This window comes from Amycolatopsis sp. QT-25, from assembly GCF_029369745.1.
Classification (GTDB): Bacteria; Actinomycetota; Actinomycetes; order Mycobacteriales; family Pseudonocardiaceae; genus Amycolatopsis.
Genome location: NZ_CP120210.1, coordinates 1,310,259 through 1,367,929 on the forward strand (window position 1 = coordinate 1,310,259; position 57,671 = coordinate 1,367,929).

The window sequence follows — 57,671 nt, forward strand, 5'->3', positions numbered from 1 at the left end:
GAAGCAGTGACGACGACCGAACCGGCGGCAGGATCGGAGAAGCTGGACGCGGGCACCTACGAGGTGCTCCGCGCCCGGCTCGCCGCACAGGCCGCCGAGCTGGCGAAACGCGCGGACGAGCTCAACGCCGCGCGGCTCGGGGTCTTCGGCAGTGCGCAGCTCGCGCTGATCGGCACGGAGCGGATCCGCACGGTGAACAACTGCGTGCCGCGGGACGTCGTGTCGGTCGGCGGGCGGATGTTGTTCGGCTACAACGTCTTCATCGGCCTCAAGCCCGAGACGACGGTCGACGACGTCTTCTCGCTGCACGGCTTCAGCCAGGACGAAGAAGCGTTCCGCTTCGACGACGTGCCGGCCGAAGAACTGCCGGAGCTGTTGCGCGACGAGCGGTTCGTCCGTGACTTCGCCGAGCTGTACCGGTACTACCGGCAGGCGAAGCTGCTGCAGCTGCGGCGGGTCGAGGGCAAACTGCTCGCGGTGTTCCAGATCGGCCCGCGGACCGAGGACATCCGGGTGCTGCGCTGGGCGGTCGCCGCCGGCGGCGCAGTGTCCTATGTGGACAGCCGGGGTGAACGCGATCATGTCTTCCCGCCGTCGCACGACTTCGAATGGATCGAGACCAGCCGCGAACAGCACGTCCTCGGTCGGCATCCGCACATCTCGATCGAGGACGAGGTGTTCGTCGAGACCGTCGGCGGCAACCTGACGGTGAAGGTGGAAAACAACACCGAAACCGGAGAGGGCGTCTACGCCGAGGCGGTCGACGAGCCGCTGCAGAGCCTCGCCGACGCCGAGGTGTCGTATGCCAGGATCGGCCCGCTGATCCTGTTGCGGGTGCTCCCGTACAAGGAGACCGTGCACCGGTATCTGGTGTTCAACACCCGCACGCGTGACGTCGTGCGCCTCGACGGGATCGGGCAGGCGTGCCAGCGGTTGCCCGAGGACCACGGGATCATCTTCCCCGGCGGCTACTACCTCGACACGGGTGTCAGCAAGACGTTCGACACCACGGTCGACGAGCTCGAATTCGAGCGGATGATCCGTTCGCCCAACGGCGAAGACGTGCTCTACGTCTTCCACGCACGGGCCGACGGACGTTCGCTTCTCCTGCCGTACAACGTGATCCGCAAAGAGGTCTCGAACCCGATCCCGTGCCACGGGTACTCGCTGTTCGACGACGGCACGATGGTGTTGTTCCGCGCGCTGTCCGACGAGCCGAGCCGCGTGCACCCGATGCAGGTGTGGCGGACGCCGTTCCACTCCGACACCTACGCCGCCTCACAGCCGGCCGGAACGGGACCGCTGGAGCGGGTCGGCAACGCCGATCTGGTCCGCGGGATCTCCGACTGTCTTTCGATCGGCCGGATGGTCGGCGAGATGGCGCCGTCCGCGGCGGTGTTCGAAGCACTGATCGCTGCCTGCGCGCGGGTCTTCGACCACTACCACTGGCTCGGCGAGGCCGAACTCGGTGATCTGCGGTCGCCGTTGGCGGACGTCCGGATCACCGCGGAACAGGTGCTCGACGAGTTCGAGACGGTCACCGCGCTCACTTCGCAAGCGGCCGACGCCGTCGAGGAAGCCGCCGCGGAAACCGCTTCGCTCGTGCGGAAGGTGCGGGGCGAGGCGCTGAACGCGGCCGACGCGTGGGTGCGCAGGCTCGCCGAGATGCACCGCGCGCGAGGCCGTCTCGTCACCGTGCGGGAACTGCGCTATGTCGACACCGCACGGATCGACGAGTTGATCACCGACCTCGACGGAAACTTCGACGAGGCCGCACAGCGTGCCGTCCGGTTCCTGCAGGGCGAGGACGCGTTCACGAGCTACCACGCCGAGGTCGACAGGCTGATCGAGGCCGCGGGCGCGATCTCCACCGTTGCCGAGGCGGTCCCGGTCGCCGAACGACTGGACGAGCAGTCCGGCGGCCTCGAAGTCCTCACCGACGTGGTCGGCGGCCTGGAGATCACGGACGCCGTGGTGCGGACGAAGATCCTCGAACGCGTCGGCGAGGTCATCGGCGCGGTGAACCGGGCACGGGCCACCCTCGAAGCCCGGCGCAAGGAGCTGCTGGAGACCGAGGGCCGGGCCGAGTTCGCCGCCGAGTTCGCGCTGCTCGCGCAAGCGATCACCGGCGGGCTCGCGGTCGCGGACACCCCGGACCGCTGTGACGAGCAGCTCGGCAGGCTGCTGCTGCAACTGGAGAACCTCGAATCGCGGTTCGGCGAGTTCGACGACTTCCTCGTGTCGCTCGGCGAGAAGCGCACCGACGTCTACGAGGCGTTCTCCTCACGCAAGCAGGCGCTGCTCGACGAGCGGGCGCGTCGCGCGGACCGGCTGGTCGACTCGGCAGGCCGGATCCTCACGAGCGTGACCCGGCGGGTCGGCACCCTCGGTTCGGTCGACGAGATCAACACCTACTTCGCCTCCGACCCGATGGTCGCGAAGCTGCGCAGTGTGGTCGCCGAACTGCGCGACCTCGGCGACCAGGTCCGCGCCGAAGAACTCGAAGGCCGGGTCAAGGCCGCCCGTCAGGAGGCAGGCCGCGCGCTGCGCGACAGGCTCGACCTCTACGGCGAGGGCGGGGAGACGATCCGCCTCGGCCGCCACACCTTCGCGGTCAACACGCAGGACATCGACCTCACCCTGGTGCCGCACGACGGCGGGATGAAGTTCGCCATCACCGGGACCGACTACCGCTCGCCCGTGCGCGACGAGTCGTTCGAAGCGACGCGGCCGTACTGGGACCAGCTGCTGGTCTCGGAGTCGCCCGAGGTCTATCGCGCCGAGTACCTGGCGACGTCGATCTTGGCCGAACAGCCGGATTTGGTCGAGGCTGATCTCCTGGAGGTCGTCCGGCGCGTCGCCGGTGACCGCTACGACGAGGGCTACGCGCGTGGCGTGCACGATCACGACGCCGCCGCGATCCTGTCGGCCTTGCTGCGGCTGCGCTCCGCCGCCGGACTCCTGCGGTACCCACCCGCCGCTCGTGCCGCCGCCCAGTTGTTCTGGGCTTTCGGTGTCCAAGAGGCGGCGAAATCCTCCTGGACGACGCGTGCCGCGTCACTCGCGCGGGTGCGGGAGGCGTTCGGGCACACCACGGCGATCGACGCGCTGGCGCGGGAGTTCACCGAGGCGATGACCGCGTTCGCCACGTCGTCCGGCCTGACACTGGACCTCGAACTCGCCGGTGAGTACCTGTTCGAGGAACTGGCCGACACGTCGCCGGGTTTCGTCACCAGCGGTGGGGCGCGGACGCTGCTCGACAAGTTCCGGCTCGACCGCCGAAGCTTCGCCGAAGACCTGCGCGCCCTCGAAGATCTCGCCGACCGTCATCAGCTCGCCGAAGCCTGGCTTCGGTCCTTTGTGGATTCGGCAGGCCTTCCTGAGGACGAGCTGGCCGAGGCCGTCGCGATCGAGCTGGCCGACCTGCCGAGATATGACTCCTCGGCGGAGCTTTCGGCCACCGTGGACGGTCTGCTCGGCGCGCATCCGCGGATCGTCGACCGGTCCCTGACCCTGCGGCTCGACGAGACGCTGGCCAGGACGCTGCGGTTCCGCCGTGACCGGGTGCCGGGTTTCCGGGCCTACCAGCGGCTGCGCACCGAACTGGTGGCGGCCGAGCGGGACAGGCTGCGGCTGACCGAGTACAAACCGAAGGTGATGAGTGCCTTCGTACGCAACAGGTTGCTCGACGAGGTCTACTTGCCGCTGATCGGTGACAACCTCGCCAAGCAACTCGGCGCGACCGGCGACGCGCGGCGGACCGACCAGTCCGGGCTGCTGCTGCTCATCTCGCCGCCCGGTTACGGCAAGACGACGCTGATGGAGTACGTCGCGAGCCGCCTCGGGCTGGTGTTCGTCAAGGTGAACGGCCCCGCGCTCGGGCACGAGGTCACGTCGGTCGATCCGGCGGACGCGCCCAACGCGACCGCGCGGCAAGAGGTCGAGAAGATCTCGTTCGCGCTGGAGCAGGGCAACAACGTGCTGTTGTACCTGGACGACATCCAGCACACCTCACCGGAACTGCTGCAGAAGTTCATCTCGCTGTGCGACGCGCAACGGCGGATGGAAGGCGTGTGGGAAGGCCGGACGCGGACGTATGACCTGCGGGGCAAGCGGTTCGCGGTCTGCATGGCAGGCAACCCGTACACCGAACAGGGTAAACGGTTCCGGATCCCGGACATGCTCGCCAACCGCGCGGACGTGTGGAACCTCGGCGATGTACTTTCGGGCAAGGAAGACCTGTTCGCGCTGAGCTACATCGAGAACTCGCTCACCGCGAACACCGTCTTGGCACCGCTGGTCTCCCGAGAACGGTCCGATGTGGACGTTCTCGTGCGACTCGCCCGCGGCGACGGCTCCGTGCGGGCGGATCAGCTGAAGCACGCGTACTCGGCGACCGAACTGGAGCAGATCCTCGCCGTACTGCGGAAACTGATCAAGGTGCAGCGGATCATCCTGAAGAACAACCAGGCCTACATCGCCTCGGCCGCGCAGGCGGACGCGTCCCGGGTCGAACCCCCTTTCCAGCTACAGGGTTCGTACCGGAACATGAACAAACTCGCCGGCCGCATCGTGCCCGCGATGAACGACGCCGAACTCGAAGCGCTGATCGACGACCACTACGCCGGCGAAGCCCAGACACTGACCTCCGGCGCCGAGGCCAACCTGCTCAAACTGGCCGAACTCCGCGGCCGCCTGAGCGACGCGGAAGCGCAACGGTGGACGGACGTGAAGGCGGCATACCTGCGGGCACAGGCCCTCGGCGGTGACGACGAGGACCCGATGAGCCGCGCTGTCGGCGCGATGGGCCTCCTGGCGGACCGGGTCGGCGCGGTGGAGGCGGCCATCGAGCGCGCTTCGGAACGGTTGGTGGTCCGGGATGTGATGTGAGGCGTTCTCGGCGGTTGTGGGTTTGGCCGCTGTTGCCGGGGTTCGGTGAGAGCGACCGGTTGGTTTTGGGTGCTTGGCTGGGGTTGCGTTGCCGGAAAGCGGCGACTGGTGCACCAGCTCTAATGCACGCCTGCGCGGCCGGACCGAAGGTTTCGTCGCCGAAAATCGGCAACGTCTCGCAGCAGCTTCCTGAGCCGAAATTGTCGGTGGCCGGTCGTATGGTCGTCGGGTGGACACCCACAGATCCGCGCCAGTGGCGCTACTCGAGCAACTCACCGATCCGAGCGCTTTGGAGTCGGTCAACGCTTCCGTATCCCTGTTGGAAGACAAGGAATCCGTCGCTGTCGCGCAAGCGGCTTCGGCGGGAATCGCCCGGCTGGAGGCAATCCGGTTCCGGGCGCTGGCCCAGCTGAGTCGGCATCGCGAGGGCGCGCGCAGCGTCACACAGGAAGCCGCCTTCGCCTTGTCCCTTGTGGACAAGCATGCCGGGGCGATGGTCGCGGCCGCCGAGGCCTTGACCACCCGGCTGCCGTGCACCTTGAACCTGATGGACCAAGGAAAAGTGAGCGGTTTCGGCGCGATGAAGGTCGCCGCGGCGACGACTTGGCTGTCAGACGAAGACGCCCAGGCCGCCGATGCCTTGCTCGAGGACCGGTTGGCGGGGAAGAACTCCGACCAGATCCGGAAGGCGGCGAATCATGCGGCGATGACGATCGACCGTGAAGGCGCCGACAAACGCGCCGAGCACCATCGCGAAAGCCGTCGTCTCAGCGTGCGGCAGGGTGAGGCGGGGGTGGCGTCGATCGAGGTCGAGGACGGGCCCGCCGAGAAGGTCAACGCCGCCTACCTTCGGATAGACAGAGAAGCCAAGAAACTCAGGACCGGCGACGAAACCCGCACCCTGGATCAGTTGCGTGCGGACGTCGCGCTCGATCTTCTCCTTGGCGGCCAGGGCGGTACGGGCGAACGCGCGGAAGTGTTCCTGTACATGGACTTGTCCACCTACCTCGGGCTCAACGACGACCCGGTGGAAATGGCCGGGCACGGTCACCTTCCGGCGACACTGGCACGGCACATCGCGACCGGTCCGGACACCGTGCTGCGGCGGATCATCACCGACCCGCTGTCCGGACAGGTGCTGGACCTCGGCCGGGACCGTTACCGGCCGACAGCCGGCATCGGCGAGTTCGTCCGGGTGCGGGACCGTGAGTGCCGAAGACCCGGCTGCGGCCGTCCCGCCCAGACTTGCGATCTCGACCATTCGGTGCCGTGGCAGTTCGGCGGCGCCACCACTGCCGACGACCTCATCGACCTTTGCCGGCGGGACCACCGGCTCAAGGACGAACCCGGCTGGATCTACCGCCTCGCGTCCGATGGCACCCTGACCGTCACCACCCCAACCGGGCAGAGCTACGACAGCTCCCCAGCGCCACTCCACTCGCCCCGCACGCGAACCGCTCCGGCCGAGAAACCGCCACCGTTTTGAACCTGATCGCCGAAGGGACTGTTCCAAGATCGGTGTTTTCGGCCCGACACGCCGGGCTGAGGTCCGGCGGGATGGGCACTGTGAGTGATGACATCGGAGCTTGTGAGTCCACGTAAGCGTGAGTCCAAGCCGGCGCGGGAGTTGTCGCCGGAGCAGGCCGCCGCGGCGGTGATGGTGGCTGAGGCGAAGGCTCGCGGGCTGGCGCTGACCGGCCCGGACGGGTTGCTGAAGCTGTTCACCAAGAACGTGCTGGAAACGGCACTGAACGAGGAAATGACCGAGCATCTGGGGCATGAGAAGAACCAGGCCGACCCGGATCGTGAGTCGACGAACGTGCGCAACGGCTCCCGGCCGAAAACGGTGGTCTCGGATGCGGCGGGCGAGGTCGGGATCAACGTTCCGCGGGACCGGGAGAGCACGTTCGAATCGCAGATCGTGAAGAAGCGGCAGCGTCGGCTGACCGAGGTGGACGAGATTGTGCTGTCGCTATATGCGAAGGGAATGACGACGGGGGATATCTCGGCGCATTTCGCCGAAATCTACGGGTCCTCGGTCAGCAAGGAAACGATCTCGCGGATCACCGACAAGGTCGTCGCCGAAATGAACGACTGGGCCAGCCGCCCGCTCGATCCGGTGTACGTCGCTGTGTTCATCGACGCGATCCACGTCAAGGTCCGCGACGGGCAGGTCGCCAACCGGCCCGTCTACGCCGCCATCGGCGTCACCGTGGACGGCCGCAAGGACGTCCTGGGCCTGTGGATGGGCGTCGGCGGCGAGGGCGCGAAGTTCTGGATGAGTGTGTTGATCGACCTGAAGAACCGCGGCATCCGGGATGTGTTCTTCCTCGTCTGCGACGGCCTCAAAGGCCTGCCCGACGTCGTGACGAACGTCTGGCCGCAGGCCATTGTGCAAACCTGTATCGTCCACCTGATCCGCAACACCTTCCGGCTCGTTTCCCGCCGGGACTGGGACGCGGTGAAACGCGACATCAAACCCATCTACACCGCACCCAGCCCGCACGCTGCGGCGGCCGCTCTGGACGAATTCGAAGAGAAATGGGGCGCGAAGCATGCAGCGGTGATTCGTTTATGGCGCAACGCTTGGGATGAGTTCACGCCGTTCCTCGACTACGACGTCGAGATCCGGACGATGATCTGCTCCACGAACGCGATCGAGTCGCTGAACGCCCGTTATCGGCGGGCGATCCGTGCACGTGGACATTTCCCGACCGAGCAGGCCGCGATGAAGTGCCTGTACCTTGTGACCCGCAGCCTGGACCCGACCGGGACAGGCCGCGCTCGATGGACGATGCGTTGGAAGCCAGTGATCAACGCTTTCGCCATCACATTCGGTGACCGCTGGCCGGGAGCCGAGACCTACTGATCGACAACGCCGGAAACACCGATCACGGGACAGGCCCTCGCCGGAAAGTGGCGACGTCGCGTCGACCGGGTGTGACCGGCACCGTCGATGAAGGTACGCGCTTCCGACAGTCTTACTTCACCGAAAAGTGGCGATGGTCATCGCCGTGATGCGGGGTGCCGCATGGCCGCGTATCCGCTGAGGGTCCTCGTTTGCCGAGAGATGGCGGTAGCCGCTATGCCGAGTCGGCGGCGTCGCCGTTGTCGATGGGGCGCGTGTCGCCGGGTGTCTTACTTGCCGGAGAGGGCGTCGGTTATTGCGCACTTTCAGGCTTCGCCGAAAAGTGGCGACGGCCATCGTCGTGATGTGGTGCGACGGCTGATAGTCGCGTACCCGCCACCAGCCCATCGCTTGCCGAGAGTTGGCGGCAGTCGCTACGCCGATTTGGCAGCGTCACTGTCGTCAGTGGGGGCGCGCTTCCGCAATGTCCTGCTCGCCGGAAAGCGGTAATGGTGATCGCGCAAATCCAGACTTGTCGAAGACGGCGACGTCATCGCCGTGATGCGGCCGTGCCGCAACGGTTGATGGCCGTGTACCCGCCGACTGCCTCACTTGCCGGAATTTAGCGACGTCCATCGGCGTGTCCGGGGCTGGGATAACGGTTCATGGCCGCGTGCCGCCACGCCGATTTCGGCAGTGTCGTCGTCAGGGGGCGCGTCACCGACTGTCTCAAGTGCCGAAAAGCGGCAACGGCCACCGGCAGACCCAGCAGTACCGGAACGGTCGGTAGCCGCGTACTCCCGCCGCCGGTCATCTTTCGCCAGAAAACGGCGACAGCCACCACACCCGATCCAGCGGCATCGCCAAGGCCCAAGGCCGAGCACTCCGAAGCCGGCCGCCGCCGAAAGACGACGACACTGATCGCACCGACTCGGCCGCCACCGAAAACGGCACCGAAAAACGGCACCGACTCGGCCGCCACCGAAGAACGCCACCGAAAAACAGCACCGACTCGGCCGCCACCGGAAAACGGCAACGAAAAACGGCCAACCCCGACACCCACAGCACCGCCCACCCGGCAAGGCACCCGAACTAAGACCCCAAAGCCGCCAACTGCGCCCCCGTAAGCCGTTCCACCGCCGCAATCGCCCGATACTCCCCGCCGACGTGGACCACCCGCACCGGGCCGGCGATGTGCGGTTGCTGTTCGGCCACCCGCAAAGCGGTCACGACCCGGTCCTCGCTCCAGCCCAAGGCAGCCGAAAGTGCCGTGGCGGAAAGGGCGTGTCCGGCGTGGAGGAGGGCGGCGAGGGCGGTCAGGGCGTCGGCGGCGTAGAGGGCGACGCGATCGTCCAGCATGAGGTCGTTGATGCGCGCGTAGAAGCGGGAGAGGTCGTCCATACGGGCACCGGCGGGTGTCGCGATGCCGAGGACGTCGGCGCCGCGGCGGGCGATCTTGACCCATACCTGGTTCGCGCGGACGCTTTCGGCCCACACTCGCTGGGGCATCTCCTCGTCGATGACGTACTGCTCGCGTCGTCCGTCCCGTTCGCGCCGGAGCATCGCTTGGGTTTCGAGGTAGGCGACGGCGTTCGAGACCGAGGCCGGGCTGACCTGGAGCCGCCGGGCGAGTTCGGCGGCGGTGAGGACGCCGTCGTCGCTGACGGACAGGCAGGCGAGCACTCGTGCCGTCATACGGGGCAGGCCGGTCGCCACCATGATGTCGGCGAACTCGGTTTCGAAGGCGCGCACGGCTTCCGCGTTCCGGCCGTAGCCGGGCGGGATGGCCGCGGCGTCGCGGGTGGGTGACTTCCGGCGGCGCCGTGCGCGTTCGCCGGTCACCCGGTTCGCTTCTTCGGCGCGGTAGCCGGAATGACCGCTGTTGCGCGCGACCTCGCGGCTGATCGTCGACGTCGGGCGCCCGAGCCGGCGGGCGATCTCGGCGTACCCGAGGCCGTCCTTGAGCCAGGTCGCGATCAGCCGCCGATCCTCCTGCGTCAGCCTGCCGCCCGGCATGGGTGCCTCCTGTGCTTTCACCCGCAGCTCATTGCAACGAGACGTTGCATTCACCGGCAAGACCGTTGCAACGATTTCCAGAAATCTACCAGCAAAGACGCCGAAATGGCCAGTCCAGAGCTTTGAGCGATCTGTAAATGCAACGTAGCCTTCGAGCAGCGGTAAAACTGGGAGGAACACCAATGACCACGTCGGTACCCCATCTCACGGAATTGCCCCTCGAACGCCCGAAGGGCTGCCCGTTCGACCCGCCCCCCGAGCTCGGCCCGCTGCGCGACGAGCATCCGCTCGTCCGGCTGACCTTCCCCGATGGGCACGAAGGCTGGCTCGCGACCGGCCACGCGATCGTCCGCGCCGTCGTCGCGGATCCGCGGTTCAGCGCCCGGCAGGAGCTGATGCACACGCCGCTGCCGGGCGCGGCCGCGATGGCGGAAATGCCGCCCGCGGCGCCGGGGATGTTCATCAAGATGGACGGTGCGGAGCACGCGCGGTACCGCAAGCTGCTCACCGGCAAGTTCACCGTCCGCCGGATGCGGCAGCTCACCGAACGGGTCGAGCAGGTGACCGCCGAGCATCTGGACGCGATGGAGCGGCAGGGAACGGCGGTCGATCTGGTGCCCGCCTTCGCGCAGCCCATTCCGGCGCTGATGATCTGCGAGCTGCTCGGGGTCCCCTACGACGACCACGAGTTCTTCCGCCGCAACGTCGCGCCGTTGAACCGGCCGGACGCGCCGCTGGAGGAACAGGAAGCCGCCATGAACGCGCTGGGTGGCTATCTGTACGAACTCGTCGTGGCGAAACGGGCGGAGCCGACCGACGACATCCTCGGTGAACTGGTGACCACGGACCTCACCGACGAAGAACTCACCGGCATCGCGTTCCTCTTGCTGGGGGCCGGTCTGGACACCACGGCCAACATGCTGGCGCTGGGCACTTTCGCGTTGCTGTGGCATCCGGACCAGCTCGCCCTCCTGCGCGAGGACCCGGAAAGCATCGACGGCGCGATCGAGGAACTCCTGCGCTACCTGACGATCGCGCACACGGGCGTCCGCACCGCGCTCGAAGACGTCGAGATCGGCGGCCAAATCGTCAAGGCGGGGGAGGTGGTCGCGCTCTCGGCGGCGGCGGCCAACCGCGACCCGCTGAAGTTCCCGGAACCCGACCGGCTGGATGTCCGCCGCAACGCCGCCGGGCACGCCGCTTTCGGGCACGGGGTGCACCAGTGCCTCGGCCAGCAGCTCGCGCGTGTGCAGATGAAGGTCGCCTTCACCGGGCTGCTCGGCAGGTTCCCGGCGCTGCGGCTGGCCGTTCCGGCCGACGAGATCCCGCTGCGGACGGACTCCGACATCTACGGTGTGTACGCGCTCCCGGTGACCTGGGGCTGATCGCGATGAAGATCGAAGTGGACCGGGAACGTTGTGTGGGCGCCGGAATGTGCGTCCTGACCGCGCCCGAGGTGTTCGGGCAGGACGAAGAAGACGGCAGGGTCCGGTTGCTGGACCCGGAGCCGGCCGGGATCGGCGACGCCGCGCAGTCGTGCCCGGCGGCGGCGATCACGGCGGCCGGCTAGGCCGCGGTCATCCAGGCGAGGCCAGGGGGTACCGGGGCGGGCACCCCCTGGCCCGTGGATCAGCCGACCTCCGCGAGGACCTTGCCCGCGTCGGCGCTCTGCACGGCGGTGCCGGCGTAGAGCTGCTGGACCCTGGCCTTCTCCTGCGCGTTGGGGTTCACGCTCTTGCAGCTGACCCCACCGGTCGAGCCGGACATCAGCGACGAGCACGGGCCGGGCTTCACGTCGGGGAGGCCGAGGCTGTGCCCGAGTTCGTGGGAAGCGATCCGCGGCGTGTAGTAACCCTGCTGGACGGCCTGCCTGCCCATCCACACGGTGACCGTGCCGCCGGGGCGGACGGGGCCGAGGGTGGCGCGCGGCCAGCCGTTGTCGGCGACGACCCGGATGTTGACCCGCTGCCCCGGCGTCGCCTTCACGATGCGGACGTTGGTGACGTTGGTGTTCCAGACGTTGACGCCGGCCGCCACCGCGTCCTTGAACTCCGCGGCCTGGCTGTCGTCGTAGGTCAGGGTGGTCGCCATGATCTCGGCGGCACCGGCGGAGGGTGCCGAGAGCACCGAGATGGAGAGCGCGGCGCCGGTGAGCACCGCGGCGAAGGTACGTCGAAGCACGTTGAACTCCTCGCGTTTAAGGCGTGCTGGAATTTCGGAGCAGTGTCGACCTTGACCCTTTCGAGGCGCTCGGGGTACCCGCCGATAGTCGCCTGTCGTTAACCATGATCTTGACGCGACCGGAAGACTGTGCGGTTATGACCACGGCGCGTTTCACCGGACACGAAGAACCGATCCTCGCCGTCGCGGTGCGGGGAAACAGGCTGGTCACCGGGGGTGCGGACGGGACGGTGCGGGTCTGGGACCTGGAGACCGGCGCGCTCCGGTTCACCTTCGGCGGGCACGATCGGCCGGTGCTCGCGGTGGGCATCTCGGGTCAGCACGTGGTCGGTTGCGATGGGGCGGCGGTGCGGCGCTGGCGGATCGCCGGTCGCGAGGCACAGCCCCCGGAGGTCCAGACCACCAAGCGGACCGTCGCCGTCGCGCTGGCGAACGAATTCGCCGTTTCCGGCACGGGCAGCACCGTCGAGGTCCGGCGGCTGGACGGCGTGACGGTGCGAGGGCTCCGCACGGGTGGCCCGGAGATCGAATCGGTCGCGGTGACCCCGGACGGCCGGGTCGTCGTCGCCGGGGACGACACCGGCGGCGTGCGGCTGTGGGACAAGGAAGTCGTTTCCCACTACCGGTTCGGCGGTGTGGGCGCGGTCCACGTGGTCGCGATCTCGGCCGACGGCGGGCACGTGCTCTCCGGCGAGGGCGAGACGGTCCGGTTGTGGGGGCGCAAGGGCGAGCCGGCCCTCGTCTTCCCAGGGCACGGCGGAGCGGTGCGGGCACTGGCCTTCAGTCCGGACGGCAAACTGGTCCTCTCCGGCGGTTCCGACGGCGAGGTCCGCGTCCGCGAGATCGACGACCCGGCGGGCTACACCCTTCTCAAGGGACACCGGGGGAACGTCCGCGCGATCACCTGCACCGCGGGCGGTGAGAAGATCGTCACGGTCGGGGACGACCGCACCATCCGGGTGTGGGATCGCTTCGGCAACCAGATCGACGGCACCGGTTTCGTCGAGCCCAAACCGGGCCGGGCGCGGCCGAGGATCACGCCCGACGTCGAAAGCCCGGTCGACCTGATCGGTTTCCACGACGACGTGCGCACCCTCGCCGCGGTCATCGCCGACCGGGAGACCAGTCCGCCGTTGTGCGTCGCGCTGCTGGGCCCGTGGGGTTCCGGCAAATCGAGTTTCGTACGGCAGGTGAGCGACCGGGTGGCCGAACTGGCCCGCCGGTCCCGCGGCGACGCCGCCAACAGCGTGTTCGCCGGTGAGATCCGGCAGATCCGGTTCAACGCCTGGCAGTACCACGACGACCATCTGTGGGTCGGGCTGGTGGACCACCTGTTCCGGAACCTGGGCGCGCCCGAAACACACGCGGACGCCGGCGAGGTCCGTGCCGAACGCGAAGAACTGCGGACCCGGCTCGCCGGCCTCCGTGCCGTCAAGGCGGATTCCCCGCTCACCTGGCGCTGGCGGCTCCTGGTGTCCGGAGTGGACCGAGCGGAACGCCGGCGGCGGAGGCTCACCGTCGCGGGTTACGCGGTCGCCGGGGTGCTCGGCATCACCGCGGCGATCACCGGCTGGGCCTTGTGGCACAACACCATCCTCGCCGTGGCGGGTGCCGTCGTCGCGCTCGGCGCCGTGCTGACCCCGGCGCTCACCACCGCCAAGGCGGCTCTCGCGCCGGTGAAGTCCACTTTGGACAAACTGCGATTCGACGTCGACAAACGCGCGGAACGGTTCGAAACCGAGGTCCGGGAAACCGAGGAACGGCTCCGGCGGCTGGACGCGGCCACCCGGCTCGGTGAACTGATCGAGGAGGCGAGAACCGGCAGATACGGGGACCAAGGGGTTTTCGCGCGCGTCCGGGAAGATCTCGTGAAACTGAGCACCGATCTGGCGGAAGCGCGCCGGGAATGGCAACTGGCCGGAGGCGCCGGCCGGCCGCCGCTGGAACGGATCGTGCTCTACATCGACGACCTCGACCGCTGCCCGCCGGCCAAGGTGATCGAAGTGCTCGCCGCGGTGCACCTGCTGCTGGCCCTGCCCGCGTTCGTCGTGGTGGTGGCCGTCGATCCGCGGTGGTTGCGGCGCTGCCTCGACCAGCACCACGAAGAGCTGTTCGGCACCGGGGAAGCACGGCAGGCGGAATACCTCGACAAGATCTTCCAGATCGTGTTCGCCCTGCGCCCGATGGGTGCCGCGGCGGACGAACTGATCGACACCCTCATGCCCATCGAAGCACCGGAACCGGCGGCGTCGGAATACGAAGAATGGCCGGAGGACGGGGACCGGGCCGAACGCGGTGAGACGGCGGAGGTCGTCGTCGAGGAAACGGCCCCGCCGACGTTCTACAACATGCGGCCGGATCGGCTGCGGCTCACCGAGGTCGAACGCGCTTTCGTCCACTCGCTGCGGAAAAGGCTGAACACGCCGCGCGAGATCCGGAAACTGGTCAACCTCTACCGGCTGGTCCGCATCGGCATCCCCGACGCGGAACTGACCCGGTTCGTCGGCGGTCCCTATCGCGCGGTGCTCGTCCTGCTGACCCTGCTGGTCGCCGATCCGGACGCCGCACGCTCGACTTTCGCCGCCCTTTCCGCCGGGGAATCGTTGTCCGGCGCCTTTCCACCTGAATGGCGGCTAGACGCCGAATCCTTCGATGATCTAGAGGTCTATCGGAATTGGGTGGGCACCCTCGCCCGCTTCAGTTTCGAAACCTACGATCTCGTGACCGAGGAGACGGAACCGGGAACCGCGTTGTAGCTACACTTGCCCGCTACAACGGCTAGGGGGGCGGCGCATGCGGAGATCAGGCTGGCTTTCGCTCGTCTTCGGCGCGCTCGTCGGGACGCTGGTGATCGTTCTGCTCGCGACCACGGTCACCGCGCCGTCGAACGCGGCAAGGACCGACTGCGTCCGGTTGGTCACCAGTTCCTCCACGGAGAAGGGCGACCTGATCGCCGAACTGGCCGAGCGGTACAACGGCACCGGCCGGACGTTCGACGGCAACCGGTGCGCGAAGGTGGAGGCGTTCAAGAAGACGTCGGGGGCCACCCTCGATCTCCTCGCCGAGGGCTGGAACGACATCGACGAGCGGCAACCCGAACCCCAGGTCTGGCTGCCGAGTTCCTCGCTGTGGCTCGATCTGCTGCGCCAGCGCGGCAAAGGAGACCTGATCGCGAGCGGCCCGAAGACCTCGCTCGCGACGAGCCCGATGGTGATCGCGATGCCGGAGCCGATGGCCAGGGCCATGGGCTGGCCGTCGAAGGGCATCGGCTGGCGGGACGTCCTCGAAGTGAACCGCAAGGGCGGCTGGGCCTCCACCGCTCCCGAGAACGCGAAGTGGGGCAACTTCACGCTGGGCAAGGACAATCCGCGCCGGTCGACCTCGGGGCTCGCCGCGACCATCGCGACCTACTTCGCGGCGACGGGTGGCGACTACGGCAAGATCGACACGGCGGAGACCGTCCAGTTCGTCCGCGGGATCGAGGCCTCGGTCGCCTACTACAGCGACGACTCGGTGGCCTTCCTGAAGACGCTGTACGAAGAGGACCAGAAGAAGCCCACGCCTTACATCAGCGCGATGGCGATGCAGGAACAGATGGTCTACCTGTACAACCACGGCGCGCCGACCGGGGATCCGAAACGGCTGCGGAAGGATCCCGCCCCGCTGAACCGGCCGCTCGTCGCCGTGCACCCGAGCGAGGGGACGATGCTGATCGATCATCCCTTCCTGACCACCGCCAAGGCGTCGCCGGAACAGCGCGCGGCGGCCAAGGACTTCTACGACTTCCTGCGGCAGCCTCCGCAGCAGGAACGGTTCCGGGACCTCGGCTTCCGTGACCCGGCGGGCCGCGGGAACGACAAGCTGGCCAAGGGCGTGCACACCGAAGGGGTCCCTGAACCCCGGCCCATCGAGATCCCCATCGGTGACCAGATCCAAAAGATGCTGGACGGCTGGGAGTACACGCAGCGGCGCGGCCGGATCCTGCTGGTGCTGGACCTTTCCGGCTCCATGAACGAACCGTTCGACAAGAACCGCAAGGACAAGCCGTACTCCGAAAGCCGGATCGCCCTGCTGAAACCCGCGATCCGCGAACAACTCGGGTACCTGCATCCCGAGGACGAGGTCGGGCTGTGGACCTTCTCGGACCGGTATGAGGAAAAGATGCCGATCGGCAAGGTGAAGGACGTCCGGGGCCCGATGCTCGACCTCGTCGACAACCTGACCCCGAAAGGGAATACGGCGTTGTACCAGACCGTGATCGCGGCCAACGAAAAGATGCGCCGCGAGTTCGACCCGAACCTCATCAACGCCGTCGTCTTCCTGACCGACGGAGAGAACACCGAGCTCGGGACCAGGGAACAGGTCCTGCAGAACGTCGACGCCGAGCGGCTGGACAACTCCGTCCGGATCTTCACCATGGCCTACGGCGCGGAGGCGGACAGCCGGGTGCTCGACGAGATCGCGCAGAAGTCCAAGGCCCGCGGCTACCAGGCCGTCGACCCGTACGGCATCGACAAGATGTTCGTCAACGTGTTCAGCAACTTCTGACATGGCCGAGCACGACAATCGCCCGTTCCACGTCGTCGCGGTGGTGCTCGGCCTGATCGCCGGGCTGATCGGCCGTGCGGTGACCTCTCCGCATCCGGCGGCCTGGCTCTTCGGCGCGGTGGCCGTGCTGGCCGTGCTGATCCCGGCCGAAACCGCGTTCTTCGTGATGAACGGCAGGCGACCGAGGCCGCTGCGGGAGGTCCGCGCGCCGGAACCCGTCTCCGCCTACGACCACTTCAGCCTGCTCGGGCGGGCGCTGACGGCCATCGAAGCGGTGCGGCCGGGAGAGACGGAGCTCGTGGCGGTCTTCCGGCGGGCGGTGACGCAACTGGAGAGCCGGAAGGGCCGGAACACTCCCGGAGTCGTCGAACTGCGGGTGACGGTGAAGCAGACCACCGAAAAGCTGGAACGACACGCGCGGGACGAGAACCCTGATCCGGTGATGCTCGTCGAGCGGTTACGGCTGTACCGGGAAACGCTCGAAGAGGCCATCACGGCGGTCGAACCGGGGTGAGTGTTCGGTGCCGAACAGACTACGGCCGTGCGTCATGCTGATCTGGCAGCATGCCGTTGATCGGGCGCCGCGTTGTCGAGGGCGTGGAACATGTGGTCGTGCCGGTGGAGCACCGGTTCAGCCTGGAGGAAGCCGTGCTGGCGGTGATGGCCGCCAAGAGCACCGTGCGGCCCGCTCCGGGAATCAAGGTCGCTCCGCTGAAGGTTTCGGAGGTACGGTCAGCGCTGCTCTATGCGGCGAAGCACGCCGATAGGCGACACCAGATCGTGGACAGCTATTTCGTCGAGGCCGAAGACGGACCGTTGCACCGGCTGGCCGAGTGGATCAGATCGGAACTGGTCCGCCTGGGCATCTTCACCACGCACGACGGTTCCGCCGCCGGATCGGGTGGCCGATTCGGTTACTCTCCGCGATAGGTGTTCACGACTGCCTGGGAGGGTGTTTCGTGGGTTTGGGCCCGGAGGCCGCCGAAGAGAGAGAACGTCCGTTCCTGGAGCGGCTGGACGAACCCGTCCGTGCCCGGTTGCTGGAGATGGGCACCCCGCAGACCTACGAGAGCAGACAGGCGCTGATGCGGTCGGGGGAGCCCGGCGATTTCGTCATGTTGCTGCGGCACGGATATGTGAAGGTGACCAGCGCCGACCGGATGGGCGCGACGGTCATCCTCGACGTCGGGGTGCCCGGCGATCTGCACGGCGAAATCGCGGTGATCGCGGGCGGCATCCGGATGGCCGACGTGGTCGCCATCGAAGAAGTGCACGTCCGGCGCATCGCGGCGAGCGAGTTCAACCGGTTCCTGCTGGATCATCCGGCGGCGATGCGGGAGGTGCTCGTCAGCGTCGCCCGGCGGTTCGTGCTCGCCCAGCGGCAGCGGACGCAGTCCTGGAAACCGCAGGCGGTGGCGCGGGTCGCGACGCGGCTGGACTACCTCGTCGACGTCTGTGGCATCCGGACACCCGCCGGCTGGCGCATCGGGATCCCGTTGAGCCAGGACGAACTCGCGCAGTTCATCCCGATGGGCCGGACCATGGTCGCGCAGGCGCTGGACAAGCTCCGGAAGGCGGGAGTGGTGGCCAGTTCGCGCCGCGCGATCACCGTCCTCGACCGCGAGGCGTTGCGGGTGATCACGGAAAAAGGTGTGACTTAGCTCACTGGCGCTGATCGGCGCGACGTCACGTTTTGTTCGGTTCCGAACAGAACTTCCCGTGAGGAGTGGGAAGACTGCTTTCTGCCGCCAGTTTTCACCGATCAGGGGAGGGGTCGCAGAGATGCAGGTGCTGACCTCAGGCCATTACAACGCGCACACCCACGCCGTGCTGTCCGTCGACATCGTCGGTTCGTCCAAGGCCAGTGACGACCTGTTGGACCCGATGAAGAACGAGATGGAAACGCTGGTTTCCCGCTCGTTCACCGCGGTCGGCCTCGCTCCGGGGGAAGCGCGTCATTTCCGGGAGACCGGGGACGGGCTGATGGTCGCCTATCCGGACCACGCCGTCGGCCAGCTCTGCGAGGTCGTGTTCCATTTGGACCATCTGCTGCGGACCCGCAACCGCTACGCCAGGGTCCCGATGCGGGCGCGGGTGGCGGTCCACATGGGACCGATGGCGGACAACCACCGTTACCACCGCACGTACATCACGCTGACCCGGCTGCTGTGCGCCGCCACCTTCAACGACGCCGTGGGCTACTGGTGCCGGTCGGACCCCACGGGCGACAAGTTCGGCGCCGGGATGATCGTCTCGCAATCCGTGTGGCGCAACGTGGTCGAGCCGTTCGGCGTCGCGCTGGTCCCGCCGGCCCGCTGCGCCCGGATCAGTGTCACGACCCCGGATTTCGCCGACAGCGCGTGGATCCACCTGCCGGGCTTGGACGCGGAAGCGGTCCTCGCCGAACTGAACCCCGCTGTCGCGGTGCCGCTCGTCTTCGACCGGGTGAGCCGGTTGTCCACGACGGCCTGACCCAGACCGGGCGGTCCGGTTTCCAGGGAGGGAAAACCGTATCGCTCGCCGGTTCCCGGCCCGGTACCCCTACGCCGGGTCGGGAACCGGACCCCCGGCGCGGGGGGTGGGGGCGCGGGTCATCCCCGCCGCGCCCCCTCGCTGCCCGGTCCGTGAAGGCCTCCTTGAGAGACCCTGGGTCCATCGAGGAGGCCTTCACGGACTTGCGATCCGGGTCACTGACGGCAGCGCTTTCCGCTGTTGACGCACTTCACCAGCCGGTTCATCAACCGCTGCGACATGACGTTCGCGAAGTCGTCGTGGTCGGAGCGCGGGTTGTGCTTCTCCTGCGCGAAAGCGTCGACCGCGTAGTGGCCCGCCGCTTGGATGTCCGCCGGGATGTCGTACACCAGCGTGATCTTCAGCTGTGGCACGTTCTTGAAGCCACGCGGGCATCTCCCCTCGCGGTCGGAGAACACGATGTGCGTGCGGTGGTCGACGCTGTCGGTGTTCTTCCCGTCCCAGCAGTTCGGGAAGGCGTGGATACGGGCGACCTTGCTCCCTTGCGGACAGATCGGGTACAGCTCGGTGAGCCGGTCCTCGAAGCCGGTGCAGGTCCAGCTGGGCCGTGCGTTGGCCGGGCCGTTGGTGCTCTGCTTGGCGTCGCCGTAGAGCACACGCAGGAATTTCGGCATCGCGACCACCCGGCGGGCACCGCCGCTGGTGAAGGTCAGGTCGACCTTCTCGGCGCGCTGGATCTCGCCTTCGTTGTCGCCGATCTCGTTGTTGTCGTCGGCGCCGGGCAGGTCCGCGGCCTTGCCGTCGGACTTCTTCTTTTCGGCGTCGCCGGCGGCGTTGACGTTGCTGTTCTCGCCGCCGTTGTCGAGCCCGCCCTCACCGTTCTGCTTCACCGCGCAACCGGCGAGCTGGTCTTCGTTCTTCGCGACCGGTTTGCCCGCCTGACGCAGGGTGTCGGTGATCTTCCGAATCGACGGCTTGCGTTCGTTCTTCAGTTCGCCGAGCACCCGGTCCGCTTGTTTTCCCTGCGCCAGCTGGTTGTTCGCGTTGTCGGAGTCCTGGTCGAGCTGGTCGAGGTTTTCGTCGACCGCGGGCATGGCCTGGTCGGGGACCTCGCTGAGTTCGTCGAGTTCGCTGGCGACGTCGGGGCAGTCGACCTGGGCACCCGCCTCGTCCTCGACCGCGTTCGCCCGGTCGGCGGCGAGTTTCTCCTCGTTCGCCGCCTCGTTCTCTTCCTTCTCCTCGGTGTTGATCCGGACGACCGGCCAGAAATACGCGGACTTGTCGCCGTTCTTGCAGGTCGTGCCCGCACGCAACAGGCTCTTGTTGTTCGAATCCGCGTTGGTCGACAGGTTTCCGACGTAGTCGTGGAGGTGCTCGGCTCCATTGCGGACACCGGGCTGGGCGATGAAGTTGTCGCCGTTGAAGTGGCCGTTCTCGTTGCGGCCGCAGTCCACGGTGAACGTTCCCCGTGCGCCTCGGTTCGCGAGGCCGAGGTTGACGTTGGTGCCACGGGGGACCTTCGTGATGTCGATGAAGAACGACTTGTCCGCGCCGTCGGCCCTGGCCGCGCCGGGGGTTCCGGTGGTGGTGACCACGACGATCCCGCCGACGGCGAGGGCGAGCGCGAGGCCGCCGGTGGCGACCTTGGTGCGTCGTGCCATGCGGTGGCGACCGGCGGTTTTGAGGTTGCGGGGCATGAACTTGTTCACCTCGTTCGGTGTCGTTGCCCGGAGCCCGGGGAGGTGGCGCCGGCACCGCCGACGTCACTGACTCCGTGTTGGCTGAAACGGCCCCGAAGTGAGCACGGTTCAAAAAGCGATCTCGCCGTTATCTTTTCGTTACCTTCAGTGGAGGTGGCAAGCGATGTCCAGAACAAGGCCGATCGGCCCCCGCAAGGCGAGCGGAGTGAGGCACACCGTCGCCGGCGTTCCCCGGCTCTCGTTGACGTAAGCCGGGCCCGGTCAGCGGGTCAGCCGTCCACCTCGTCCTTCGGTTCCGCCTCGGCGGGACGGGAAGGCAGCAACCGCTTGAGCACCGGGAAGAACACGATTCCCAGGATGATCACGTAGACCACGATCGCGAACGGGGTGTCGACCAATCCGCTCAGGCTGCCGTCGCTCAGTTGCAGCGCGCGCCGCATCTGCTGTTCGGCGGCCGGGCCGAGGATGACGCCGATGATCGCCGGCAGCACCGGGAGGCCGTAACGGCGCATCGCGAAGCCGATCAGGCCGATCACGAACATCACGAGCAGATCGAAGATGTCCGCGTTGACCGCGTACGCGCCGACACTGGCGAAGAACAGGATGCCCGCGTAGAGGTACGGCCGCGGGATCCGCAGCAGCTTCGCCCACAGCGGCGCCAGCGGCAGGTTCAGCACCAGCAGCAGCGTCAGTCCGACGAACAGCGAGGCGATCAGGCCCCACACCAGCGAAGACTCCCGTTCGAACAGCAGCGGACCCGGCTGGATGCCGTACTGCTGGAACGCCGCGAGCATCACCGCCGCGACCGCGGTGGTCGGGAGGCCGAGCGTCAGCATCGAGACCAGCGTCCCGGCGGCGGAGGCCGAAGCCGTCGCTTCCGGGCCCGCGACGCCTTCGATGGCGCCCTTGCCGAACTCGTCCTTGTGCTTCGAGAGCCGCTTTTCCATGACGTAGGAAAGGAACGTCGGGATCTCCGCGCCACCGGCGGGCACCGCGCCGAAGGGGAACCCGATGAGCGGCCCGCGCAGCCACGGCTTCCACGTCCGCTTCAGATCCGCGCGCGAAAGCCACGGCCTGCCGACCGGGATCGGCTCGAACGCGGTGCGCCGCAGATGCGCGGCGACCCACAGCGACTCGCCGACGGCGAACAGCGCCACCGCGACGATGACGACGTCGACGCCGTCGGCCAGATGCAGCGAGCCGAAGGTCAGCCGCTGCTGGCCGGTCATCTCGTCCAGTCCGACCAGGCCGATGGTGAGCCCGATCAGCAGCGACGCCACCCCGCGGATCCGGGAGCTGCCGAGCACCGAGGTGACCGCGATGAACGCCAGCACCATGATCGCGAACAGATCCGGCGCGCCGATGTCGACGGCGTGTTTCGCGATCACCGGGGCCAGCACGACCAGCGCGATCGTGCCGAGGATGCCGCCGACGAAATGCCCGATCGCGGCCGCCGCAAGCGCTTGCGCGCCGCGCCCCTTGCGGGCCATCGGGTTGCCGTCGATGGCCGCGACCACCGCCGCGCTCTCCCCAGGGGTGTTCAGCAGGATCGACGTCGTCGAGCCGCCGAACATCCCGCCGTAGTAGATGCCGGCGAACATGATGAACGCGCCGGTGGGCTCCAGCCCGTAGGTCACCGGGAGCAGCAGCGCCACCGCCATGGCCGGGCCGATCCCCGGCAGCACGCCGATCGCGGTCCCCAGCAGGACCCCGATCGCCGCCATCGCGATGTGGGTCGGCGTCAGTGCGGTACCGAAGCCGTCGATGAGCTGCTGAAGCATCAGAACACCTCCATCAACGGGCCACCGGGGAGCGGGACACCGAGCAGGTTGTTGAAGATCAGGAAGGTCGCGACGGACAGGCCCGCCGCGATCAGCGGGTCACGCACCGGGTTGCGGCTGCCGAGCGCGTACGCCGCGCCCCAGAACAGGATCGCGCCCGAGATCGGGAACCCGACCAGGCCGATCAGCGCCGCGTTGGCGAGGAAGGCACCGCACAGCACCAGGACCGTGCGCAGGTCGGCGGGCGCGGCGAGGTCGATGTCCTCGCCGCCCTCGGCCTCGCCCTTGCCGCCGCGCAGCACGTCGCGCGCCAGCAGCACGGCGACGATCACCAACAGCGAGCCGACCAGGATCGGCACCGCCTTCGGCCCCACGGGACCGCGCTGGGCGAAGTCGGCGGGAATGCTCAGCGCGTCGGTGAGCACCAGGACGCCGAGTACCACGAGCCCGACGCTCACCCCGAGTTCGGAGCGCTCCTTCAGCCACGTGGTCGTCATGCCAGACCCAGCTCTTTCAGCACCGTTGCCACTCGAGTGTTCTCCTCTTCGAGAAACGAACCGAACTGCTCCCCCGGCGCGAACGCCCCGGTCCATCCGTTGCGCTGCAAGGCCTCTTGCCACTGCGGCGTCTTCTGCAGCCGGTCGAACAGGCCGACCAGCTTCGCGCGGTCCGCCTCGGTGATGCCGGGCGGAGCGACGATGCCGCGCCAGTTGGTGAACTTGACGTCCACACCGGACTCCGCGAGCGTCGGCGCGTCGATGCCGGGGATCCGCTTTTCGCTGGTGACCGCCAGCACCCGGAGCGTGCCCGCCTGGATCTGGTCGCGGTACTCGCCGACCCCCGAGACCCCGAACGCGACCTTGCCGCCGAGGACCGACGCGAGCAGCTCGCCGCCGCCGTCGAACTGGACGTAGTTGACCGCCTTGGGCGTCAGGCCGACGGCCTTCGCCATCAGCATCGGCGCCAGGTGGTCCGGCCCGCCGGGGGAGGAACCGCCGCCGACCTGGACCGCGCCGGGATCCTTCTTCCACGCCTCGACCAGCTGACCGATGTTCCGGTACGGCGAGTCCTTGCCGACCACGACGATGTCCGACTCTTCGATCAGCTTCGCCACCGGTGTGGTGTCGAGCAGCGAAGACGGCGACTTGTTCGTGAACACGCTGCCGACCACGCCGAGCCCCATGGACATGACGAGTTTGCCGTTGCCGCGTTCGGCCACCGTGCGGCCGAGGCCGACCGTGCCACCGGCGCCGGGGAGATTGAAGACCTCCGCGTTGCCGAGCAGGTCCGCGTCCTCCATCGCCTTGGTCGCCGTGCGCGCCGTGATGTCGTAACCGCCGCCGGGCGCGTTGGGCACGAGCACCCGCAACGAACGGATCTGCGAGCCCTCGTCGGCCTCGCTGCCCGGGGTGAGCAACGGTGGCACCAGCAAGACGGCGACGAGCGCCGCCGCGATGGCCAGCCAGTTACTGGGCTTCACTGTGATCCCTGCCTCTCTGCCGCGTGGTGGGACATGGTGCACTCGTGCGCACAGGGATGTCCCGCTTGCGGGCCCAATGGTTGTTGTGGTCGTTTTGGTCACGCGGAGGTGGCGATGGGTGCTCGGGGTTCCTTGGCCCGCCAGCTCCTCGTGTGGCAACTCGTGGTCGTGACCTGCCTACTGTGCGCGGTGGGCGTGCTGGCCGTCGTCCAGGCGGGGAACAGTTTCCGCACGACCGAGGGACGCCGGGCGCTTTCGGTCGCGGAGAGTGTCGCCGCCCAGGGGGTCGTGGGCGACCTTTCGAACAGCCCGTTCGAACTGAACGCGCCCGCGGAGACCGCGCGGAGCTTCTCCGGGGTGGATTTCGTGGTGATCGCCGGAGCGGACCGTTCCGTGCTCGCGTCACCGGATCCGGGTCAGGTGCGGACGCTGCTCGACATCGGGGAGAGCACCGTCCTCTCTGGACGGTCCTGGGTCGGCGAACTTGACGGGTCGATCGTGGCGCACGTCCCGGTGCTCGACGAAAAGGGCGGCAAGGTGGTCCGCATGGTCGCGGTGGGCTCGAAGTCGCCCGGCTTCTTCGCCGGGGTGCTCGACTCGCCGGACAACGCCCTGCGGGTGCTGGGTGTCGCGCTGGTGATCGGCGTGAGCGGTTCGCTGCTGCTGGCGCGGCGCGTGAAAAACCAGACGCTCGGCCTGGAGCCGCACGAGATCACCGCATTGGTGGAGAACCGGGAGGCGCTCCTGCACGGCATCAAGGAGGGCGTCGTCGGCCTGGACCCGCAGCACCGGATCACCCTGGTGAACGATCAGGCCCGCGAGCTGCTGGCGTTGCCGTCGGACGCCGTCGGCCGGTCGGTCGAGGACCTCGACCTCAACGAACGGATCCGCGACCTGCTCACCGGCCGGGCGACCGGCGCCGACCAGATCGTGCTGCGGCAAGGGAAGGTACTGACGCTGAACCGGATGCCGATCGACGTGCGGGGCGCCGTGGTCACCCTGCGGGACCGCACCGACCTGATGACCCTGCGGGACGAACTCGACGCCAGCAAACACGCGACCGACACGCTGCGGGCGCAGGCGCACGAGTTCAGCAACCGGCTGCACACCATCTCCGGGTTGCTGGAACTCGGGGAGTACGAAGAGGTTCGCGGCTATGTCAGCCGGATCAGCTCGGCGCAGGGGGAGTGGCGGGCCGAGGTCGGTTCCCGCATCGGCGACCCCGCGGTGGCCGCCCTGCTGATCGCGAAGGCGTCGCTGGCCGCGGAACGCGGGGTCGGCCTGCGCATGGCCCCCGACAGCGAACTCGACCGGGTCGAGGACGGTCTTTCCACGGATTTGGTGACAGTGCTGGGAAATCTCGTCGACAACGCGCTGGACGCGCTGAGTTCGGCCGAACAGGGCGGCGAGCGTGGCTGGATCGAGGTCGGCGTGTGGCAGGAGGAGGACGAAGTGCGGGTGGAGGTCCGCGACTCCGGGCCGGGAGTCGCCCCGGAGATCGCGGAAGAAGTGTTCGAGCACGGCTTCACCACGAAGGCCGCCGCGCACGGCCAGCGTGGTCTCGGGCTCGCGTTGATCCGGCAGGCGTGCGTGCGGCGGGGCGGTTCCGTCGAGGTGCGCAACTCCGGCGGCGCGGTGTTCACGGCGAGGCTGCCGCGATGATCCGGGTCCTCGTCGTCGACGACGATTTCATGGTCGCGAAAGTCCACAGTGGATACGTCACGCGCACGGAGGGTTTCGCCGTGGTCGGGGTCGCGCACACCGGCGCCGACGCGCTCCGCCTGACGCGGGAGCTGAAACCGGATCTGGTGCTGCTGGACGTCTATCTTCCCGATCTCGACGGGCTTTCGGTGCTGCGTGAGCTGCGCGCCACCGAGGACGTCGACGTCATCCTGATCACCGCCGCGACCGACGTGGAGACCGTGCGGCAGGCGATGCGGGGCGGTGTCCTGCACTATCTGATCAAGCCGTTCGAGTACGCGTCCCTGCGGGATCAGCTCACCCATTTCGCGTCGCTGCACCAGCGGCTGGACCGGCTGGCCGAGGCGGGCCAGGCCGACGTCGACCAGGTCTTCGGCTCGCGGCCGAGCGCGAAACCCGTACTGCCCAAGGGGCTCACCGTCCAGACCGCCCGGCTGGTGGAGACCGCGCTACGGGGCGCGGCCGGCGGGATGTCCGCGAGCGAATGCGCCGAGGCGACCGGCGTCGCGCGGGTGAGCGCGCGCCGGTACCTGGAGCATTTCGTGGCGACCGGAAAGGCCGAGGTGACCCTCAAATACGGCGGGACGGGGCGGCCCGAGCGGCGCTACCTCTGGTCCCGACCCCGCAATTAGTCACCTACTTGCGTAGCCGGCCGGGCGCGGAGCCCGGCGATCAGGCGCGCGAGGCCGTATTCAAAGGAGGCGGCCGGATCCTCTTCGTGGTCGCCGTCGGTGTTCTGCTGTTCGTCGATCGCGCAACCGAGGGTGTACCGGCTGATCGCGAGGATCGCGTGCGTCGCGTCTTCTTCGGTGAAACCCGCCTGCCGCAATGGTTTGATCAGGGGTGTCATCGCCGAACGGCCGGTCGGCCGGGAGCCGGCGTGCAGGCGGGCACCGTCCCGATAGGACAGCAGGGTGCGGCGGATGGTGCGGGCCCGCCGGGCCAGCCACTCGCCCCAGTCCTCCATCGCCGCGGGATCGTCGAGCGGGGCGAGCTGATCCTCCAGCATGGTCTCGGCCATCTGATCGAGCAACGCCTGCTTGCTCTTGAAGTGCGTGTACAGCGCGGGACCCTGCACGCCGAGCTTCTCCCCGAGCTTGCGCAGGCTCAATCCGTCCAGCCCGACCTCGTCGAGGAGTTCGAGCGCGGCTCGAACGTAGCCATCCCGTCTCACGACCATGCGCACACCTTCGCCGGTCCGTGTCGGACTTGACAACTCGGGCGAATCTTATCAGTGTTAAGATCTTAACGACGATAAGAAGTGGTGATCGGATGACCGGAAGTACCTGTGAAGACCGGATCACGCCGGGGTTGTGGGGGATGGCCGCGATCCTGACTCTCGGCGGCTTCCTGTCGATGTTCACCTCGACCGTCGTCAACGTCGCGCTCGGCACGATCGCGGCCGGGTTCCGGGCGTCGCTCGGTACCGCCCAGTGGATCGCCACCGGCTATCTGCTCGCGCTCGCCGCGATGGTGCCGGTGAGCGGCTGGGCGTGCCGCCGCTTCGGGACGACCCGGGTCTGGCTGGTGTGCGTCGGCCTGTTCGCGGGGCTTTCCGCGCTCTGCGCGACGGCGACGTCGATGGAGGCGCTGATCGCTTTCCGTGTTCTGCAAGGCGCGGCGGGAGGGTTGCTGGTTCCGGCGGGACAGATCCTGTTCGCGGTGACGGCGGGGCCGAAGCGGCTCGGCCGGATGATGGCCGTGCTGAGCATCCCGATCTACCTCGCACCGGTGCTCGGCACCCTGTCCGGCAGTGTGCTCGTCGAGCGGTTCGGCGCGCCGTGGCTGTTCCTGGTGAACGTGCCGCTCGCCGTGCTCTGCCTGCTGCTGGGCCGGAAGTGGCTGCCGAGGGAGAACCCGGTCGGCGCTCAGCCGTTGGACTGGCGCGGTTTGGCTCTCACCGTGGCCGGTCTGCCGTTGCTCGTGTACGGCTTCGCCGAAGCCGCCCCCGTCCCGGCGGTCGCGGGCGGTGTCCTGCTCGCCGTCTTCGCGGTCACCGCGCTGAGGTCACGAGCCCCGCTACTCGATCTGAGGCTGTTCCGCGGCAGCGCGTTCTCCTCGGCCGCCGCCGTCGTCTTCGGCATGGGGGTCGCGTCGTTCGGGGCGATGATCGTCCTGCCGCTGTACTACCTCGAAGTCCGGCACGAGAGCCTCCTCGCCACCGGACTGCTGACCGCGCCGCTGGCACTCGGCACGGTGCTGGCACTTCCGCTCGCGGGCAGGTTGACCGACCGGATCGGCGGCGCGCGGGTGATCTTCGCCGGGTTGATCGTCACGATCACCGGAACGGTGCCGCTGGCGTTGCTCACCGGATCGGACAGCTACTGGTGGCTGTCGGCCGTGCAGGTCGTCCGCGGCTGCGGTATCGGATTGACCACCACACCCGCGCTCACCGCGGGGCTGGTGTCGGTCCCCCGGGACCGTATTTCCCACGCGATGCCCCTTTTCGCCATGCTCCAACGGATCGGCGGATCCTTCGGCACCTCGATCCTCACCGTGCTCGTCTCCGCCGCTCCGGGGACCACGGCGGTCATCGCGCACGCCCACTGGTGGATCGCCGGGATCACCGCGATCGTGCTGATCCCGGCGTGGCTGCTCGTCCGGGCCGAATCGTCCACAGTGGACTAGGTGCTCCAGTGGGTTTGTTCCCGCCCGATGCGCCCCGAAGGTTCCGAGTGGCCTTCGAGACACTGAGTGGACAACGCCGTAGGCTCAGGTGAATGAGCACGGCATCCACCACGGAGCATCCGATGGTCGAAACCCGGCACCAGACCCAGTTGCTGACCCTGCTGCGGGACGAGGGTCCGATGTCCCGGGTCGAACTGGGGGAGCGGCTGGAACTGCCCCGTGCCAGGGTGGGTGCCGAGGTCGCGCGCCTCGCCGAGGTCGGCCTCGTCGAAACCGCCGGTCCGTCGGCGAGCCGGGGCGGCAGGCGGTCCACGCTGGTGCGGCTGGCGGGCGACCTGCGCGTGCTCTCCGTCGACGTCGGCGCGACGTCGGTCGGGGTCGCCCTCACCGACGCTTCGTGCGAGGTGCTGGTGCACACCGTCGAAGACTGCGATGTCCGGCAGGGGCCGCACGCCGTGCTCAACCGTGTCGCCGCGCTGGCGGAGAAGATCCGCGAAGAGGCGCCGGGCAAGCTGATCGCCGCCGGGATCGGCCTCCCCGGGCCGGTGAGCTTCGCCGAGGGCATGGCCGTCGCGCCGCCGATAATGCCCGGCTGGGACCGGTTCTCCGTACGCGACCATCTCGGCGGGCTGCTGGGCTGCCCGGTCACCGTGGACAACGACGTGAACTCGATGGCGCTCGGGGAACGGCACGCCGGGGTCGCCCGCTCCAGCGACGACCTGGTGTTCGTCAAGATCGGTACCGGTATCGGCTGCGGCATCGTGCTGGGCGGCAAGGTGTACCGCGGCGTCGCCGGCACCGCGGGCGACATCGGGCACATCCGGCTCGACGACTACGGGCCGACCTGTGTCTGCGGTGAGACAGGCTGCCTCGAGGCGTACTTCGGCGGCGCCGCGCTGGCCCGCGACGGGCTGACGCTCGCGCGCAGCGGCCGGTCGGCGTACCTCGCCGACGTCGTCGCGGACCGCGGCGTGCTCACCGCCCAGGACGTCGGCCGCGCGGCGGCTTCGGGCGACTTCGGCGCGGTCAACCTGATCCGCGACGGTGGACGGCGGCTCGGGCAGGTGGTCGCCTCGCTGGTGAGCTTCGTGAACCCGGGCATGGTCGTGATCGGTGGTGGCGTGGCGCAGCTCGGGCATCAGTTGCTCGCCGAGATCCGCAGCTCGGTGTACCGGCGGTCGCTGCCGCTCGCGACCGGGAACCTGCCGATCGTGCTGTCGGAGCTGGGGGACACCGCCGGGGTCATCGGGGCCGCCTGGTCCGCCACGGACCGGGCCTTCACGCTGAGTAGCTGAGCGCCCCTCGCCTACGACCCCCGCCCGTGCAATGAAGGGGCCTTTCAGCGCAAATTTTGCAATGAAAGGCCCCTTCATTGCACGCGGCAGGTGCGCGCGGGGGTGGGGACGGGGGTGAGTGCAGAGAGCGCTCCCGTGACCCCTCGGCGGCACGTTGAGCACTCACCTGATTTCGATGAGTAACGTCAAGATCGTGCAGACTTTTGTTTAAAAAGTACAAAAGTCTGCGTGGTTTGGGACGGCTATTCGGGTGACGGCCTCTATTTCTGTCTTGTTGTCACCTTGACGGGTGACAGGCGCCATCCTACTTTCGCTGGCTAAGTAACAAAGTTTGTTACCGCCAACTCGTAAGTGGGGGATGTGTGACCGCGACCGAAGCCGGGCAGCTCGACCCGGTCAGCCCGCGCACGGCGAACCTCGCCGCGCTCCTGCGGGCGTTGCGGGCGGGGCCACTCTCGCGCACCCAGCTCGCGGCGCGCTGCGGGCTCACCAGGGCGGCCGTCTCCGGGTTGACCACCGAGCTGTCCGAGCGTGGTCTCGTCCGGTCCGCCGGACTCCGAGGTGGTGGCAACGGCAGGCCCAGCCAGCTGGTCGAGCTGAACGGCGCCAGCGCCTGCGGGCTCGCGCTCAGTGTCGAAGCCGACCGCTTCGCCGCCGTCGTCACGAACCTCGACGGCCGCGTCGTCGCCGAACGCGCCGAGACCGCCGACGTCGCCGCGCTCGGGCTGCACCGGAGCATGGACGAGCTCGCCTTCCTCGCCCGGCGGACGCTGCTGGACGATCAGCCGGTCGGGGTCACCGTCTCGGTGCCAGGACTGGTCGACTCGGCCGCCGCCGTGCTGCGGTTCGCGCCGACCCTGCGCTGGCGCGACGCCGAGATCGCCGACCTTCTCGCCGCCCGGCTCGGCCTCCCGGTCGCCGCCATCGCGGTCGACAACGAGGCCAACCTCGGCGCGATCGGCGAGGCCGTCGACGGCGTCGGCCGCGGCGTGCGGGAACTCTTCTACCTCAGCGGCGGGCTGGGCGTCGGCGGCGGACTCGTGTCCGCCGGCGCGATCCTGCGCGGGGCACGGGGTTTCGCCGGCGAGGTCGGGCACATCACCGTCGACCCGGCAGGCGAGCAGTGCCCGTGCGGCCGGGTCGGCTGCCTGGAGACCAAGGCCGGGCTCAACGCCGTCCTGCGCGGTGCCGCCTCACCCGGTGACCCGCTGCACGATCCCGCGCTCGGCGTCGACGGCCGGGTCGGGCTGCTCAAGCACCGCGTGCGGCGCGGTGACCAGCGTGCCCTGGCGGCGGTCTCGGAACTCGGGACCGCGCTCGGCGTCGCGGTGTCCACCGTGGTCGATGTGCTCGACCCGGACGTCGTGGTGCTCGGCGGCTACTTCGCCGAACTGGGCGAATGGCTGGTCGAGCCGGTGCGCCGCGAACTGTCCGCGCGTCCGCTCGGGCACGAGCCCGCCTGCCGCGTCGAACCGTCGCCGCTGGGCACCACCGCCCCGCTGCGCGGCGCCGCGTATCTCGCCGTCGAACGGCTTTTCGCCGACCCGACGCTAGTTCCCGCCACGGCCGAGGAGGCTCCGGCATGACCCTGTTATCCGTCCGGGGGATCGTGAAGACCTTCCCGGGGGTGCGTGCGCTGGACGGGGTCGACTTCGACGTCGAACCCGGCGAGGTGCACTGTCTGCTCGGCCAGAACGGCGCGGGCAAGTCCACGTTGATCAAGACGCTCGCCGGGGCCCACCGCCCCGACGGCGGCGAGATCTCCTGGCAGGGCGAGCCGGTCACGCTGCCCTCGCCGGTCGCCGCGCTGAAGATCGGCATCGCGACCATGTACCAGGAACTCGACCTGGTGCCCGGGCTTTCCGTGGCGGACAACATCTTCCTCGGCCGTGAGCGCGCGTCGTTCGGCTTCACGCGGATCAGCGAGTCCCGGACCAAGGCCGCGCGGCTGATGGCCCGGCTCGGACATCCGGAGATCGCGCCGTCGACCGAGGTCGGCAAGCTCTCCGCCGCCGGTCAGCAACTGGTCTCGATGGCGCGTGCGCTCGCATACGACGCGAAGCTGCTGGTGATGGACGAGCCCACCGCGGCGCTGGCGGGGGAAGAGGTCGACAACCTGTTCCGCATCGTCGGGGAACTGACCGCCGAGGGCGTCGCGATCGTCTACATCTCCCACCGGCTCGAAGAACTGCGCCGGATCGGGCACCGCGTCACCGTGCTCAAGGACGGCAAGACCGTCGCCACCGGTCTCGACGCCAAGGAGACCCCGACCGCCGACCTCGTCGCGCTGATGGCGGGCCACAAGGTCGAAACCGTGTTCGGCCCGCGCCACCAGGAGCACGTGGACCCGGACCACGAGGTCCTCAAGGTGGAGAACCTGACCACCGTCGGCGAATTCGAGAACGTGAACTTCACCGTGCACGCCGGTGAAGTCGTCGGCATCGCGGGTCTCGTCGGCTCTGGCCGCAGTGAACTGCTGGAGACGATCTTCGGTGCCCGCAAGCAGGACGCGGGTTCGGTGTCGGTCGACGGCGAACCGGTCCGGCCGGGCAGCGTGTCCGCGGCGGTCAAGGCGGGGATCGGCCTGGCGCCGGAGGAACGCAAGAGCCAGGGGCTGCTGCTGGACCTGCCCGTGGTGCACAACGTGACCCTGGCGAGCCTGAGCAAATACGCGACGTTCGGATTCACCGAGCGGGGCAGGGAACTCGACGACGCCGGGGAAAGCCTGCGGCGGCTCGATCTCCGTCCCGCCGACCCGCACCGCGTCATCCGCACGCTGTCCGGCGGCAACCAGCAGAAGGCGGTGCTCGCGCGCTGGCTGGTCCGCGGCTGCCGGGTGCTGCTGCTGGACGAACCGACCCGCGGGGTCGACGTCGGCGCGCGGGCGGAGTTGTACCGGCTGATCGAGGAGCTGGCCGCGACCGGTGTCGCGATCGTGCTCGTCAGCAGCGAGATCCCCGAAGTACTCGGCCTGTCCGACCGGGTGCTGGTGCTGCGTGAAGGACGTGTCCTGGCTGAAAAGCCGTCTGCGGAGCTGACAGAGGCGGATGTGCTCGACGTGATTCTCGAGGGGAGTGCGGCGTGACCGACCAAGCCGAATCGGTGCGCACGGAAACCGCCGTGGAAACCGTGCCACCGAAGAAGAACGGATTCAAGTTCACCGCCGACCCCCGGCTGCTCGGGCTGACCGGTGTGCTGGTGATCCTGTGCGTCGTCGGCCAGGTGACCCGGCCGGACCAGTTCCTCACCGACGGGAACATCTCCACGATCCTGCGGCTCGCCGCGGCCATCGGGGTGGTCAGCGTCGGGATGACGTTCGTGATCATCGCCGGCGGCATCGACCTCTCGGTCGGGTCGATCGTGGCGCTCTCCAGTGTCTGGCTGACCACGCTGGCCACCCAGTCCTACGGCCCGTTCGTGATGATCCTTTGCGGACTCCTGGTCGGCCTCGGCTGTGGGCTGATCAACGGGATCCTGGTCTCCTACGGGAAGATCGTGCCGTTCATCGCGACACTGGCGATGTACGTCTCGGCCCGCGGGCTCGCGGAGCGCATCAGCGGCCGCCGCACGCAGGTGGTGGCGGAGGCGGGTTTCCTGGACTTCTTCCGCGGTGACCTGCTCGGCATCCCCGTGCTGATCTGGATGTTCGCGCTGGTGTTCGTAGTCGGCTGGGTGCTGCTGAACCGCACCACGTTCGGCCGCCGCACCTTCGCCGTCGGCGGCAACGCCGAGGCTTCGCGGCTGGCGGGCATCAACGTCAAGCGGCACACCGCCCTCGTCTACGGTGTCGCCGGCCTGTGCTGCGGAATCGCCGCGCTGATGGTCGTCGCCCGCACCACCGCGGGCGCCTCGACCAACGGCATGCTCTACGAACTCGACGCCATCGCGGCGGTCGTCATCGGCGGCACGCTGCTCACCGGTGGCCGCGGCTCGCTCATCGGCACCCTGATCGGCGTGCTGATCTTCACCGTGCTGTCCAACATCTTCACGCTCAACAACCTGGACACCGACATCCAGAACATCGCCAAGGGCGTGATCATCGTGCTGGCCGCGCTGCTGCAGTTCCGCTCCGTGAAGAAAACCAAGACGAGTACTTGATCACCGTGGATGGAGAGTCGTCATGACCGAACAATCCCTGCATCGCCGCCGGTTCCTGCTGGGAGGCGCGGCCGTCGGAGCGGGTGCGCTGCTGACCGCGTGCACCTCGAACGAGGCACCGGCGCAGAACAACGCGGCCAACGTGGCCAACGCCGGGGCGAACTCGCAGCCCGGAACGCCGGTGACCATCGGCTTCTCGGCACCGGCCGCGGACCACGGCTGGATGGCGGCCATCACCAAGAACGCCCGCGCGCAGGCGCAGAAATTCAGTGAGGTCACGCTCAACGCGACCGAGGGCACCAACGACGTCAACCAGCAGATCTCCCAGGTGGAGACGCTGATCAACGCCAAGGTGAACGTGCTGGTGATCCTGCCGTTCGACGGCAAGGCGCTGACCGCGGTCGGCCAGCAGGCGATGGACGCCGGTATCCAGGTGATCAACCTGGACCGCGTCTTCGACACCCCGCTCGCGTACCGCACCTGGATCGGTGGCGACAACTACCGCATGGGCGTCAACGCCGGGAACCACATCGCCCAGCAGATGAAGGCGAAGAACATCGCGTCCCCCGTCATTGGCGAGGTCGCGGGCATCGACTCGCTGCCGCTGACCCAGGAACGCAGCAAGGGTTTCAAGGACGCTTTGGCACGCCAGGGTTTCCAGGTGGGACCGCGGGTCTCGGCGCAGTTCACGCCGGAGTCGGGCGAGCAGCAGACCTCGAACCTGCTCCAGTCCGCGTCCAAATTGGACGCTCTCTGGAACCACGACGACGACCAGGGGGTCGGTGTCATCGCGGCGATCAACAACGCCAACCGCAAGGACTTCCTGATGGTCGGTGGCGCGGGATCGAAGAACGCGATGAACCTGATCAAGTCCGACGCCGAGCCGCTGAAGGCGACCGTGCTCTACAGCCCGTCGATGGCGTCTTCGGCGATCTCGCTGGCGCGGCTCCTCGGCCAGGGCAAGGGCGCCGGCGACTTCGCCGAGCACGAGATCCCCGCCGAGATCACCACGTACTCCGCGGTGGTCACCAAGGAGAACGTCGACAAGTACATGGACGTCGGCTTCGACTCGTGAACCCGCGTACCCGACACGCGCGTTCGAAAGACACAGCCTAGGAGGGGCATGAGCACGGCAAAGGAAACGATCGGGATCGGCATGGTGGGCCACGCGTTCATGGGTGCGGTGCATTCGCACGCGTGGCGCAGTGTGCACCGGTTCTTCGCGCCACCGCTGATCCCGAGACTCGCCGTGCTCGGCGGCCGCGACGAAGTGCGGACGAAGGCCGCGGCGGATCGGTTCGGCTGGGAAGACGTCGAGACGGACTGGCGCGCGCTGATCGCCCGTGACGACGTCGACCTGGTCGACATCTGCACGCCGGGCGACAGTCACGCCGAGATCGCGATCGCCGCGCTCGAGGCGGGCAAACACGTGCTGTGCGAGAAGCCGTTGGCCAACACCCTCGCCGAGGCCGAAGCGATGGCCGAGGCGGCGGCGAAGGCGCGGGCGAACGGCGTCCGGTCGATGGTGGCCTTCAACTACCGGCGGGTGCCCGCGCTCGCGCACGCCAGGAAACTGGTCGCGGGCGGGGCGCTCGGCGAGATCCGCCACGTGCGGTCGGTGTACCTGCAGGACTGGCTTTCCGACGCGCAGGCGCCGATGACCTGGCGGCTGCACAAGGACAAGGCGGGCTCGGGTGCGCTGGGCGACCTCGGCGCGCACATCGTCGACGCCGCCCAATTCGTCACCGGCGAGACGATCACCGGGGTGTCCGCGCTGACCACCACCTTCGTCAAGGAGCGGCCGGACGGCGACGGCGGCACGGGCCAGGTGACCGTCGACGACACCGCGTTGTTCCTCGGCCGGTTCACCGGCGGCGCGGTGGCGAGTTTCGAGGCGACCCGGTTCGCGCTGGGCCGCAAGAACGCGATGCGGCTGGAGATCAACGGGTCGAAGGCGAGCCTCGCGTTCGACTTCGAGTCGATGAACGAACTGTCCTTCTTCGACGGCTCCCAGCCCTCGACCGAGGCGGGGTTCCGCCGGATCCTCGTCACCGAACCCGAGCATCCGTACGTCGGGGTGTGGTGGCCGCCGGGGCATCTCCTCGGCTACGAGCACACCTTCACCAACGAGGTCGCCGACCTGCTCACCGCGATCGGCGACGGCACGGATCCCGAACCGTCCTTCGAGGACGGGTTGAGGGTGCAGCAGGTCTTGGCCGCGGTCGAGCGCAGCGCCTCCGAAGAGGCGCGATGGACCGCTGTGCCCGGCGTCACCACGAAGGGGAGTAACTGAGGGAGAGATTCAGCCGAAAGTCGCATGACGGCTATCACTGCGACTTGGTTCGATCCGGAAACGTCCGACCATCCGATGGTGAACACAGTTGGCGTTTTCGGGTTTGGGAAAGGTGGAGAAATGCCTGCTCACGAGCGTACGGGCATCTGGTTGATCGGGGCGAGGGGGTCTGTGGCCACCACTGCGGCGGTGGGGCTCCTCGCCCTCCGCGCGGGGGTGACGGGCGGTGACGGCTGCGTCACCGAACTGCCCGCGTTCGCCCGCGTTCCGTTGCCCGGCTGGGACGATCTGGTCCTCGGCGGGCACGACATCGCGCATACGCCGCTGGAGAAGCGGGCCGAGCAGCTGGCGCACGCCGGCGTGTTCGGGCACGCGGTGTTCTCCGCGGTCCGGTCCGGGCTGGCCGAGGTGGACGCCGAGATCCGCGACGGTTACCACCCGGCGACGCACACCGGTGCCCAGGCTGAAGCGGCCGCCCGGCTCACGGCGGACATCCGAGCTTTCGCCGACCGGCACGACCTCGCGCGGGTCGTCGTGGTCAACGTGTCCTCCACCGAGGCTCCCTGTCCCCACCTGCCCGAACACGACGACCTCGACGCGCTCGAAGCGGCCTTGGCGGATCCGACGCGGACTGTCCTCCCGTCGAGTTCCCTCTCGGCCTACGCGGCGCTGAAGGCGGGCAGCCCGTACGTGGAGTTCACCCCGTCCGCCGGGATCACCCTGCCCGCGCTGCGGGAGCTCGCCGAGCGGGAAGGCCTGCCGTACGCGGGCTGCGACGGCAAGACCGGTGAGACGCTGCTGCGCACCGTCCTCGCGCCGATGTTCAGCGCGCGGGCGCTGAAGGTCCGCTCCTGGGCGGGCACCAACCTGCTCGGCGGCGGGGACGGCGAGACCCTCGCCGACCCGGTGACCGCGAACAGCAAACTGGAGTCCAAGGCCCGCGGGCTCGCGGCGCTGCTCGGCGAGGACGTCACCGCGCCGCTGCACATCGACAACGTGCCCGACCTCGGCGAGATCAAGACCGCGTGGGACCACGTGTCGTTCGAGGGTTTCCTCGGCGCGCGCATGAGCCTGCAGTTCACCTGGACCGGCTACGACTCCGCGCTCGCGGCGCCGCTGATCCTCGACCTCGCCAGGCTGGTGACCGCGGCGCACGCCGGCGGGCAGAGCGGCGCGCTGACCGAACTGGGTTTCTTCTTCAAGGATCCGCTGGGCAGCGACGAACACCGGTTCGCCGAGCAGACCACCCGCCTGATCACCTGGGCGGCCGCGCTGTGAAAGCTTATGTGGAACTCGTGCGGGCGCCCGCCGCGCTGACGGTGCTCGGCGACACGGTCGCCGGATCCGCAGCGGCGGGGCTCAGGATGACCGGGCGACGGCTGCTGCTGCCGCTGTCTTCGGTCGCCTTCTACTGGGCCGGGATGGCCCTCAACGACTGGGCGGACCGGAAGCTCGACGCCGTGGAGCGGCCCGAGCGGCCGATTCCGTCCGGGCGGGTGAGTGCCGGCGCGGCGCTCACCACCGGGGCCGCGCTGACCGCTGCCGGACTCGGCTTGGCGGCGCTCGGCGGCGGCCGTCGGGCGATGCGGGTCGCGGTCCCGCTCGCGGGCGCGGTGTGGGCCTACGACACCGTGCTGAAGCCGACCCCGGCCGGACCGGTGGCGATGGCGGCCTGCCGCACACTCGACGTCCTGCTGGGGGCGGGTGACTCCCCGAAGAAGGCGGTTACCGCCGCGGCGGCTGTCGGCGTCCACACGCTCGGTGTCACGGCGTTGTCCACCGGGGAGGTGCACGGCGCGAAACCAGGCACGGCTCGGGCCGCACTGGCCACGAGCTGTGCGGCGACAACGTTGGCATTGACCGGACCGGCGCGGGGTGGCTGGCATCGCGCGGCGTCGATGGCGGCCGGTTCCGGCTACGCGGGACTGGTCGGAAGGGCGCAGGCGGACGCCGTCCGCGACCCGTCGGCGAAGTCCGTGCGCTCGGCGACGAAGTCCGGCATCCACGGCATGGTCCCGCTGCAGGCGGCGGTCACGGCCAAGGCCTCGGTAGTGGGGGCCGTGCTGGTCGCGGCCGCGCTGCCGATCGCCCGCAGGCTGTCGCGGAAGGTGAGCCCCACATGAGTTTTCACCTCGGATACGGCACCAACGGGTTTTCCAACCACCGGCTCGACGACGCCCTCGCGATCATCGCCGACCTCGGCTACACCGGGGTGGCGCTGACACTGGACCACGACCACCTCGACCCGTTCGCCGACGATCTGGCACGGCAGGTCGACCACGTGGCCTCGCGGCTTTCGGCGCTCGGCCTGAACCGGGTCGTCATCGAGACGGGCGCGCGTTACCTGCTCGACCCGTGGCGCAAGCACTCGCCGACGCTGCTGTCGGACGATCCCGCGCTCCGGATCGACTTCCTGGCCCGCGCCATGCGGATCGCCGGGGATCTCGGCGCGGACTGTGTCTCGTTCTGGTCCGGAGTGTCCACTCTGGACACAGAGATCGCCTGGTCCCGGTTGCGCGACGGTGTCGCGGCGGTCCTGGAGCACGCCGCGCGGCTGAACGTGCGGCTGGCGATGGAACCCGAACCCGGCCACCTCGTGCAGCATCTCGGCCAGGTCCTGGACCTGCGCAAGGAGCTCGGCGAGCCGGAATTGTTCGGCGTCACGCTCGACGTCGGGCACTGCGTCGCCGTCGAGCCGGTCAACGCGGCCGAGTGCGTCCGCCTGGCCGGTCCACTGCTGTGGAACGTGCAACTCGACGACATGCTGCCGAGGGTCCACGAGCATCTCGAGTTCGGTGACGGGCACCTGGATCTGCCGGGAACGCTCGCCGCGCTGGCGGAGATCGGCTACCCCGGCCTGGCCGCGGTCGAACTGCCCCGGCACAGCCACGCCGCGCCGGACACCGCACGCCGGGCTTTCGAAGCGCTCACCGAGGCGATGCCGCAGACGTGGTCGGCCAAGGCGGAACGCCGGATCCGGGAGAAGCCGTCGGTGATCGGCTCGCTCTTCCCGGCCGTCGGCCGTGAGGTCGGCCGCGCCGCGCTGCGGCCGGACACCGATCCGCAGGGCCTGGTCCACGGCACCGTCGACGACCGGGCACGGGTCCGGCTCGTGACGGTCTTGGCCGACGTCCTCGGCGACGCCGCGCTGGCCGCGGAACTGCGCGACCTCTACCGCTACGGCGACGACGCGGAACGGCGCGGGGTGCTGCGGGCGCTCAACTCGCTGGAGTCCCCGGGCGCCGAAGTCACCGATGCCGGGATCGAGCTGGTCGAAGACGCATTGCGCGCCAACGACATCAGGTTGGTCGCCGCCGCCATGGGTGCCTTCGCCCGGTTCCTGGACGACCACACCTGGCGCCACGGCGTCCTCAAATGCGTCTTCGTCGGTGTGCCCTTGGCCGCCGTCGCGGAGCTCGAATCCCGCGCGGACGCCGAGCTGAGACGCATGCTCGCCGATTTCGCCGACGAACGCAGGGCGGCCGGACGTGACGTACCCGCCGACGCCCTCGAACTCCTCAAGGAGAACTGAGCCAGTGCGTATCTTCGATCCCCACATCCACATGTCCTCCCGGACCACCGACGACTACGAAGCGATGTACGCGGCCGGTGTCCGCGCGCTGGTCGAGCCGGCGTTCTGGCTGGGGCAGCCACGCACCAGCGTCGGCTCGTACACCGACTACTTCGACGCGCTCATCGGCTGGGAACGGTTCCGCGCCGCCCAGTTCGGCATCCGGCACCACTGCACGATCGCGCTGAACCCCAAGGAGGCCAACGACCCCCGCTGCCGCGAGGTGCTCGACGTGCTCCCGAGGTACCTGGCCAAGGACGGCGTGGTCGCGGTCGGCGAGGTCGGTTACGACTCGATGACCAAGGAAGAGGACGAGGTCTTCTCGCAGCAGTTGGCGATGGCGCTGGAGCACGACCTCCCGGTGCTGGTGCACACCCCGCACCGCGACAAGCTGGAAGGCACCAAGCGCACCCTCGACGTCGTCCGTGAGGCCGGTGTCGCACCGGAGCGCGTAATCGTCGACCACCTCAACGAGGTCACCGTCGAGCTGGTCAAGGATTCCGGTGCCTGGATGGGTTTCTCCATCTACCCGGACACCAAGATGGACGAGCACCGGATGGTCGAGATCCTGCGCCGGTACGGGCTGGACCGGATGATCGTCAACTCGGCCGCCGACTGGGGCCGGTCCGATCCGCTGAAGACCGCCAAGACCGGACAGGCGATGCTCGACGGCGGATTCACCGAGGCCGACGTCGACAAGGTGCTGTGGCGGAACCCGGTCGACTTCTACGGACAGAGCGGACGGCTCACTCTCGACCCGTTGCCCGGTTTCACCGGCGAGGCGGCGACGTTCGAGGGCAACTCGGTCCTGCGGGGTGCCCGCAAATGATCTCGTACTGTACGAACGTCCACCCCGCCGAAGACGTCGAAGGCATCGTCGCGCAGTTGGAGCGGTACGCGCTCCCGGTGCGCGAGCGGCTGGGCGCCGATCGGCTCGGCGTCGGACTGTGGCTCTCCGCACCGGTCGCGCGCGGTCTCGCCGAAGACGCCGGGGCGCGCAAGCGGTTCCGCGCCGAACTCGACGCACGCGGGCTTTCGGTGTACACGCTGAACGCCTTCCCGTATGGCGGTTTCCACGACGACGTCGTCAAGCACGCGGTCTACCGTCCCGAGTGGACGAACCCCGACCGGGTCGCGTACACGGTCGACTGCGTGAACGTGCTGTCCGAGCTGCTGGCCGAGGACGCCACGTACGGCAGCATCTCCACGTTGCCGCTCGCGTGGCGCGAGCCGTGGTCCGAGCACGACGACCGCCGTGCGGCCGAGGCCTTCGCCGAGGTCGTCCGGGCGATCGGTGACCGGCCGATCAGGCTGGCCGTCGAACCCGAGCCCGGCTGCGTGCTCGACACCGTGACCGACGCGCTGGACTGGCTGTCCGGCCGCGTCGACCCGAAGTACGTCGGGCTGTGCCTGGACACCTGTCACCTCGCGGTGTCGTTCGCCGACCCGGCGGAGACACTGGCCGCGATCGCGAAGTCCGATGTGGACATCGTCAAGGTGCAGGCTTCCGCCGCGTTGCACGTCGAAGATCCCGCCGAGGCGAAGGAAGCGCTGGTGGCGTTCGCCGAACCGCGGTATCTGCACCAGGTCCGGGAGCTCGGTGCCGACGGTGTCGTGCGCAAGGCCGACGACCTGCCCGACGCGTGGACCGACCTGCCGGGTGACCGGCCGTGGCGCGTGCACTTCCACATGCCGCTGCACCATGCCCCGGCCGCACCGCTGTCCACCACCACGGACGTTCTGCGCACCGTCGCCGCCGGGCTGACCGGCGAACCGCATATCGAGGTCGAGACCTACACCTGGAGTGTGCTCCCGGACGCGGGCGACCTCGTCGGCGGGATCGCCGCGGAACTCGAGTGGGCACAGGCGAATCTCGTCGAGGAAGGGGTTTCCGCGTGAAGCCGCTGGTCGTCATCGACGTCGTCGGGCTGACCCCGAAGGCGTTGCGGGACATGCCGAACCTGTCCGCCGTCGCCCGCGACGGCTGGCAGGCCGAACTGGGCACGGTACTGCCCGCCGTCACCTGCAGCGCGCAGTCGACGTTCCTCACCGGGCTCATGCCCGCGCAGCACGGGATCGTCGGCAACGGCTGGTATTTCCGCGAACTGGGCGAGATCTTCCTGTGGCGCCAGCACAACCGGCTCGTCGGTGGGGAGAAATTGTGGGAGACCGCGCGAGCGGCGCGTCCCGGCTACACGTCGGCGAACGTCTGCTGGTGGTACGCGATGGGGATGAGCACCGACGTCACGGTGACCCCGCGGCCGATCTACCACGCCGACGGCCGCAAGTCGCCGGACGCCTACGTACGGCCGCCCGAGCTGCACGACCGGCTGACCGGTGCGCTGGGGGAGTTCCCGCTGTTCCAGTACTGGGGCCCGACGGCGTCGCTCAAGTCGAGCAAGTGGGTCATCGGCGCGTCCCGGCAGATCCTGCGGGAGAAGCGTCCTGATCTGCTGCTGACCTACGTGCCGCATCTGGACTACGACCTGCAGCGCTTCGGCCCCGACGCGCCTCAGGCCGCGGTGGCGGCGAGGGAACTGGACGACGCGCTCGCGCCGCTGCTCGACGACGCCCGCAACGCCGGAGCGACCGTGGTCGCGCTCAGCGAGTACGGGATCACGAACGTGAGCAGGCCGGTCGACATCAACCGGGCGCTGCGGCGCGAGGGTCTGCTGGAGGTCTACACCCAGGCGGGGATGGAGTACCTCGACCCGTGGGCGTCGCGCGCGTTCGCCGTCGCCGACCACCAGGTCGCGCACGTCTACGTCCGCGATCAGTCCGATGTGGAACGAGTGCGCTCGATCGCCGGTGAGTTGACCGGCGTCGACGAGGTCCTCGACCGTGCGGCGCAAGCTCGCTATGGGTTGGACCACGAACGCGCCGGCGAACTCGTCGCGGTCGCCGAACCGGATTCGTGGTTCACCTACTACTACTGGCTCGACGACGAGCGGAAGCCCGACTTCGCGCGCGGCGTCGAGATCCACCGCAAGCCGGGCTACGACCCCGCCGAGCTGTTCTTCGACCCGGAGGACAAGTTCGCCAAGGCGCGGGCCGGGCTCAACCTGGCGAAGAAGTTCGCCGGGCTCCGGTACGCGATGGACGTCGTCCCGACCGATCCGCGCTGGGTGCGCGGCTCGCACGGACGGCTGCCCGATGCCGGCGAGGACGGTCCGGTGCTGCTGTGCAGTGACCCGGCCTTCCAGCCGTCCGGCCGCGTCGGCGCGACCGACGTCCACCCGCTGCTGTTGTCCCTGCAAGGGCTGAAGTGACGGGAGGACCTCGGTCCAGCAGGTCGTGAGTGGCGTTTCGGGTTCCGGCCCGAAACGCCACTCACGACCACCGCGCCCCAGCACTCACCACCGCCCGCCCTCCCTCACCTCCCGGAAAGGAAGCTCCACCCGCATCCCCTTTCTTGATCGCCGCCGCTCAGCGAAAGGATCGCCCCTGCTATGTCTTCGCAACGACGATTCGATGTGCTCGTCACGGCTCTGACAGGCGTCGCGCTACCGGTGCCGGTGTTCTCCAAGGCCGCGGGCTTCCGGCACGATGCGAGCCTCGACGGGCTCGAGGCGATCAAGGAAGCGGCGGTCTTCACCGACGCGAACCTCAAGCGCTTCAACGGGATCGAGGTCGTCGGGCACGACGGCACCAGTGGCGGAAAACGCTTCAGGCACATCGAATCCGTGGACCGGAGCCAATTCGACCCGGTGAACCTGGTGGGTGTCCGCGGTATCGGCTCCCGGCCTCCGCCCGCACCGACCCCGCCGGCACCGGCCCGTTGTTCCTGGGGTCCAAGGACGGTTCCGGTGGCTTGTCCGACGTCGACGCGATCACCTTCGAGGAGTCCTGATGAGCCGTCCGATCACCCTGTTCACCGGCCAGTGGGCGGATCTGCCGTTCACCGAGGTGTGCGGGCTCGCCAGCGAATGGGGCTACGACGGCCTCGAGATCGCGTGTTCCGGTGACCATTTCGAGGTCGATCGCGCACTGTCCGAAGAGGACTACGTGCCCGGGCGCCTGAAGCTGCTGGCCGAGCACGGCCTCAAGGTGTGGGCCATCTCCAATCACCTCGTCGGCCAGGCCGTCTGTGACGACCCGATCGACGAACGCCACCAGGCCATCATCCCGTCCAGGGTGTGGGGCGACGGTGAACCGGAAGGCGTCCGGCAGCGGGCGGCGAAGGAAATGGCCGACACCGCCCGCGCGGCGGCGAAACTCGGCGTGGACACGGTGATCGGCTTCACCGGTTCGAAAACGTGGAAGTACGTCGCGATGTTCCCGCCGGTGTCGCAGGCGGTCATCGACGACGGCTACACCGACTTCGCCGACCGGTGGAACCCGATCCTCGACGTCTTCGACGAGGTGGGTGTGCGGTTCGCCCACGAGGTCCACCCATCGGAGATCGCTTACGACTACTGGACCACGAAACGTGCGCTCGAAGCTGTCGGCGACCGTCCGGCATTCGGGCTGAATTGGGATCCTTCGCATTTCATCTGGCAGGACCTCGACCCGGTCGGCTTCATCCTCGACTTCGCCGACCGGATCTACCACGTGGACTGCAAGGACACCAGGAAACGGTTCGACGGGCGGAACGGACGGCTCGGCTCGCATCTCCCCTGGGGAGATCCCCGACGCGGCTGGGACTTCGTTTCGACCGGGCACGGCGACGTGCCCTGGGAGGACTGTTTCCGCGCACTGAATTCGATCGGCTACGCCGGTCCGATCTCGGTGGAGTGGGAGGACGCCGGCATGGACCGGCTCCGGGGCGCGGCGGAAGCCGTGACCTTTCTGCGGGGGCTCCTGTTCGACAAGCCGTCGGCGGCCTTCGACGCGGCTTTCAGCAACCAGAAGTGAGGGCGGTTTCATGTGCGGTGAAGAAGCTGAGCAATTCCACTCTCGACGGGCGCTCCTGCGCGGCGCGGCGACGGCTGCGGTCGCGGTGGGTGCGGCGGTAGCCCTGCCGAGCGTGGCCAGTGCGGCCACTGCGCCCACGGCGTCCACAGCGTCCACAGTGGGAGCCGGCCACCACGGTCGGGGCCGGATCCCGGTGGAGAAGATCGGTATCCAGCTCTACTCCCTGCGCACCGCGCTGCAGGCCGATCTGCCGGGAACCCTGTCCGCGCTGGCGGACATCGGCTACCGCAAGGTCGAACTGGCGGGCACCTACGGCCGCACGGCCGAGGAGTTCCGCGGTCTGCTGGACAAGAACCAACTCAAGGCGACGTCCACGCACGTCGGCATCGACGGTGACCTCGACAAGACGATCGCGGACGCGAAGGTCCTCGGGAACACCCGCGCCAATGTGCCGTGGGCGAACTTCGACACCATCGACGGCTGGAAGCAGTTCGCCGTCCGGATGGACACGGCGGCACGGAAGTTCCGTCAGGCCGGTATTCCGCTCGGCTACCACAACCACGCGCACGAGTTCGCGCCCAGCGGCGGCGTGCGCCCGTACGACGTGCTCACCAGGAACACCAACCCGCGTTACGTGCACCTTGAGATCGACCTGTTCTGGGCGGTGGAAGGCGGGACGGACCCGGTTTCGCTGTACCGTCGGCACTGCCCGCGCGTGGTGCAGTACCACGTCAAGGACCGGACGGCGGCGGGCGAAATGGTCGACCCCGGCAAGGGTGTCATCGATTTCCCGCGCATTTTCCGCCACACCCGTCCCCACCTCGCCGAGTACATCGTCGAGCACGACAACCCCACGGATCCCCTGAGCACCGCCCAGACCGGATTCACCTATCTCCGCAACGTCCGCTTCTAGCCGGGGAATCCATCATGGACAAGAACAAACGCGGGCTGTCCCGCAGATCGATGCTCGCGGGCACCGCGGCCGGGGTCATCGCCCCGGTCGTGGTGAGCGCGAGTGCCGGTTCGGCACCGGCCGCCGCGGCCGGGATGACCCGCAACATCACCGTCTACGCCGACTACGTTCCCGGTTCGACCCGGGTCGGTTACGGGCTGGAGCCCGGGAAGCCGACGATCCCCGGGCCGCTCCTGGAGTGCTACGAGGGCGACACGCTGGTGATCGAATTGGTCAACAACACCGACAAGCGGCTCTCGATCCATCCGCACGGTGTCAACTACGACACCAAGTCCGACGGGTCGCCGTTCAACGATTCCTTCAACAAGCCGTACGAGACGAAGACCTACACCTGGAAGACCCGGACGGCCTATCAGGCGGCCAACGGTTTCTGGATGCCCGGCAGCGCGGGGTACTGGCACTACCACGACCACGCGTTCGACGGCGACCACGGCACCATCGGCCTGATGAAGGGCCTCTACGGCGGCCTGATCGTGCGCAAACGCGGGGATCTGCTGCCCAGCAAGCAGTTCACCGTGGTGTTCACCGAAATGTGGATCAACCACCAGGTCGCCCCGAACACGCCGATCTTCGAGGCGAACCTCGGGGAGCGCGTCGAGTTCATCTGCATCGGGCACGGCAACCTGATGCACACCTTCCACCTGCACGCGCACCGCTGGGCGGACACCCGCACCGGCATGCTCACCAGCGCGACCGACAACGCCCCGATCCTCGACAACAAGACCCTCGACCCCGGCAACTCCTTCGGGTTCCAGGTGATCGCCGGTGACGGTGTCGGACCGGGCGCGTGGATGTACCACTGCCACGTCCAGCAGCACTCGGACGACGGCATGTCCGGGGTGTTCCTGGTCCGCAACGCCGACGGCGGGATGCCCGCGGGCGCCCAGGAGGCGATCGACCGCTTCAAGGGCCATCACCACCCGGCGGCCACTCCGGACGCCACCGGCGCCTCGGCCCACGCACACCACCAGTCCTGAAAGGAGCGAGAACTTGAGACGAGTGTTTTCGCAACGCCGGCTCCGCGGACGGTCACTGGCCGCGCTGGCGGTCGGCGCCGTCGTCACCTCCGGGCTTCCACTGGCCATCGCACCGGTGACCGCCGAAGCCGCGACGAACGTCCCGATCAACGTCCTGGTCTTCCACGGCAGCGCCGCGGAGCAGAAGGACCCCGTCCTGCGTGCCACGGACGCCATCGCGAGCCTGGGGCAGGCGAACGGCATCTCCGTGTCGTCCTCTTCGGACCCCGCGGTGTTCACGCAGGCCAACCTCGCGAAGTACCGCGGTGTCGTCTTCCTGTCCGCGCAAGGCATCACGCTCAACCGTGACCAGGAAACCTCGCTGCAGAACTACATGAAGGCGGGTGGCGGCTTCCTCGGGCTGTCCGACGCCGCGCGGGCCCAGGACGGTTCGCAGTGGTTCTCCGGGTTGATCGGAGCTCGTCCGGTGGGGGCGCGTCCCACACCGGAGGCGGTCGCCTCGGTCACCGCGAGCGCGGAGAACCCGCCCAACGAGAGCAAGGAAAAGCTCGCCGACAACAACGAGAACACCAAGTGGCTGACCTTCTCCCCGACCGGCTGGGTCGCCTACAAGATGGCCGCCCCGGTCGCCGTCAGCAGCTACGACCTCGTCTCGGCGAACGACTTCCCCGGGCGGGATCCCAAGAGCTGGACCCTGCAGGGCTCCAACGACGGGACCACGTGGACCGATCTGGACACTCGCACCAACGAGACGTTCGCCGACCGGTTCGTGAGCCGCAAGTTCACCTTCGCCAACACCACGGCGTACGCGAACTACCGGCTGAACATCACCGCCAACGCCGGTGACCCGCTCATCCAGCTGGCCGATTTCAAGCTGTACAAGGACAACTCGACCACGCCGCCGCCGCCGGAGGCCCCGCCCACCGAGGCCACGGTCGACGTCCTCGACAAGGCGAACCCGGCCACCGCGGGGCTGCCGCGGAAGTGGGTCCGCACCGACCGGTGGCTCAACTGGGAGGTCAACCCGGTCGGCACCGTGCACACGGTCGCGCAGGTCGAGGAATCGACCTACCGGCCGGGTGTCGGCGCGAACGGCGCGTTCCACCCGATCTCGTGGTGCCGTGACTACGACGGCGGCCGCTCCTTCTACACCGGGATGGGCCGGACCGAGGCGAGCTACGGCGAAGCCCAGTTCCGCGGCCACCTCCTGGGTGCGCTGAAGTGGACCACCGGCATGGTGCGCGGTGACTGCAAGGCGGGGATCGCGGCCAACTACAAGGTCGAACGCCTGACCGGGATCAACCAGACCGGTCAGCTCGACCAGATGGGCGAGCCGCACGGGCTCACCATCGCGCCGAACGGCCGGGTCTTCTACATCGGCCGCGCGGCCTGCGCCGGCAACGCGGTGCCCGCGCCGAACGACTGGACCAACCCGGAGATCGGCGCCGGCTGCGGCACGATCCACCAGTGGGACCCGGTCACCAAGAAGCCGAAGCTGCTCACCACGCTGAAAGTGATGGGCAACCGCGGCAGCGGTGACGAACTGGTGAAGAACGAGGAAGGCCTCCTCGGCCTCGTGCTGGACCCGAAGTTCAGCGAGAACGGCTTCATGTACGCCTACTGGATGCCGCACGCGTCGGTCGACATCGACAAGCGGATCGGCAAGCGCACGGTCTCGCGGTTCACCTACGACCTGAAGAACCAGACGCTGGACCAGGCGACCCGCAAGGATCTGCTGTCGTGGGACGTCCAGGTGCACAGCTGCTGCCACGCCGGCGGCGGCATGGACTTCGACAAAGACGGGAACCTGTACATCGGTTCCGGCGACAGCAACTCGTCGCAGGGCTCCAACGGGTACTCCGGCAACAACTGGACCCAGGACTACAAGGGCGTCTCGTTCCAGGACGCGCGCCGCACCGCCGGTAACACCAACGACCTCAACGGGAAGATCCTGCGGATCCACCCCGAGGCCGACGGTACCTACACCAACCCGGCGGGCAACCTGTTCCCCGAGGCCAACGACCCCGGGAACAAGACCAGGCCCGAGATCTACGTGATGGGCGTGCGGAACATCTCGCGGCTGCAAGTCGACAAGAAGACCAATTGGCTGACCGCCGCGTGGGTCGGCCCGGACGCGACCTCGCCGAGCCCGGAACTCGGCCCGGCCAAGTACGAGACCGCCACGATCATCACCGAGGCGGGCAACCAGGGCTGGCCGTACTGCATGGGCAACAAGCAGCCCTACCGCGACCGCAGCAGTACCGACGCCGCGGTGCTCACCGGCTGGTACGACTGCGACAACCCGGTCAACACCTCGCCGCGCAACACCGGCCTGGTGAACCTGCCGCCGGTCAAGAAGAACATGATCTGGTACTCACCGGACGGCGGCGGACCGGTGTTCCCCAACCGGCCCAACAGCTCCATCCCGACCTACAACGCGGCCGAGGCCACCTACACCCAGCCGTACCTCAAGGGCGGCGGCCAGGCGGTCATGACCGGGCCGACGTACCACCGCGAACTGGTAAACACCACCAGCGGCGTCGCCTGGCCCGCGTATTGGAACGACAAGTGGTTCATCGGTGACCAGAGCAACGGGCAGAACCGGATCGCGGTCACCGTCGACCCGAACGGTGTGCCGAAGCAGGATCCGCCGTTGTTCGCCGAGACCGTGCGGCAGATCATCCCGACCGGTGGCGGTGACACCAAGCTGAACCAGTGGATGGACGCCGAGTTCGGGCCGGACGGCGCGCTGTACGTGCTCGACTACGGCGGCGGCTTCTTCACCCTGACCAACAACCAGAAGCTGCTGAAGATCAGCTACACCGGCGGCGAGGCCACCCCGTCCGCCGCGGCGGCGTCGACCATGGTGCAGAACAAGCCGCTCACCGCGGCCTTCACCGGATCGAAGTCCGGCGGCGTCTCCTACAAGTGGGAGTTCGGCGACGGCACCATTTCGACCCAGCCCGACCCGCGGCACACCTACCCGCGCACGGGGCTGTACACCGCCAAGCTGACCGTGACCTACGCCAACGGCGAGACGGTGACCGTGCGAAACTCGGTGAGCGTCGGGTGTCTCGTGGCGGATTCCGGCGCCACGGTGACCGTCGGCGACACCGACACCGGGGTGACCAACCGCAACGCCGGTGGTGGCTGCACGGTCGACGACCTGATCGACGACGAGAGCACGTGGACCTCCCACGCCGGTTTCGTCAACCACGTCACCCAGGCCGTGGACCGGCTCGGCGATCTCGGGGTGCTGAACGCGGCCGAGTCGGACAAGATCAACGCCGCGGCCGCCGCGTCGCCCATCGGCAACAAGGGCGTCACCGGCTACGACGCGATCTACGACGGCACGCCCGAATCGTTCCGCAACTGGTCACAGGCGCCGTCCGGGCAGTTCGCCATCCAGGCGGACGGGTCACTGCGGCCCTCCGGTGGGCTGGGCATGCTGTGGTACTCGGCAAGGCAGTTCGGCAACTTCTCGGTGAAGCTGCAGTTCAAGGACATCGCGCCGGCGGGCAGTGCCAACAGCGGCGTGTTCGTCCGGTTCCCGGATCCGCGCACGCCGGTGGAGCAGCGTCCGCCGGGCAGCTGCGGCACGGTCGGTTCGGCGAGGACGTCGCAGGCCTGGGTCGCGATCTACTGCGGGCACGAGGTCCAGCTCTACGACGGGGCCGCCGGTGAGCCGCAGAAGACCGGGTCGATCTACAACTTCGACCCGCGGCCGCTGGATCAGGCGGGCGTGAAGCCGAAGGGGACCTGGAACGAGTACGAGGTCAAGGTCGTCGGGCAGAAGTACACGATCATCCGCAACGGTGTCGTGATCAACGAGTTCGAGAACGCGCCGGGGATCAACTCGTCGCGGGCGGGCGACCCGTCGACCGACTTCCGGCAGTTCGTCAGCGGGTTCATCGGTCTGCAAAACCACGGTGACAACGACCTGATGGAGTTCCGCAACATCCGGGTGCGGCAGCTGTAGCGCGCAAGCCGGCCGGGCGCGTCCTCCCTCGCGCCCGGCCGGCCTCCCCCGTACGGAAGGTTTCCCTGCGATGTCCCCACGAACCCTCGTCGTGGCCTTGCTGGCCGCGGCGCTCGCGATAGCGGGCCTGGTGTTGCCGGGCTCGTCCACCCCCGCCGTCGCCGCCCCCGTCCAGACCCTGGAATGGACCGCGGGCGACAGCACCGACCACTACCTCAGCGCCCCGGCCACCGCGGTGGCGGGCGAGACCACGATCCTGTTCAAGAACACCGAAGCGCTCGGCTCGACGATGTCGCACACGCTGACCTTCGACACGTCGACCCCGGGCTACAACCACGACGTCATCCTCAACATCGTCGCCAACCCCTACGACGACAAGAACGGCGAACACCAGGCGACCGTGACGCTGTCCCCGGGGAAGTACCGGTACTACTGCACGATCCAGGGGCACAGCAAGATGTTCGGCGAGTTCGTCGTCACCGACGGCGGCGGCGCCGACACCACCCCGCCGACGGTGACCGCGAACGTCACCGGCACCAAGGACACCGCCGGGAACTACGTCGGTTCCGCGACGGTGAACCTGGCCGCTTCGGACAGTCAGTCCGGGGTGGACAAGGTCGAGTACCAGCTCGACGGCGGCGCCTGGACCGCGTACACGACACCCGTGGCGGTCTCCGCCGCCGGTGCGCACATGGTCCACTATCGCGCTTCGGACAAGGCGGGCAACGTCTCGCCGGAAGGAATGTCGTCGTTCACCGTCGTCACCGGGCAGCCGGGCGACACGACACCGCCGACGGTGACCTCCGAGGTGACGGGGACCAAGGACGGTGCGGGCAACTATCTCGACACCGCCACCGTGAAGCTCACCGCGACCGATGGCGACACTGGCGGCACCGGTGTCGCCAAGGTCGAGTACAAAGTGGACGAGGGCGCGTGGACCACGTACACCGCTCCTGTCGCGGTCTCCGCGCCTGGGACGCACATGGTCCACTACCGCGCTTCGGACAGGGCGGGCAACGTCTCGCCGGAGGGCATGGCGCACTTCACCATCGTCAGCGGTGACACCACCGCGCCGACGGTGACCACCGAGGTGACCGGCACCAAGGACACCGCCGGGAACTACGTCGGCAAGGCGACCGTGACCCTCACGGCCACCGACGCCGGCTCGGGTGTCGGCAAGGTCGAGTACCAGCTGAACGGCGGACCGTGGCTGACGTACTCGGCGCCGCTCGCGCTCACCGTCGTCGGCGCGCACACGGTGAAGTACCGCGCCACCGACAAGGCGGGCAACGTCTCGGCGGAAGGCACGGCGACGTTCACCATCGTCGAAGGCGACGACAGCACCGCGCCCGCCGTCTCGGTGGTGGTGAGCGGTGACCTGGACGGAAGCTGGTCCTATCTCGAGGACGCGACCATCAACCTGACCGCGACCGACACCGGGTCCGGCGTCGACAAGATCGAGTACAAAATGGACGGTGGGGCCTGGACGGTCTACACCGCGCCGGTGAAGGTGACCGCGCTGGGCACGCACACGCTGATTTACCGCGCGTCGGACAAGGCGGGCAACGTCTCGGCGGAACAGGGCGGCGCGTTCACCATCGTCGCCGCGCCGCCGGGCCCGGACGCCTGCCCGGACTCCGACGTCCGGGACACCGTGATCCTCGGCACGGCGGACAGCCAGGTCGAGAACCGCGACACCGGCGACGGCTGCACGATCAACGACGTGCTCGACGACGAGTCGGACTACTCGTCGAACGACCAGTTCGTGACCTACGTGCGGGCCGTGACCCAGGAACTGCTCGACGGCGAGGTCATCTCGTCCGACGAGCGGAACCTGATCGTCACGGCGGCTCTCGACTCCGGTATCGGCGGCTCGGCCGCCGAACCGCAGAAGCGGCCGGAGACGAAGAATCCCGGCATGAAGAAGTTCGTGAAGACGCCTATCCGGGACGTCTGAACGGCTCAAGACCGCCTCGGAGGTGGTGAAGGGGCCTTTCCTCGCATAGGAAGCGGGGAAGGCCCCTTCGCTTCGGTCTGGGTGACGCGACACGGAACTCGCGTGAGCAGAGGCTCCACACCCGAGTTACGTCTCCGATCACGCGAGTTACGTGCCTGAGCACGCGAGTTACGTCTCCGATCACGCGAGTCGCGTCCTCCAGGCCTGCATCGGTTACCTTTTTCGCGTCGCGTTCGTCATGTGCCTGACGGATTCGGCGCGAGGAAGGTATCGACATGACCGGCGAAGCCCTGGCCAGCGCGTTCGAGGAGCAGCGCGGGCGTCTGGTGGCCGTGGCACATCGGATGCTCGGTTCGCGCGCGGACGCCGAGGACGCCGTCCAGGAGGCATGGCTGCGGCTGGCCCGCCAGGACGCCGACACGATCGACAACCTGTCAGGCTGGCTGACCACCGTCGTCGGCCGGGTCTGCATCGACGTTCTGCGGTTCCGCAAGAACCGCCCCGAAGAGTTCTACGACGAGCCGCCCGAGCTGCTCGTACTCGAGGATTCACCGGAAGGGGACGCGCTGCTCGCCGAATCGATCGGCGTGGCGCTGGTCGTGGTGCTCGACACCCTCGGCCCGGCCGAGCGGCTGGCCTTCGTCCTGCACGATCTGTTCGGGGTCCCGTTCGCCGAGGTCGGCGAGATCCTCGGCAAATCCGCGGCCGCGGCCAAGATGCTCGCCAGCCGCGCCCGCCGGAAGGTGCGGGGACAGCCCCCGACCGACGAGCCGCGGCAACGTGCCGTCGTCGAGGCGTTCCTCGCGGCCGCACGCGAGGGAGACTTCGACGGGCTGATCGAGATGCTCGACCCCGGCGTGACGTGGCGTTCGCAGGGCAGGCACGGCGAGGTCGTGCGGCTCGGTGCGGCCGAGGTGGCCACGCGGGTCCAGCGCGGTGCGCGCGCCGCCGTCACCACCCGTCCCGCGCTGGTCGACGGCAAACCGGGGATCGTGTCGTGGAGCAGGACCGGCAAGCTGCTCGGTGTCATGTCGTGCACCGTCGTCGACGGCCGCATCGTCGGAATCGACTCCGTGAGTGACCCGCGTCGCCTCGCGGCCATGGGTGTTACCTCTCGGAAGTCCTCCTCGTCGAAGTAAGTGAACGCCGACGAGAAGGAGAAATACCATGCAGGCACGGCTCGAATTCCTCAAGACCGCTCTCGCGCCGAAGCTGGTGAAGCACCTCGTTTCGGCCGCGAAAGTCCTCGACGGCGGCGAACTTCCCTTGGCGACAAGGGAACTGGTGAACATCCGGGCCAGCCAGATCAACGGCTGCTCGGGCTGCCTCGACATGCACACCAAGGACGCGGCGCACGCGGGGGAGACCACGACCCGGCTGAACCTGGTCGCGTGCTGGCGCGAGGCGACGGTCTTCACCGAGGCCGAACGCGCCGCGCTGGAACTCACCGAGCAGGGCTGCCGTCTCGCCGACGGCAGCGGTGTCACCGACGAGGCGTGGGCGGCCGCCGCCCGGCACTACGACGACGAGCAGCTCGTGGCGTTGGTGACCCAGATCGCGCTCATCAACGCCTTCAACCGGCTGAACGTCCTCACCCGGCAGCCGGCGGGGGACTACACGCCGGGTCAGGTCGCGGGGCACTGATGGACACCGCACTGATGGACACCGCACTGTGGATCGTCGCCGGTCTGCCTGCCGTCATGTATCTCGTGTCCGGCGCCGGAAAACTGTTTCTGCGAAGGGAAAAGCTCGCCGGGATGGCGTCGGCCGCGGGCTGAGTGCTGGCTTTCGGCCCCGGCACGGTGAAGCTGATCGGAGTGGTCGCGCGGCGTGCCTGACGTGCCCGAGGTACATGAAGGCCCCCATCCTTGCGCCTGGGTACAGGATGGGGGCCTTCACGTACTTTATGAGATCAGGTGCGCTGCTTCGACCGCCCGAGGATGCGACGGCGGCCGTGGCCGTTGGTGCGTTCCTCGTGCAGTTCCTTCAGTGACAACATCATCGCGTCTTCCTGCTGCATCAGCGGGTCGTTGCGCAGGTCCTTCCAGACCGACACGCACAAGCCGACCATCACGAACACGAACGGCACCGCGATCAGGATGGTGAGATTCTGCAGACCGGTCAGCGCCTTGTTTCCGCCGACCAGCAGCATCACCGCCGCGACGGCGCCCATCAGCACGCCCCAGAAGATCACGACGGTCTTCTTCGGATGCACGGTTCCGCGCTGGGACAGGGTGCCCATCACCACCGACGCCGCGTCCGCACCGGAGACGAAGAAGATGGACACCAGGATCATCACCAGGATCGCGATCGGGAGGAACCACGGCAGGGTCTCGAGCAGTTCGAACGTCGCCGACTGGGCACTGCCCGCGCCCGCGATGTCCGTCCCGGCCCGTTGCCTGCTGATCGCCGCGCCACCGAAGATCGCGAACCAGACGAGGCTCACGACGCTCGGGATCGCGATGACCCCGAAGATGAACTGACGGATGGTGCGGCCGCGCGAGATCCGCGCGATGAACATGCCGACGAAGGGCGTCCACGAGATCCACCACGCCCAGTAGAAGACCGTCCAGCCGCCGAGCCAGGTCTGCATCTCCTCGCCACCGGTCATCCCGGTGCGGCCGGACATCTCGGCCAGCTCGCGGAAGTAGTCGCCGATCGCGCCCGGCACGATGTTGAGGATCAGCACGGTCGGCCCGACCACCAGCACGAACACCGCGAGCACCGCGGCGAGCACCATGTTGATGTTGGACAACCATTGGATCCCCTTGGCCACCCCGGAAACCGCCGAAGCGATGAAGGCGATGGTGAGGATCGCGATGATCGCGACCAGCAGGCCCTTGCCGGGGTCGTCGATCCAGCCGACGGCGCCCATCCCACCGCCGACCTGCAGCGCGCCGAGGCCGAGGGACGCGGCCGAACCGAACAGGGTGGCGAAGATCGCCATGATGTCGATCGCCTTGCCCAGCGGGCCTTCGGTGCGCCGCTTGCCGATCAGCGGCGCGAACACCGAACTGATCAGCTGGGTGCGGCCCTTGCGGAAGGTGCTGTAGGCGATCGCGAGACCGACGACCGCGTAGATCGCCCACGGGTGCACGGTCCAGTGGAACAACGTCGTCGCCATCGCGGTGTGGACGGCTTCGTCGGAATTCGGGGCCGCGGTACCCGGCGGCGGGCTCGCGAGGTGGGAGACCGGTTCGTACACCCCGAAGAACATCAGGCCGATGCCCATCCCGGCGCTGAACATCATCGCGATCCACGACGAGGTCCGGAATTCCGGCAGTTCCTTGTCCCCGCCCAGCGGGATCCGACCGTAGCGGCTTATGGCCAGACAGACCGCGAAGAGCACGAAACCGCTCGCTGTCAGCACGAAGGCCCAGCCGCCGTACGGGATCACGGCGTCGTTCAACAGGGTCGAAGCGACACTGGCGAGGTTTTCCGGGGCCAGCACACCCCAGACGATGATCGCGAGCGCGAGTGCCGCGGCCACCCCGAACACGGTCCGGTCGGTCTCGGCGGGGCGGTCGGAGGCGAGGTCGAGGGGGACGTGTTCATCGGGCGGATGGCCCGGGCCGGTCGTATCCGGTGCGTGGGCGAGGTCCGTCGCCGTCTCCGCGCCGACCTCTTCTGCCGCTTGTTTACCGTCCTGCGAACTCATGTTCAGCCACGCGCCGATGACAGCGCGATCTCCTTCCGCCCGAGTTAACCCGTTTGCACCACTGCACCCTAACCAGAAAACTGGTAACCGGCAGAAAAGCGGGAGAAGAGGTTTAACCCGGTACAGGCGGTTTGACCTCGGCGGATGTAAAGTCCCTCAGCGGCCTCGGCGGGGACGTGTCCCTCGTGACAGCGGCATCGCCGGCGTGGCGGCGTTCAGACGGTGGTGCCGCCCTTCCAGAAGGGGCGGCCGAGCGGGTCGCCTCCGGCGACGTCCGGGCGTCCTTGTCGCTGGTGGTTGCGGTTCAGGAAGTAGGTGACGAGGGCGACCAGGGCGAGGGTGACGATGATTGCGGTCATGGCAGTAAGTTTGCGCTACGGTAGATCCTGCCAGAAGTGGCAGTTCCGACGTTGTTCGGCAAAATCCTGCCAGCTATGCTCGGTCCATGCTGAAGAGTGTCGCCGTGGTGCTGCTGGACGACTTCGCCGCCTTCGAGTTCGGCGTCGTCTGCGAGGTGTTCGGCTACGACCGCACTGAGGACGGGGTGCCCCTGCTCGACTTTCGTGTGTGCGGGGAGCGGGCAGGCGAGCCGCTCAGCCTGGGCCACGGCGTCAAGGTGACGCCGGAACACGGTCTCGAAGCGACCGAGGACGCGGACCTCGTCGTCGTCCCCGCCTGTGACGTGCGCGACGAGTATCCGCCCGCGGTCCTCGAAGCGCTCCGCGCGGTTTCGGCGCGGGGCGCGACACTGCTTTCGGTCTGCACCGGGGCTTTCGTGCTGGGCGCCGCCGGCCTGCTCGACGGGCGGCGGTGCACGAACCACTGGCGGCACAGCGCCGGCTTCCGCACGCGGTTTCCCGAGGCGCGGCTGGATCCGGACGTCCTCTTCGTCGACGACGGCGACATCATCACCAGCGCCGGAACGGCCGCCGGCATCGACGCCTGCCTGCATCTGGTCCGGCGCGAACTCGGCTCCGCCGCGGCCACCGCGATCGCCCGGCGCATGGTGGTGCCGCCGCAGCGCGAGGGCGGGCAACGTCAGTTCGTCGAGGTGCCGATCCCGGAGTGCACCGGTGAAAGTCTTCAGCCGGTGCTCACCTGGATGCTCGACACCATCGCCCACGAACACTCCGTCGCCGATCTCGCCCGCCGGGCCCGGATGTCCGAGCGCACCTTCGCCCGCAAGTTCGTCGCCGAGACGGGCACCACCCCGCACCGATGGCTTTCGACGCAACGGGTCCTGCACGCGAGGTCGCTGCTGGAGGAGACGACGATGGGCATCGACGAGGTCGCGCGCCGCTGCGGGTTCGGCTCGGGAGCCCTGCTGCGCCACCATTTCCACAAGGTCGTCGGGGTTTCGCCGCAGGATTATCGCCGGACTTTCGCGCCTCAGCGTGTCTGACGAACCGGCCTAACCCTTGGGTGCCTTGTCGAACAGGCCGAGGGACTGGGCGATCGCCGTTCCGCCCGCCAGCAAACCGAGCGGCAGCGTCTTGGCCCAGAAGGCGTCGACGTCGAGCGAGATGAGCAACGCGAGAAGCCCGCCCGCCAACGCGGCCAGGACGAGCATGCCCAGTGCGAGGCGAGGTTTCGAGACCATGTGTCCTCCAAGAAAGATCCGGAAGGGCAAGCCTCGTGGGGGTCGCGAGGTGAAACGAGGTCATTTTTGCCGCGCCCGGACTGCGGAGTGAGTCCCAGGCGTGAGCGCGTTCGCGGGGCACCATCGGCGCCGGTGGACGACGCCGAGGCGCGGGGAAAGACCATCGCCGCG

General features: G+C 68.4%; 47 protein-coding genes (1 of these 47 only partly in view). 36 read left to right on the forward strand and 11 right to left on the reverse strand.

From position 1 onward, the window contains the following. The 4 genes from P3102_RS06430 to P3102_RS06445 all read left to right on the forward strand — a co-directional run. Positions 1–10 carry the final stretch of a flotillin family protein gene (locus P3102_RS06430; protein WP_276367341.1) on the forward strand. The gene continues 2,000 nt to the left of window position 1, outside the view, so only the last 10 of its 2,010 coding nucleotides appear in the window; the start codon falls outside the window, past its left edge; its stop codon occupies positions 8–10. Then, positions 7–4,890 carry a DNA repair ATPase gene (locus tag P3102_RS06435; RefSeq protein WP_276367342.1) on the forward strand — a complete coding sequence of 1,628 codons (4,884 nt, stop codon included), beginning with the start codon at positions 7–9 and terminating at the stop codon, positions 4,888–4,890. The genes P3102_RS06430 and P3102_RS06435 overlap by 4 nt, the downstream gene beginning before the upstream one ends. 253 nt (positions 4,891–5,143) lie before the next feature. After that, positions 5,144–6,376, forward strand: a complete 1,233-nt coding sequence (locus P3102_RS06440; protein WP_276371012.1) for an HNH endonuclease signature motif containing protein — start codon at positions 5,144–5,146, stop codon at positions 6,374–6,376. Between the two features lie 87 nt (positions 6,377–6,463). Beyond that, positions 6,464–7,759, forward strand: coding sequence for an IS256 family transposase (locus P3102_RS06445; RefSeq protein ID WP_346660160.1), 1,296 nt, complete (start codon positions 6,464–6,466; stop codon positions 7,757–7,759). A 1,071-nt stretch (positions 7,760–8,830) separates the two neighbouring features. Here the strand turns inward: P3102_RS06445 and P3102_RS06450 are convergent. After that, the gene (locus P3102_RS06450) at positions 8,831–9,754 is read right to left on the reverse strand and encodes a helix-turn-helix domain-containing protein (RefSeq protein ID WP_276371016.1); all 924 of its coding nucleotides are present in this window, start codon (positions 9,752–9,754) and stop codon (positions 8,831–8,833) included. A gap of 182 nt (positions 9,755–9,936) precedes the next feature. On the opposite strand from P3102_RS06450, the gene P3102_RS06455 reads away from it, so the two are divergent. Both P3102_RS06455 and P3102_RS06460 read left to right on the forward strand, forming a co-directional pair. Beyond that, positions 9,937–11,139: a cytochrome P450 gene (locus tag P3102_RS06455; RefSeq protein WP_276367344.1), complete on the forward strand. Its 1,203-nt coding sequence runs from the start codon at positions 9,937–9,939 to the stop codon at positions 11,137–11,139. 5 nt (positions 11,140–11,144) lie between these two features. Further along, positions 11,145–11,324 (forward strand): ferredoxin, encoded by a 180-nt coding sequence (locus P3102_RS06460; RefSeq protein ID WP_276367346.1) that lies wholly within the window; start codon positions 11,145–11,147, stop codon positions 11,322–11,324. A 59-nt stretch (positions 11,325–11,383) separates the two neighbouring features. Here the strand turns inward: P3102_RS06460 and P3102_RS06465 are convergent, their stop codons facing one another. Continuing rightward, the gene (locus P3102_RS06465; RefSeq protein ID WP_276367347.1) at positions 11,384–11,935 is read right to left on the reverse strand and encodes a snapalysin family zinc-dependent metalloprotease; all 552 of its coding nucleotides are present in this window, start codon (positions 11,933–11,935) and stop codon (positions 11,384–11,386) included. A gap of 137 nt (positions 11,936–12,072) precedes the next feature. On the opposite strand from P3102_RS06465, the gene P3102_RS06470 reads away from it, so the two are divergent. The 6 genes from P3102_RS06470 (at position 12,073) to P3102_RS06495 (ending at position 18,955) form a co-directional block, all read left to right on the forward strand. After that, entirely contained in the window at positions 12,073–14,691 is a 2,619-nt protein-coding gene (locus P3102_RS06470) for a P-loop NTPase fold protein (protein WP_276367349.1), read from the forward strand. A gap of 37 nt (positions 14,692–14,728) precedes the next feature. After that, positions 14,729–16,483, forward strand: coding sequence for a substrate-binding and VWA domain-containing protein (locus tag P3102_RS06475; protein WP_276367351.1), 1,755 nt, complete (start codon positions 14,729–14,731; stop codon positions 16,481–16,483). Position 16,484: 1 nt separating this feature from the next. Then, positions 16,485–16,997: a hypothetical protein gene (locus tag P3102_RS06480; RefSeq protein WP_276367352.1), complete on the forward strand. Its 513-nt coding sequence runs from the start codon at positions 16,485–16,487 to the stop codon at positions 16,995–16,997. Between the two features lie 50 nt (positions 16,998–17,047). After that, the gene (locus P3102_RS06485) at positions 17,048–17,413 is read left to right on the forward strand and encodes a hypothetical protein (protein ID WP_007034234.1); all 366 of its coding nucleotides are present in this window, start codon (positions 17,048–17,050) and stop codon (positions 17,411–17,413) included. 29 nt (positions 17,414–17,442) lie between these two features. Further along, complete coding sequence (locus tag P3102_RS06490; RefSeq protein WP_125785789.1) at positions 17,443–18,144, forward strand: Crp/Fnr family transcriptional regulator; 702 nt, start codon at positions 17,443–17,445, stop codon at positions 18,142–18,144. A gap of 121 nt (positions 18,145–18,265) precedes the next feature. Next, the gene (locus P3102_RS06495) at positions 18,266–18,955 is read left to right on the forward strand and encodes a hypothetical protein (RefSeq protein ID WP_276367358.1); all 690 of its coding nucleotides are present in this window, start codon (positions 18,266–18,268) and stop codon (positions 18,953–18,955) included. 215 nt (positions 18,956–19,170) lie between these two features. Here P3102_RS06495 and P3102_RS06500 read toward each other — a convergent pair whose 3' ends face one another. The 4 genes from P3102_RS06500 to P3102_RS06515 all read right to left on the reverse strand — a co-directional run bounded on the left by P3102_RS06500 (position 19,171) and on the right by P3102_RS06515 (position 23,898). Next, the gene (locus P3102_RS06500; protein ID WP_276371018.1) at positions 19,171–20,616 is read right to left on the reverse strand and encodes a DUF1996 domain-containing protein; all 1,446 of its coding nucleotides are present in this window, start codon (positions 20,614–20,616) and stop codon (positions 19,171–19,173) included. Between the two features lie 308 nt (positions 20,617–20,924). After that, positions 20,925–22,436 carry a tripartite tricarboxylate transporter permease gene (locus P3102_RS06505; protein ID WP_276367360.1) on the reverse strand — a complete coding sequence of 504 codons (1,512 nt, stop codon included), beginning with the start codon at positions 22,434–22,436 and terminating at the stop codon, positions 20,925–20,927. After that, positions 22,436–22,933 carry a tripartite tricarboxylate transporter TctB family protein gene (locus P3102_RS06510; RefSeq protein WP_276367361.1) on the reverse strand — a complete coding sequence of 166 codons (498 nt, stop codon included), beginning with the start codon at positions 22,931–22,933 and terminating at the stop codon, positions 22,436–22,438. Before P3102_RS06510 ends, P3102_RS06505 begins: the two co-directional genes overlap by 1 nt. Next, positions 22,930–23,898: a tripartite tricarboxylate transporter substrate-binding protein gene (locus P3102_RS06515; RefSeq protein ID WP_276371020.1), complete on the reverse strand. Its 969-nt coding sequence runs from the start codon at positions 23,896–23,898 to the stop codon at positions 22,930–22,932. Before P3102_RS06515 ends, P3102_RS06510 begins: the two co-directional genes overlap by 4 nt. Positions 23,899–24,030: 132 nt before the next feature. Here P3102_RS06515 and P3102_RS06520 point away from each other — a divergent pair, with 132 nt between their 5' ends. Beyond that, on the forward strand, positions 24,031–25,578 hold the full coding sequence (locus P3102_RS06520) for a sensor histidine kinase (protein ID WP_276367363.1): 1,548 nt from the start codon (positions 24,031–24,033) through the stop codon (positions 25,576–25,578). Then, positions 25,575–26,249, forward strand: a complete 675-nt coding sequence (locus P3102_RS06525; protein ID WP_276367364.1) for a response regulator — start codon at positions 25,575–25,577, stop codon at positions 26,247–26,249. Before P3102_RS06520 ends, P3102_RS06525 begins: the two co-directional genes overlap by 4 nt. On the opposite strand, the gene P3102_RS06530 is transcribed toward P3102_RS06525, so the two are convergent. Continuing rightward, on the reverse strand, positions 26,246–26,797 hold the full coding sequence (locus P3102_RS06530) for a TetR/AcrR family transcriptional regulator C-terminal domain-containing protein (protein WP_276367366.1): 552 nt from the start codon (positions 26,795–26,797) through the stop codon (positions 26,246–26,248). The genes P3102_RS06525 and P3102_RS06530 overlap by 4 nt on opposite strands. Positions 26,798–26,889: 92 nt before the next feature. Here P3102_RS06530 and P3102_RS06535 point away from each other — a divergent pair, with 92 nt between their 5' ends. The 13 genes from P3102_RS06535 (at position 26,890) to P3102_RS06595 (ending at position 42,771) form a co-directional block, all read left to right on the forward strand. After that, positions 26,890–28,245 carry a DHA2 family efflux MFS transporter permease subunit gene (locus tag P3102_RS06535; RefSeq protein WP_276367368.1) on the forward strand — a complete coding sequence of 452 codons (1,356 nt, stop codon included), beginning with the start codon at positions 26,890–26,892 and terminating at the stop codon, positions 28,243–28,245. Positions 28,246–28,337: 92 nt separating this feature from the next. Beyond that, positions 28,338–29,540: an ROK family transcriptional regulator gene (locus P3102_RS06540; RefSeq protein WP_276367369.1), complete on the forward strand. Its 1,203-nt coding sequence runs from the start codon at positions 28,338–28,340 to the stop codon at positions 29,538–29,540. A gap of 362 nt (positions 29,541–29,902) precedes the next feature. Further along, positions 29,903–31,126 carry an ROK family transcriptional regulator gene (locus tag P3102_RS06545; protein WP_276367371.1) on the forward strand — a complete coding sequence of 408 codons (1,224 nt, stop codon included), beginning with the start codon at positions 29,903–29,905 and terminating at the stop codon, positions 31,124–31,126. After that, positions 31,123–32,625, forward strand: coding sequence for a sugar ABC transporter ATP-binding protein (locus tag P3102_RS06550; RefSeq protein ID WP_276367372.1), 1,503 nt, complete (start codon positions 31,123–31,125; stop codon positions 32,623–32,625). The genes P3102_RS06545 and P3102_RS06550 overlap by 4 nt, the downstream gene beginning before the upstream one ends. Continuing rightward, positions 32,622–33,638 carry an ABC transporter permease gene (locus P3102_RS06555; protein WP_276367374.1) on the forward strand — a complete coding sequence of 339 codons (1,017 nt, stop codon included), beginning with the start codon at positions 32,622–32,624 and terminating at the stop codon, positions 33,636–33,638. Before P3102_RS06550 ends, P3102_RS06555 begins: the two co-directional genes overlap by 4 nt. A 22-nt stretch (positions 33,639–33,660) precedes the next feature. Next, complete coding sequence (locus tag P3102_RS06560) at positions 33,661–34,713, forward strand: substrate-binding domain-containing protein (RefSeq protein ID WP_276367375.1); 1,053 nt, start codon at positions 33,661–33,663, stop codon at positions 34,711–34,713. Between the two features lie 48 nt (positions 34,714–34,761). Then, positions 34,762–35,931, forward strand: coding sequence for a Gfo/Idh/MocA family oxidoreductase (locus P3102_RS06565; RefSeq protein ID WP_276367377.1), 1,170 nt, complete (start codon positions 34,762–34,764; stop codon positions 35,929–35,931). Positions 35,932–36,051: 120 nt separating this feature from the next. Further along, entirely contained in the window at positions 36,052–37,209 is a 1,158-nt protein-coding gene (locus P3102_RS06570; RefSeq protein ID WP_276367379.1) for an inositol-3-phosphate synthase, read from the forward strand. Beyond that, positions 37,206–38,054 (forward strand): SCO3242 family prenyltransferase, encoded by an 849-nt coding sequence (locus tag P3102_RS06575; RefSeq protein WP_276367381.1) that lies wholly within the window; start codon positions 37,206–37,208, stop codon positions 38,052–38,054. Before P3102_RS06570 ends, P3102_RS06575 begins: the two co-directional genes overlap by 4 nt. After that, complete coding sequence (locus tag P3102_RS06580) at positions 38,051–39,463, forward strand: EboA domain-containing protein (RefSeq protein WP_276367382.1); 1,413 nt, start codon at positions 38,051–38,053, stop codon at positions 39,461–39,463. The genes P3102_RS06575 and P3102_RS06580 overlap by 4 nt, the downstream gene beginning before the upstream one ends. A gap of 4 nt (positions 39,464–39,467) precedes the next feature. Next, entirely contained in the window at positions 39,468–40,331 is an 864-nt protein-coding gene (locus P3102_RS06585) for a TatD family hydrolase (RefSeq protein ID WP_276367384.1), read from the forward strand. Next, the gene (gene eboE, locus P3102_RS06590) at positions 40,328–41,401 is read left to right on the forward strand and encodes a metabolite traffic protein EboE (protein WP_276367386.1); all 1,074 of its coding nucleotides are present in this window, start codon (positions 40,328–40,330) and stop codon (positions 41,399–41,401) included. Before P3102_RS06585 ends, eboE begins: the two co-directional genes overlap by 4 nt. Then, entirely contained in the window at positions 41,398–42,771 is a 1,374-nt protein-coding gene (locus P3102_RS06595) for a nucleotide pyrophosphatase/phosphodiesterase family protein (protein WP_276367387.1), read from the forward strand. Before eboE ends, P3102_RS06595 begins: the two co-directional genes overlap by 4 nt. 234 nt (positions 42,772–43,005) lie before the next feature. Here the strand turns inward: P3102_RS06595 and P3102_RS06600 are convergent, their stop codons facing one another. After that, the gene (locus P3102_RS06600) at positions 43,006–43,143 is read right to left on the reverse strand and encodes a hypothetical protein (protein ID WP_276367389.1); all 138 of its coding nucleotides are present in this window, start codon (positions 43,141–43,143) and stop codon (positions 43,006–43,008) included. 208 nt (positions 43,144–43,351) lie between these two features. Here P3102_RS06600 and P3102_RS06605 point away from each other — a divergent pair, with 208 nt between their 5' ends. The 8 genes from P3102_RS06605 to P3102_RS06640 all read left to right on the forward strand — a co-directional run bounded on the left by P3102_RS06605 (position 43,352) and on the right by P3102_RS06640 (position 54,020). Further along, complete coding sequence (locus P3102_RS06605; RefSeq protein ID WP_276367390.1) at positions 43,352–44,356, forward strand: sugar phosphate isomerase/epimerase family protein; 1,005 nt, start codon at positions 43,352–43,354, stop codon at positions 44,354–44,356. A gap of 10 nt (positions 44,357–44,366) precedes the next feature. Next, the gene (locus P3102_RS06610) at positions 44,367–45,269 is read left to right on the forward strand and encodes a sugar phosphate isomerase/epimerase (protein WP_276367392.1); all 903 of its coding nucleotides are present in this window, start codon (positions 44,367–44,369) and stop codon (positions 45,267–45,269) included. A gap of 14 nt (positions 45,270–45,283) precedes the next feature. Beyond that, on the forward strand, positions 45,284–46,306 hold the full coding sequence (locus tag P3102_RS06615) for a multicopper oxidase domain-containing protein (RefSeq protein WP_276367394.1): 1,023 nt from the start codon (positions 45,284–45,286) through the stop codon (positions 46,304–46,306). A 13-nt stretch (positions 46,307–46,319) separates the two neighbouring features. Beyond that, positions 46,320–50,285: a ThuA domain-containing protein gene (locus P3102_RS06620; protein ID WP_276367395.1), complete on the forward strand. Its 3,966-nt coding sequence runs from the start codon at positions 46,320–46,322 to the stop codon at positions 50,283–50,285. 70 nt (positions 50,286–50,355) lie between these two features. Further along, entirely contained in the window at positions 50,356–52,242 is a 1,887-nt protein-coding gene (locus tag P3102_RS06625) for a copper-binding protein (protein ID WP_276367397.1), read from the forward strand. Between the two features lie 275 nt (positions 52,243–52,517). Then, a complete protein-coding gene (locus tag P3102_RS06630) occupies positions 52,518–53,381 on the forward strand; it encodes a sigma-70 family RNA polymerase sigma factor (RefSeq protein WP_276367399.1) in 864 nt (287 codons plus the stop codon). A gap of 28 nt (positions 53,382–53,409) precedes the next feature. Then, positions 53,410–53,886, forward strand: coding sequence for a carboxymuconolactone decarboxylase family protein (locus P3102_RS06635; protein WP_276367400.1), 477 nt, complete (start codon positions 53,410–53,412; stop codon positions 53,884–53,886). Beyond that, positions 53,886–54,020 carry a hypothetical protein gene (locus P3102_RS06640; protein ID WP_276367402.1) on the forward strand — a complete coding sequence of 45 codons (135 nt, stop codon included), beginning with the start codon at positions 53,886–53,888 and terminating at the stop codon, positions 54,018–54,020. Before P3102_RS06635 ends, P3102_RS06640 begins: the two co-directional genes overlap by 1 nt. Before the next feature lie 134 nt (positions 54,021–54,154). On the opposite strand, the gene P3102_RS06645 is transcribed toward P3102_RS06640, so the two are convergent. After that, complete coding sequence (locus P3102_RS06645) at positions 54,155–55,900, reverse strand: BCCT family transporter (RefSeq protein WP_276367403.1); 1,746 nt, start codon at positions 55,898–55,900, stop codon at positions 54,155–54,157. 215 nt (positions 55,901–56,115) lie between these two features. Beyond that, positions 56,116–56,259: a hypothetical protein gene (locus P3102_RS06650; protein ID WP_276367405.1), complete on the reverse strand. Its 144-nt coding sequence runs from the start codon at positions 56,257–56,259 to the stop codon at positions 56,116–56,118. Between the two features lie 86 nt (positions 56,260–56,345). On the opposite strand from P3102_RS06650, the gene P3102_RS06655 reads away from it, so the two are divergent. Continuing rightward, positions 56,346–57,302 (forward strand): helix-turn-helix domain-containing protein, encoded by a 957-nt coding sequence (locus P3102_RS06655; RefSeq protein ID WP_276367407.1) that lies wholly within the window; start codon positions 56,346–56,348, stop codon positions 57,300–57,302. Between the two features lie 9 nt (positions 57,303–57,311). Here the strand turns inward: P3102_RS06655 and P3102_RS06660 are convergent, their stop codons facing one another. Then, entirely contained in the window at positions 57,312–57,500 is a 189-nt protein-coding gene (locus P3102_RS06660) for a hypothetical protein (RefSeq protein ID WP_276367408.1), read from the reverse strand. Positions 57,501–57,671 lie beyond the last annotated feature (171 nt).

Bases quoted from the DNA above. Each gene is read 5' to 3' on its own strand.
- P3102_RS06635 (WP_276367400.1), top strand. From the start codon at position 53,410: ATGCAGGCACGGCTCGAATTCCTCAAGACCGCTCTCGCGCCGAAGCTG.
- P3102_RS06550 (WP_276367372.1), top strand. From the start codon at position 31,123: ATGACCCTGTTATCCGTCCGGGGGATCGTGAAGACCTTCCCGGGGGTG.
- P3102_RS06660 (WP_276367408.1), bottom strand. From the start codon at position 57,500: ATGGTCTCGAAACCTCGCCTCGCACTGGGCATGCTCGTCCTGGCCGCG.
- P3102_RS06520 (WP_276367363.1), top strand. From the start codon at position 24,031: ATGGGTGCTCGGGGTTCCTTGGCCCGCCAGCTCCTCGTGTGGCAACTC.
- P3102_RS06495 (WP_276367358.1), top strand. From the start codon at position 18,266: ATGCAGGTGCTGACCTCAGGCCATTACAACGCGCACACCCACGCCGTG.
- P3102_RS06560 (WP_276367375.1), top strand. From the start codon at position 33,661: ATGACCGAACAATCCCTGCATCGCCGCCGGTTCCTGCTGGGAGGCGCG.
- P3102_RS06510 (WP_276367361.1), bottom strand. From the start codon at position 22,933: ATGACGACCACGTGGCTGAAGGAGCGCTCCGAACTCGGGGTGAGCGTC.
- P3102_RS06640 (WP_276367402.1), top strand. From the start codon at position 53,886: ATGGACACCGCACTGATGGACACCGCACTGTGGATCGTCGCCGGTCTG.
- eboE (WP_276367386.1), top strand. From the start codon at position 40,328: ATGATCTCGTACTGTACGAACGTCCACCCCGCCGAAGACGTCGAAGGC.
- P3102_RS06630 (WP_276367399.1), top strand. From the start codon at position 52,518: ATGACCGGCGAAGCCCTGGCCAGCGCGTTCGAGGAGCAGCGCGGGCGT.
- P3102_RS06610 (WP_276367392.1), top strand. From the start codon at position 44,367: ATGTGCGGTGAAGAAGCTGAGCAATTCCACTCTCGACGGGCGCTCCTG.
- P3102_RS06470 (WP_276367349.1), top strand. From the start codon at position 12,073: ATGACCACGGCGCGTTTCACCGGACACGAAGAACCGATCCTCGCCGTC.
- P3102_RS06615 (WP_276367394.1), top strand. From the start codon at position 45,284: ATGGACAAGAACAAACGCGGGCTGTCCCGCAGATCGATGCTCGCGGGC.
- P3102_RS06625 (WP_276367397.1), top strand. From the start codon at position 50,356: ATGTCCCCACGAACCCTCGTCGTGGCCTTGCTGGCCGCGGCGCTCGCG.
- P3102_RS06645 (WP_276367403.1), bottom strand. From the start codon at position 55,900: ATGAGTTCGCAGGACGGTAAACAAGCGGCAGAAGAGGTCGGCGCGGAG.
- P3102_RS06530 (WP_276367366.1), bottom strand. From the start codon at position 26,797: ATGGTCGTGAGACGGGATGGCTACGTTCGAGCCGCGCTCGAACTCCTC.
- P3102_RS06450 (WP_276371016.1), bottom strand. From the start codon at position 9,754: ATGCCGGGCGGCAGGCTGACGCAGGAGGATCGGCGGCTGATCGCGACC.
- P3102_RS06565 (WP_276367377.1), top strand. From the start codon at position 34,762: ATGAGCACGGCAAAGGAAACGATCGGGATCGGCATGGTGGGCCACGCG.
- P3102_RS06475 (WP_276367351.1), top strand. From the start codon at position 14,729: ATGCGGAGATCAGGCTGGCTTTCGCTCGTCTTCGGCGCGCTCGTCGGG.
- P3102_RS06580 (WP_276367382.1), top strand. From the start codon at position 38,051: ATGAGTTTTCACCTCGGATACGGCACCAACGGGTTTTCCAACCACCGG.
- P3102_RS06655 (WP_276367407.1), top strand. From the start codon at position 56,346: ATGCTGAAGAGTGTCGCCGTGGTGCTGCTGGACGACTTCGCCGCCTTC.
- P3102_RS06650 (WP_276367405.1), bottom strand. From the start codon at position 56,259: ATGACCGCAATCATCGTCACCCTCGCCCTGGTCGCCCTCGTCACCTAC.
- P3102_RS06570 (WP_276367379.1), top strand. From the start codon at position 36,052: ATGCCTGCTCACGAGCGTACGGGCATCTGGTTGATCGGGGCGAGGGGG.
- P3102_RS06500 (WP_276371018.1), bottom strand. From the start codon at position 20,616: ATGGCACGACGCACCAAGGTCGCCACCGGCGGCCTCGCGCTCGCCCTC.
- P3102_RS06485 (WP_007034234.1), top strand. From the start codon at position 17,048: ATGCCGTTGATCGGGCGCCGCGTTGTCGAGGGCGTGGAACATGTGGTC.
- P3102_RS06605 (WP_276367390.1), top strand. From the start codon at position 43,352: ATGAGCCGTCCGATCACCCTGTTCACCGGCCAGTGGGCGGATCTGCCG.
- P3102_RS06455 (WP_276367344.1), top strand. From the start codon at position 9,937: ATGACCACGTCGGTACCCCATCTCACGGAATTGCCCCTCGAACGCCCG.
- P3102_RS06445 (WP_346660160.1), top strand. From the start codon at position 6,464: ATGACATCGGAGCTTGTGAGTCCACGTAAGCGTGAGTCCAAGCCGGCG.
- P3102_RS06460 (WP_276367346.1), top strand. From the start codon at position 11,145: ATGAAGATCGAAGTGGACCGGGAACGTTGTGTGGGCGCCGGAATGTGC.
- P3102_RS06505 (WP_276367360.1), bottom strand. From the start codon at position 22,436: ATGCTTCAGCAGCTCATCGACGGCTTCGGTACCGCACTGACGCCGACC.
- P3102_RS06525 (WP_276367364.1), top strand. From the start codon at position 25,575: ATGATCCGGGTCCTCGTCGTCGACGACGATTTCATGGTCGCGAAAGTC.
- P3102_RS06540 (WP_276367369.1), top strand. From the start codon at position 28,338: ATGAGCACGGCATCCACCACGGAGCATCCGATGGTCGAAACCCGGCAC.
- P3102_RS06535 (WP_276367368.1), top strand. From the start codon at position 26,890: ATGACCGGAAGTACCTGTGAAGACCGGATCACGCCGGGGTTGTGGGGG.
- P3102_RS06480 (WP_276367352.1), top strand. From the start codon at position 16,485: ATGGCCGAGCACGACAATCGCCCGTTCCACGTCGTCGCGGTGGTGCTC.